Consider the following 56,467-nt stretch of genomic DNA (forward strand, 5'->3'; position numbering starts at 1 on the left):
ACCCGCGGGCGGCGGGATGCCGTTCATGCCGATGCCGATGGGCGGCATGGGGGCCGGCGCCGGGATGCCCGGCGGAATGATGGGCCGCGGCGGGGCCAGCCCGAATGTCGTGCAGTCGCGGCCCAGCGTGGTGCCGCGCATCGGAGTCGGATAGGGCGGGGGTGATAGGTCGGGGCTGTGCGTTGGGCGCCGCAGCGGCGCCTAACTTCGATTTGTTTACGGAAGGAGTGGGGTAATGGCTACTCGGTTTATGACCGATCCGCACGCGATGCGGGCGATGGCAGGTCGTTTCGACGTACATGCGCAGACTGTTACGGATGAGGCGCAGCGGATGTGGGCCTCGTCGCAAAACATTTCCGGCGCCAGCTGGAGCGGGGCGGCGGAGGCGACGTCCTACAACACCATGGGTCAGATGAACCAGGCGTTTCGCAACATTGTGAACATGCTGCAGGGTGTGCGTGACGGGCTGATCCGCGACGCGAACAACTACGAGCAGCAAGAGCAGGCTTCCCAGCAGATTCTGAGCAGTTAGCGGCTTCAGGGCGTTAGGAGATTTGTGCGATGACAATTAACTATCAATTCGGCGATGTGGACGCCCACGGCGCGACGATTCGCGCCCAGGCGGCGTCGTTGGAGGCCGAGCACCAGGCCATCGTTCGCGATGTGCTGGCCGCTGGTGACTTCTGGGGCGGCTCCGGTTCGGTGGCTTGCCAGGAGTTCATCACCCAGTTGGGTCGCAACTTCCAGGTGATCTACGAGCAGGCCAACTCCCACGGCCAGAAGGTGCAAAGCGCCGGCAGCAACATGGCCAGCACCGACAGCGCGGTCGGGTCCAGCTGGGCCTGACCAGCCATCCAAGGGCGTGGGTGACACCCCGGTGTTACCCACGCCTGAGGCGTTCGAAGGCATCGCTACGCCCCCGCGGGTGACCAGAGCCGGTCCCCGACGCGAATTCAATGCCACCATGGGTTGGACGGTTTGGTGAAACCCCTGATTTTTGAGGGGCGAAGGACTTAGGATCGGCTCGTGGTGTCTGTTGATCGTTGGACTGTGCCGTTGATGCGGCTGGCTGGCTTGGGGGTGTGATGGTTCCCGCTTTTACGTTCTTCCCGCCGGAGATCAACTCGGCGTTGATGTTCGCCGGGGCGGGTTCGGGGCCCTTGTTCATGGCGGCGTCGGCCTGGGACGCCTTGGCGACTGACCTGGCGGGTGCGGCGTCGTCGTTCCAGTCGGTGGTCTCCGGGTTGACCGACGGGCCCTGGGCGGGTCCGGCGTCGATGTCCATGGCGGCCGCGGCGACGCCCTACGTGGGGTGGTTGAGCGCGGCGGCCGGGCAGGCGGAGTCGGCGGGCCTGCAGGCGCGCACCGCCGCGACGGCGTTCGAGTCCGCGCTGGCGGCGACGGTGCCCACCCCGGCGATCGCCGCGAACCGCGCCCAGCTGATGGCGTTGATCGCGACGAACATCCTGGGCCAGAACACGCCGGCGATCTTCATGACCGAGTTCGAGTACATGGAGATGTGGGCCCAGGACGTGGCCGCGATGGTCGGCTATCACGGCGGGGCCATGGGGGTGGCCGCGGCGTTGCCGGCGTTCAGCCTGCCGCCGGTGAGCCTGGCCGGCTTGACGGGGCTGTTGGCGGCGCCGCTGACCGGCGTGGGCTCGCAGGTCGCCGGATTGGCGACGTCGGTGGCGGGCGTGAGCGGATTGTCGGGCATTACGGCGGTGGCTGGCAGTGCGGTGTCGCAGGCGGCCTCCCTGGCCTCGGCGGCGCCGATTTCGTCGCTGACGACGGTGGCCCAGGTCGGAATGATGCCGGTGAGCATGATGATGTCGCCGATCATGATGGCGGCCCAAGCGGGCATGGGCGCGTCGAATTCGGCGGCGCTCGCCGGTGCGACGGGCGCTGCGGGCGCCGTCGATCCGGCGAAATTCGTCAGCAGCGCGGTTCCGAAGGGGCTTGGCGGCGGCATCGGCGGCCTGGGTGGCGCCGAGGCCGGTCTGGGCAAGGCGCGGCTGGTCGGGGCGATGTCGGTGCCCCCGACCTGGCAGGGCTCGGCGCCGTCCCGGATGGTCAGCGCGGCGATGTCGGGCATGGGCGAGATGCCGGCCGGCGCGGCCGCGGCCGGGGCGCCGATGGGCGGCGGCATGCCGATGATGCCGATGCCGATGGGTGGCATGGGCGCCGGCGCGGGCATGCCCGGCGGGATGATGGGCCGCGGCGGGGCCAGTCCGACCCATGTGGTGCAGTCGCGGCCCAGCGTGGTGCCGCGGACCGGGGTCGGATAGGTCGTCGGAAAGGGCAGGTGATACGCCGGGCCGCGAGTCGGCGGCCCCAGGGGCCCGGGTCTGTGGCCATCCCGCGGTTGCGTCATGCGGAGCGTGCCGCTCTCACCCGGATTCCGTCATCGGTTTCGCCCGGGATCGTGCGCTGTTTCTAAAAGAGGCGAAATCGCTGAATCCCGGATATTGTCCTCAGAATTGACTTACGATGCGAAGTGCCTGGTGGCGATCGATTCGCCGCCGGGTTCGAAGATGAACGAAACGGCTGTGGAAGGGGGCACCGTGCTTTTGCCTCTTGGTTCCCCGCTGCCGGACGATGCGGTGTCGGCAAAGCGAGGCGAGTCGGGGATGCTCGGCGGCTTATCGGTTCCGCTGAAGTGGGGGGTGGCTGTTCCCCCGGACGACTACGACCATTGGGCACCGGAGCCGGAAGAAGGCGCCGATGCAACCGCGCAGGCGGCCGACGGGCTCAACCCGGAGGCGACCGGCGACGGCATGGACGAGTGGAACGAGTGGGCCGAATGGAGTGAGTGGCAAGCCGAGGCGGAACCTCGCTTCGACATGCCGCGTACTACCAGCGTGGTACCGACCTCGCCGGCGGCGGGCTGAGGTTTCACGCGTGATCCAAGACCAACCTGTATGAGAAATCCAGGAAGTTAAATCCAGAAGGAGAAAGGCAACATGGCAACACGTTTTATGACCGACCCGCACGAGATGCGGGCGATGGCGGGCCGTTTTGAGGTCCACGCGCAGACCGTTGAGGACGAGGCTCGCAAGATGTGGGCGTCGTCGATGAACATCGCCGGTGCCGGCTGGAGTGGCCAGGCGCAGGCGACCTCCTACGACACCATGGGTCAGATGAATCAGGCCTTCCGCAACATCGTGAACATGCTGCACGGTGTGCGTGACGGGCTGATCCGCGACGCCAACAACTACGAGCAGCAAGAGCAGGCTTCCCAGCAAATCCTCGGCAGCTAGCCCAACGGCGCTGTCGCCTAAGACTTTTCACGACTTGAAAGGACGTAAACATGACCATCAATTACCAATTTGGCGACGTCGACGCCCACGGCGCGACGATTCGCGCCCAGGCGGCGTCGTTGGAGGCCGAGCACCAGGCCATCGTTCGCGATGTGCTGGCCGCTGGTGACTTCTGGGGCGGCTCGGGTTCGGTGGCTTGCCAGGAGTTCATCACCCAGTTGGGTCGCAACTTCCAGGTGATCTACGAGCAGGCCAACTCCCACGGCCAGAAGGTGCAAAGCGCCGGCAGCAACATGGCCAGCACCGACAGCGCCGTCGGGTCCAGCTGGGCCTAGCGGAGACCGGCTGACGGCGGCGCGCCGCCGTCACCGTTGAGTAGTGCAACACCGACCCCCGGGCACTGGGTGCCCGGGGGTCGGTTTGTACTCGGTTTGTCTCTAGTGATCAGAACCGGCCGCCGCCGCCCATCAGGCCGCCGCCGGATGAGCCGGACGAGCCGAACGAGGTGGGGCTCCAGCCGCCGAACCCCCCGCGCATCGCTCCGCTGAGCACGTTGCCGATGATGATCCCGCCGATCATGGCGCCGCTGTCGCCGCCGCCGCGGCCGGCGTAGACGCGCTGGGCCTGCTGCACGTCGGCATTCGCCAGGGCCTGCGCCTGAGCGGCCAGCGTCGACGCCGCGTTGGCGTGCGCGATCGCCTCGGCCAGGTTGGTCGCCCTCTTGTCCTGCGCGGCCTGCAGGTGTCGTCCGGCTTCGGCGAGCCGGGTCCGGGCCTCGGCGCCGATGCTGCCCCGGCGGGTGTCGATGTATTCGGAGACGCCGCGCACCCGCGCCTGGGCGGTGAACAGCGCCTGCTCGAACGACCGGTTGAGCCGTTCGGCGTCGGCCTGCTCCTGGGCCACGGCGTCCAGGACGCGATCGAGGTCGGCGCCGGCCTTGGTCAGCCGGGCGAATGCGCCGAGGGGATCGGCGGAGCCGCCGGTGCTGCGCGAATAGTCCAACGCCCCGGTCGCCGCGTCGCGGGCCGCCGTCAGCTCGGCCGTATGACCCGACGCCGCGCTCGGCACGTTCTTCAGCTGGTCGTCGGCGCGCTTGACGGCCGCGCGGATGTCGTCGACGACCGTCGGCAACGCCGCGATGGCGTGCCTGATGTCCGTGGCGGCGTTGTCGATCGCATCCAGCAGCGCTCGGGCTTGCCCGAGCGCCGATTCGGCGGCGTGGTAGGCATCCACCAATCCCGTCTGCTTCCCGATTTCGACGCGGCCGGCCAGATCACGGGCGGTAGTAATGTTGCGGTCGGCGAACGCCAGCCGCTCCTTGGTGCCTGCGACGTTGCCGGACACCGAAGTCAGTGCCGTAGCGTCGAATTCGGCGCGCAACTCGGCCAGCCGGCGTTCGGCGGGGTCGATGCGGCTGGTGAGTGCGACGTACTGTTCGGTCAGCGCGTCCAGCCGCGACGGGGCGTTGAGCACCAGATCCCGCAGCTTTTCGAATGCCTCCGTCTGTGATTCGAGTTCGCGGTCGGCGCGTGCCGCCGAGACGATCACCCGGGTCAGCAGTTCGCGGCGTTGCACGGGCGTCTCGGGCGTGCCGTCGTCAAGCTGGTGACGAACGGTAAAGGCTTGCGACAACGCCGCTTTGGCGTTATTGACCGCTTCGGTAAACGGTTGGGTGCGCTGGTCGCCGAACTCGTCGATCGCCAGGGCCAGCTCGTTGGCGCTGGTGCGCACCGCGTTGTCGACGTCGACCACCATCGAGCGCGACAGCTCGTCGAGGGCCTCCAGCGGCACGGCGGCCAGCGCGGTGGCGTCGGTGGGGTCGACGCGCCGCGCCGCGGCCAGCGCGGCGGCGCGCCGCCGGCGACGGCGATAGCGCATCACCACCAGCAGGGCCGCGACGGCAACGGCGATGGCAAGCAACGCGACCAGCAGGTAGACGCGGCCCGACGACGGTGGCGCGGTGTCGAGCCCGCTGGCCGCGGCGATCGCGGCACCGCTGAAGTCGCCGTTGTGCAGGGCGGGTTCAATCCTGTTGCGGCGCAACTGGTCAACTTGGCCGGCCTTGACGCTCTTGATCGCGGACGGGACGAAGAACGCGTACGCCCGGCCCGTGGTGGCCACGGCCAGCAGCGCGTCGTAGTCGCCGAGCTCGCTGACGCTCCTCGTGCGCCGTGCCCAGTCCTCCGCGTTCTGCCCCGAGAAGTTGTCGACGTAGACCACCCATAGTCGGATGTGGCGATCGGCGTACAGCTTGTCGGTGGCCGACGTCACCGCGGCGCGGCCGGAATCCGACAAAACCTTCGCGCTGTCGGTGACCTGATCCGGCAGGGGAAACGGCGGTTGCGCGCCGCCCGGCGGCGCCAGCAGGAGTGCCCCGCACAGACCCGCGAGGACCGCCAGCATCACGCCGAGCAGGCGAGCAGTGCGCATAGGTCAATGTAGCCCGGCTTCCCTGGCAGACTGTGCTTCGGTGATTAACAGGTGACCACGCGACAGCAAGACCCATACGACGACTTCGACCGCCAGCGGCCGGTGCGCGAAGCGCCGAAAACTGCGGGTCTGCCGGGCACGGAAGGCCAGCACCGCACCGACTTCGCCCGCGACCGGGCCCGGGTCCTGCACAGCGCCGCGCTGCGCCGCCTGGCCGACAAGACGCAGGTGGTCGGGCCGCGGGAAGGCGACACCCCGCGCACCCGGTTGACGCACTCCCTGGAGGTCGCCCAGATCGGGCGCGGAATGGCGGTGGGGCTGGGCTGCGACCTCGATCTCGTGGAGCTCGCCGGCCTGGCCCACGACATCGGCCATCCGCCCTACGGGCACAACGGCGAGCGCGCGCTCGACGAGTTCGCGGCCGCCCACGGCGGCTTCGAGGGCAACGCGCAGAATTTTCGGATCCTCACCAGCCTCGAGCCCAAAGTGCTTGACGAGCAAGGAAACAGCGCGGGGCTGAACCTCACTCGGGCCGCGCTGGACGCGGTCACCAAATACCCGTGGACCCGCGATGAGGGACGGGGCATGGGCAGACGCAAGTTCGGCTTCTACGACGAGGACCGCGAGCCGGCGGCCTGGGTTCGTGCCGGCGCACCGGCGCACCGGACGTGCCTGGAAGCCCAGGTCATGGACTGGGCCGACGACGTCGCCTATTCGGTGCACGACGTCGAGGACGGCGTGGTCTCCCAACGCATCGACCTGCGGGTGCTCGCCGACGACGACGAGGCGGCCGCGCTGGCCAAGCTGGGGGAGAGCGAATTCTCGCGGGTCAGCGCCGACGACTTCATGGCCGCCGCGCGCCGGCTGTCGGGCCTGCCCGTGGTCGCCGCGGTCGGCAAGTACGACGCCACGCTGGCGGCGTCGGTCGCGCTCAAGCGCCTGACCAGTGAATTGGTGGGCAGGTTCGCCTCGGCCGCCATCGCGACCACCCGCGCGGTCGCCGGCCCCGGGCCGTTGGTGCGCTACCGCGCCGACCTGGCGGTGCCCGACCTGGTGCGCGCCGAGGTCGCCCTGCTGAAAATACTGGCGCTGCAGTTCATCATGTCCGACCCCCGGCACCTGGAAACCCAAGCCCGGCAGCGCGAACGCGTGCACCGGGTGGCGCACTGGCTGTACGCCGGGGCGCCCGGAACGCTCGACCCCGTGTACGCCGCGGCGTTCACCACCGCGGCCGACGACCGGGCCCGGCTGCGGGTCGTCGTCGACCAGATCGCCTCCTACACCGAGGGCCGGCTGGAGCGCATCGATACGAGCCCGACGACGGCAAAGCGTTAGGCTTCCGTCATGACCAAACTCGCCGCCGCCGTTCTGCTGTCGCTGCCCGTCGTGGCCGTGACGGCCTGCAGTTCGCCCCAGCACGCGACCAGCCAGACCGGCACCACGCCCCCGGTCCAGAGCGCTTCCCCGGGCACATCGACGGCGTCGAGCCCGGCGCCCGCCGCGGGAACGCTCACCGCGAACCTGAAAACGGCCGACGGGAAGGAAGTCGCCACGGCCACCTTCGATTTCAGCAACGGCTATGCCACCGTGACGGTCAAGACCGTCGCCGCCGGGATCCTGGCGCCCGGCTTCCACGACATGCACGTGCACGCGGTCGGCAAGTGTGAGCCCAACTCGGTTGCCCCGACCGGGGGCCCGCCCGGAAACTTCCTGTCCGCCGGCGGGCACTTCCAGGCTCCCGGGCACACCGGGATGCCCGAGAGCGGCGACCTGACCATGCTCGAGGTCCGCCAGGACGGTTCGGCGTATCTGGTGACCACCACCGACGCGTTCACCAAAGACCAGCTGCTGGCGGGCGACAAGACCGCCCTGATGATCCACGGCGCGCAAAACACCGACGGCGCGATGGATCGGATCGCGTGTGGGGTCATCGGGGCGAGCTGACGCAGCCGGCGTCCTACACTGGGCCGATGGCCGGCCGGATCTCTGATCGCGATATCGCCGCCATCCGCGAACGGGCCCGCATCGAGGACGTCGTCGGCGACTACGTGCAGTTGCGCCGCGCCGGCGCCGATTCGCTGAAGGGCCTGTGCCCCTTCCACAACGAGAAATCGCCGTCCTTCCACGTCCGCCCCAACCACGGCCACTTCCACTGCTTCGGCTGCGGCGAGGGCGGCGACGTGTACGCGTTCGTCCAGAAGATCGAGCACGTCAGCTTCGTCGAGGCGGTCGAACTGCTCGCCGACCGGGTGGGCCACACCATCAGCTACACCGGCCCGGCCACCAGCGTGCAGCGCGACCGCGGCAGCCGCAGCCGCCTCGTCGCGGCCAACGCGGCCGCGGCCGAGTTCTACGCGGCGGCGCTGGAGTCCGACGAGGCGGCGCCGGCCCGCCGCTACCTGGAGGAGCGGAACTTCGACGCCGCGGCGGCCCGCCACTTCGGCTGCGGGTTCGCCCCCTCCGGGTGGGACTCGCTGACCAAACACCTGCAGCGCAAGGGTTTCGAGTTCAAGGAGCTGGAGGCGGCCGGCCTGTCCCGGGAGGGGCGCCGCGGCCCGATGGACCGCTTCCACCGGCGCCTGTTGTGGCCCATCCGCACGTCGGCGGGCGAGGTGATCGGGTTCGGGGCCCGCCGGCTGTTCGACGACGACCCGATGGAAGCGAAGTACATCAACACGCCCGAGACCCTGCTGTACAAGAAGTCGGCGGTGATGTTCGGCATCGACCTGGCCAAGCGCGACATCGCCAAGGGCCACCAGGCCGTCGTCGTCGAGGGCTACACCGACGTGATGGCGATGCACCTGGCCGGGGTCACCACCGCCGTCGCCTCGTGCGGCACCGCGTTCGGCGACGAGCACCTGGCCATGCTGCGCAGGCTGATGATGGACGACAGCTTCTTTCGCGGCGAGCTGATCTACGTCTTCGACGGCGACGCGGCCGGTCGCGCCGCCGCGATCAAGGCGTTCGGCGGCGAGCAGAACCTGGCCGGACAGTCCTTCGTCGCCGTCGCACCGGATGGCATGGACCCCTGTGACCTGCGGCTGAAGGCTGGCGACGCCGCGCTGCGCGACCTGGTCGCGCGGCGAACGCCGTTGTTCGAGTTCGCCATTCGCACCACGCTGGCCGAAACGGACCTGGACAGTGCCGAGGGCAGGGTCACCGCGCTGCGCCGGTGCGTGCCCATGGTGAGCCAGATCAAGGACCCCACGCTGCGCGACGAGTACGCCCGCCAGCTCGCCGGCTGGGTCGGCTGGGACGACGTCCCGCAAGTCATCGACCGCGTGCGGACTGAGGCCAAAAAGTCCAGGTCCCCGGTTCGGGCGGGCCCCGGAACAGACCGGCCCCGGCGACCCGAGCGCCAGCCGGCGGCCCCGGCCGAGGCCGCCGCCCGTCCCGACCCGCGCGATCCCATCCTGTGGCCGCAGCGGGAGGCGCTCAAGTCGGCGCTGCAATACCCGGCGCTGGCCGGCCCGGTGTTCGACACCCTCCCCGTCGAGAGCTTCACCCATCCCGGCTACGCGGCTGTGCGCGCGGCCATCGAGGGCGCGGGCGGCACCTCCACCGGGCTGACCGGGGGGGAGTGGATCGACGCGGTGCGCCAGCGGACCACATCGGCGCTGACCGCGGGGCTGATCAGCGAGCTGGGGGTGGAGTCCGTCGCGGTCGACGAGGAGAAGCTACCGCGCTACATCGCCGGGGTGCTGGCCCGCCTGCAGGAAGTCTGGATGGGCCGGCAGATCGCCGAGGTCAAGTCCAAGCTGCAGCGCATGTCGCCGATCGAGCAGGGCGACGAGTACCACGCGCTGTTCGGCGACCTGGTCGCCATGGAGGCCTACCGGCGCAGCCTTTTGGAGCAGGCTAGCGGGGACGATCTGACGGTGTGAGGGCCGGCTCGGCGGGCCGCTCCTCACCTCGGTCCATGACAGCCGTCTGCTCGTCGATCTCGGCCAGCGTCACGAATCCGGCATCGGGTGAGATCCGGTTGGCGACCTTGCGGCGGCCCCCTTCGATCATCGACTTGGTCATGGGACTGCTGGTCAGGGCGCGATAAGTGCCGACGATCTGCTCGTATCGGCGACGCCCGGCCTTGGAGCCCAGCACGTAACCCAGTCCCAGCACCACGACATACCGGATCAAAGCGTTCCTCCCGACGATCGATGACTCCATCCTGCCTCACTCGGGCGGGTGCGTGCGCGGTCGATCGCCGTATCCTGCTAGTTGGGCGCGGTCAAACCAGTACGCTAGAGTCGTCCCGCGATCGTGTTGATCCCCTGTAGCTCAATTGGCAGAGCGTTCGGCTGTTAACCGATAGGTTCCTGGTTCGAGTCCAGGCGGGGGAGCCAAGGGCCCTGCGTGTGCGTCCAGGGGCGGCAACATCGCCCGGACCCAGCCACCGGCCCACACTCGCCTTGCAGGATTTAACCTCCCCGCGACCGCATGGCGTCCGCTGGCGCCCGACGCACCGTGAATTTACTGTGAGCACAGCTCAATAGGAGGGTTCATGGAATTCCTCGTCACCATGACCACGCAAGTGCCGAAGGGAACCCCGGCGGACGTCGTCGACGACGTCCGGGCGCGCGAGGCCGCCTGTTCCCGCGAGCTGGCCGCGCGCGGCATCCTGTTGCGCCTGTGGCGACCGCCGCTGCAGCCCGGCGAATGGCGCACTCTTGGCCTGTTCGCGGCCGACCACGAGGACCAACTCGAGGAGGTGCTCGCCTCGATGCCGCTGCGGATCTGGCGCACCGACCGGGCGACGGTGCTGACCGCTCACCCGAACGATCCGGCCGGGCGCGCGGAGCAGGGCCCGGGCGGGGCCGCGGAGTTCCTGACGACGATCACCATCGGCGTCCCGCGCGGCGTCGCGCCGGACGTGGTCAGCGACGCCGTGTCCCGGGAGGCCGAGCGAGCCCGCGAGCTCGCCGACCATGGGCACCTGGAACGGCTGTGGATGCTGCTGCCCAAGCCCGGGGAGCCCCGCGCGCTGGGGCTCTGGCGCGCCCCGGACGCCGAGGGAATGGAGGCGATCCTGGAATCGCTACCGCTGCGCCCGTGGATGGGCGTGGAAACCACACCGCTGACCGCGCATCCCAACGACCCGGCGGGCGCCTGGTAGCGGTCGCCACCATGGGCCAGTGGCGATCGCGAGGGCGGCGGTGCCGGGCGAGGCGGGTCGCCACCATGGGCCAGTGGCGATCGCGAGGGCGGCGGTGCCGGGCGAGGCGGGTCGCCACCATGGGCCAGTGGCGATCGCGAGGGCGGCGGTGCCGGGCGAGGCGGGTCGCCACCATGGGCCTAGTCGTAGACGGGCCGCCACATGGTGTCGAGGACGGCCTGCCGGACGTCGGGGTGGGTGCTGGTGGCCACCCCGTCGTCGACGGCGGCGTGATAGACCGCCTCGGCGACCGCCGCGGAAATGTCGCGCAGGTTCCGCACATCCGGCAACAAAGAGTCGCTGGCATTGGTCGGATTAGCGTGGCGCACAATGGCTCTCGCCGCCGCCTGCAGCATGCCCGGGGTGACCAGCCTGGCCCGGGCGACGATGATGCCCAGCCCGATCCCGGGGAACACCAGCACGTTGTTCGCCTGGCCGATGGTGTAGGTGGTGCCGTCGTAATCGACCGGGGCGACCGGAGTTCCGGTGGTGATCAGCGCCCTGCCCGCCGACCACCGCAGCACGTCGGCCGGCATGGCCTCCATGCGGGACGTGGGGTTGGACAGCGGGAAGATCATCGGCCGCTCGCAGGATGCGGTCATCGCCTCGATGACCTGCTGGTCGAACGCGCCGAACACCGTCGACGAGCCCAACAGAATGGTGGGTGACGCCAGCTTGATCGCGTCCACCAGGCCGACGCGAGCGCCGGCACCCACACCCAGCCGTTGGCGGTTCTTGGCGTAGGGCACCTGAAAATCGCGCAGGTCGTCCATGTCGTCGAAGAGCAGGCCCTGCTTGTCGATCGGCCAGATCTGCGACGCGGCCTGCTCGGCGGTGGCGCCGTCGGCGATCATCGCGTCGCGGATCTGGTCGGCCACGCCGATCCCCGCGGTCCCGGCGCCGAAGACGATCACCTTCTGGTCGCGCAGCGGGACCCCGGTGACATGACACCCGCCGTACACCGCCGCCACGACCACCGCGCCGGTGCCCTGCACGTCGTCGTTGAACACGCAGTAGCGGTCGCCGTAGGTGTGCAGGATCCGGCGGGCGTTGAGCGGCCCGAAGTCCTCGAAATGCAGGATCGCGTGCGGAAACATTTGGTGCGCGGTCTCGATGTAGCGCCTGATGAATTCGTCGTACTCCTCGCCGCGGCGCCGGGCGTGGCGATTGCCGAGATAGAATGGATCCTGCAGCAGCTGTTCGTTGTCGGTCCCGACATCGAGTGACACCGCCAGGCAACGGCGGGGATCGATGCCGCCGCCGGCGGTGTAGAGCGCCAATTTGCCCACGGCGATTTGGATTCCGCTCACGCCCCAATCGCCGATCCCCAAAATGGCTTCGGCGTCGGTACATACGATCAGGTCGACATCGTCGGGCCCCAAACCAGGTGCGGAACGCCTCGGCGATCTCGTCCGGCTCGTCGATGCTCAAGAAAAGCCCACGCTGCCCGCGGTATTCGTCGGAGAAGCGTTGAATGGCCTCACCGACCGTGGGCGTGTAGACCACCGGCATCAGCTCGGTCAGATGGTCCTCGAGTACCTTGTAGTACAGCAGCTCGTGGCGGTAGTGCAGTTGCTCGAGGAGCAGGTTACGGCCCAGATCCGTTGCCAGGCTTTGCAATTGGTGCCACACCCGGTCGGCTTGCTCGTCGAGTGAGCACCGCCGACGGAAGCCTGCCGGTGAGCCCCAACCGTCGTCGCTGCTCGTGGGTGAAGCCCACCCCGCGATTCAGGCTCGGGGCGGCCAGCGCCGCCGGGATCCGCGGCGTGCAGGGATCGCTCATCACGCCACCGTAGCGCCGATTCCGGTTAACGCACCTTGAAGAACATCCGAAGGCCCGACACGCAAACTCAGATGGAGAAGTCCTCGCCGTGCCACACCCCGGCCTCGGGGGGCCGGATCACCCGGCCATTTTGCTGCCCGTCGTTCTGCGCCTCCAGCTTGGCCACCCTCGTGAGCAGGGACTGCAGGCTGACGCCGACGAGGTCGGGCATCATCGAGTCGTCGGGGGTGCCCCGTCCGGCGCGGCTAATGACCTGGCCGGGGACGCCGACCACCACCGAGCCCGACGGCACCGGCTTGACCACCACGGCGTTGGCGCCGATCCGGCTGTCGTCGCCGATCTTGATCGCGCCGAGGACTTTGGCCCCGGCGCCGATGGTCACCCGGTCGCCGACGGTCGGGTGGCGTTTTCCGGTCTCCGCGCCGCTGCCGCCGAGGGTGACGCCGTGATACATGTGGACGTCCTCGCCCACCTCGGCGGTTTCCCCGATCACCACGCCGGTCGCGTGGTCGATGAACAGGCCCGGCCCGAGGACGGCACCGGGGTGGATGTCGACACCGGTGACGATGCGGGTGAATTCCGCCAATGTCCGCGCGGACACCCTGGCGCCGCGCCGCCACAGCCAGTGGCTGATCCGGTGGCTCCAGATCGCGTGCACGCCCGGGTAGGCGAGGACCACCTCCAGCGTGGTGGGCTTGGCGGGGTCCCGTTCCCTGGCCGCCCGAATGTCCCGACGTATGGCCGCGAGCATGGTCAGTCGGCCAGGTCGGCGAACAGGGGCGTGCTCAGGTAGCGCTCACCGAAGCTGGGCAGCACGACCACCACGAGCTTGCCGGCGTTCTCGGGCCGGCGGGCGACCTGCAGGGCCGCCACCACGGCCGCCCCGGATGAGATGCCGGACAGCAATCCCTCCTCGCGGGCCAGCCGCCGCGCCATGGCGAGCGACTCCTCGTTGCCGACGGCGACAACCTCGTCGACAAGGTCCATGTCCAGCACCGGCGGGACGAATCCGGCCCCGATGCCCTGGATGGGGTGGGGTCCCTTCTGGCCACCGGACAGCACCGGGGAAGCGGCCGGTTCCACCGCGACGAACTGCGCCGACGGCTTGCGCTCCTTGATCACCTGAGCGACACCGGTGATGGTGCCGCCGGTGCCGACGCCGGCCACGAAGATGTCGACCTTGCCGTCGGTGTCGCGCCACACCTCCTCGGCGGTCGTCGCGCGGTGGATCGCCGGGTTGGCCGGGTTCTCGAACTGCTGGGGCACGAAATACCGCTGGTCGGTCTTGGCCAGTTCCTCGGCCTTGGCGATCGCGCCCGGCATGCCCTCTGCCCCCGGGGTCAGCACGAGGTCGGCGCCGTAGGCGCGCAGCAGCATGCGCCGTTCGGTGCTCATGGTGTCGGGCATGGTCAGAACGCACCGGTAGCCGCGCGCCGCGCACACCATCGCCAGCGCGATTCCGGTGTTGCCGCTCGTCGGCTCGAGGATGATCGTGTCGGGCTTGATCAGGCCGGCCTCTTCGGCGGCGTCCAGCATCGCGACCCCGATGCGGTCCTTCACGCTGTTTGCCGGGTTGAAGGACTCCAGCTTGGCGACGACGTCGGCGACGGCGCCTTCGGTGACCCGGCGCAGCCGGACCAGAGGCGTGTTGCCGATCAACTGGGTGACGTCCTCGGCGATGCTCATCAAACTTCCTTAGGCGGTGTCGGTTCGGGTTGGTACGGGGCTCGTCGGCTACCCGGAATTACGAATTCGATGGCCTTTTTCTTCCTGGGCAAACGCGCGATGCCGGTCTTCAACGTCAGAAGCCGTCAGGAATCAACAACAACAACGACAACAAGAATCCACGGCGGGGCGGCGCGTAAGGGCGAGGCGCGGCGATGTGGCCTGTTGCATAGGCCCCACTATAGGACATCCGTGCATTGCGTCGGTTTGCCCGACCCCGCGCTGCGCCCCTCTACCCAGGCTTTTTCACCTCGCCGGAGCGTGCGGGGGCAAGTCTCGGCCGGGGTGGGCGCGCGGCTTGGGCGCCTTGCTCAAAAGGCGCGGCCGCCCGACGCAGCGCAGGAGGCAATCGACGGGTAGCCCGCCTTTCACACCCGCAGGGGCTTGGGCGTCGCGCCCGCGGCGGTGGGCCGGGCGCCCAGCTTGTCATCGGCCGCCCGGGCGCCGTGCCGGGGCGATCGCTTCGCATTGCGCCGGTTGGGAACTGCCGGTTCCGGAACGAAGTCGGTTGTGGCGGGTCCACTTTCTCCGTTTCGCCGAGAGGACGAGTGTTGGCTCAGTTCGCCAGATTTCCTCTGCTTGATTTCAACCCTACGGCCCCAATGGAATATTACTTAGGCTTCCCGAGTGTTTTCTACGTGCAGCCAGGCGGTGCGGCCGGAGTGCGCGACGGACGCCGCTAATCCTTTGCGGCGACGCTAATCACGACGTTTTCTTTTCACGTAAACGGGGGCCGATTGAGGCGCATGGAGGCATGGACGATCCGGGCGAATGAAGAAACCCCATGAACGGCACGACCGTCGCGCGGCCCATGAACGCCCTGGGTCAGTTTTTCATCCTCAGCATCGAATCGCTGGTTGCTGTGGTGCGAGGGCCGTGGGCGTGGCGCGAGCTGCTCGAGCAGATCTGGTTCGTCGCGCGGGTTTCGATCTTTCCGACGATCATGTTGTCGATTCCCTACACGGTGCTCATCGTGTTCGTGCTCAACATCCTGCTCGTCGAGATCGGTGCCGGGGATCTGTCGGGCGCGGGTGCCGCGCTTGCTTCGGTGACCCAGGTGGGGCCGGTCGTCACCGCCATGGCCGTCGCCGGCGCAGGATCGACCGCGATGTGCGCCGACCTGGGCGCCCGCACCATTCGCGAGGAGATTGACGCGATGAAAGTGATCGGCGTCAATCCGGTTAAGGCGCTGGTGGTTCCGCGGATCATCGCGGCGACGTTCGTCGCGTTGTTGCTCTACTCGGTGGTCGCCGTCACCGGCTTAACGGGCAGCTACATCTTCGTCGTCTTCGTTCAACACGTCACGCCCGGCGCCTTCATCGCGGGGATGACGTTGGTCACCGGGCTACCGCAGGTGGTGATCTCGCTCATCAAGGCGACGCTGTTCGGGTTGTCCGCGGGTCTGATCGCCTGCTACAAGGGCCTGTCGGTGGGCGGTGGCCCCACCGGAGTCGGCAACGCGGTGAACGAGACTGTGGTGTTTTCCTTCATGGCCCTGTTCTTCATCAACATCGTCGTCACCGCGCTCGGCGTCAAGGTGACCGCCAAATGACCGAAGCGGCAAGTGAGCCAACGTGGTTCGCGACACTTGGACCCAGGCTGGTGGCCGCCACCCGCAGGCTGGGCGAGCAGACCGAGTTTTACGGGAAATCGTTGGCCGCGACCGGGGATGCGGTGCGGCGCTACCCCGGAGAGGTGCTGCGGCTGATCGCGGAAATGGGCATGGGGTCGGGCGCGTTGGCGGTGATCGGGGGCACCGTGGGCATCATCGGGTTCCTGACCCTGACGACCGGCGCACTGGTGGCGGTGCAGGGCTATGACACGTTGTCCAACATCGGGGTCGAGGCGCTGACCGGGTTTCTGTCGGCGTTCTTCAACGTGCGCATGATCGCGCCGTGCACGGCCGGGGTGGCGCTGGCCGCCACAATCGGTGCCGGCACCACCGCCCAGCTGGGCGCGATGCGCATCAACGAGGAGATCGACGCGCTGGAAGTCATGGGCATCCGCGCGATCACCTATCTCTCCTCGACCCGAATCATCGCCGGCGTCCTGGTCGTCATTCCGCTGTACGCCGTCGCCGTGCTGATGTCGTTTTTCGCCGCCAAGTTCGGCACCATCTACATCTACGGCCAGTCGCGTGGCGTCTACGAGCATTACTTCTCAACGTTCTTGCGTCCCACCGACCTCTTCTGGTCTTTCCTGGCGGCGCTGACGATGGCCGCGGGCGTCATGGTCGTGCACACCTACTACGGCTTTACCGCGACGGGTGGTCCCGCCGGCGTGGGGGAGGCGGTCGGTCGTTCGGTGCGGTCCTCGATGATCGTCACCGCCTTTGTCTGCCTGATGATTTCGCTGTCCATTTACGGTCAGTCCGGCAACTTCAACCTGTCGGGGTGAGGACGTGAGCAATCACGGAGGCCACGGATCGCGACCGGACAACAGGGTGCGCAGCGGCAAGGTCGATCCGATATGGTGGGCGCCGACGCTGTTCATCGTCGTCGGAATACTGATCGCGCTGACCGCTGCGTCATTCTCCGGCAAGTTCCAGGACTTCATCCCGCTCACGCTTGTATCCGATCGGGCGGGTCTGGTGATGGAACAGGGCGCCAAGGTCAAGCTGCGGGGGGTGCAGGTCGGCCAGGTCGCCTCCATCGGCACCGACGTGAAAGCGGCTCAGCTGCAGCTGAAGATGGACCCGGGCCCGTTCAAGTACCTGCCCAGCAACCTCGAGGCCGAGATCAAGTCGACCACCGCTTTCGGGTCCAAGTACGTCGATCTCATCGTGCCGGAGCACGCCAGCCTGACACCGCTGAAGTCCGGTGCGGTGCTGCACTCGCGAAATGTCACCGTCGAAGTCAATACGGTCTTCGAGAACCTGCAGGCGGTGATCAAGGCCCTCGATCCGGCGAAGCTCAACGCGATCTTGTCGGCCTTTTCGGAGTCGTTGCGGGGCAAGGGCGAACGGATCGGACAAGCGATCACCGATGCGAATAACCTGCTGCTGACCGTCAACCCGCGAATGGAAACCGTCCACCGCGACTGGCGACTGTTCGGTAGGACGACGGCCGCCTACTCCACCGCGGCGCAGGATATCCTGTCGGTTCTCGACTCGGCGGCCACCACCAGCAAGACGCTCACCGACAACCAGCAGGCGCTGGACTCATTGCTGTTGTCGGCCGCGGGCTTCAGCCAGACCGGCATCAACGTCATCGGCAGAAATGAAGCCAACATCGTGCGGTCCCTGGACCTGCTCGATTCGACCACCGCCCTGCTGAACAAGTACTCGCCGACGTACACGTGCCTGTTCCAGGGCGCGCAATGGTATGTCGACCACGGCGGCCGGGACGCGTTGGGCGGCAACGGTTACTCGGTCATCCTCGATGCCGCGCTGCTGTTCGGCGACGACCCGTACCGGTACCCGCGACATCTTCCCAAGGTCAACGCCACGGGAGGCCCGGGCGGCAAGCCCAGCTGCGGCTCGCTGCCCGACCCGAGCGCGAACTTCCCGGTGCGCGCGTTGGTGACCGATACCGGCTGGGGCGCCGCGCCGGATGAGATCCGCACCAACGTGGCGGCCGGCAACCCGTGGTGGGCCAACTGGTTCCCGACCACCAAGAACCCGCCCGAGCCGCCGCACTACTGGTATCGCGGGGGGCGGCCGCCGCCATGAGAAGACGAAAGATATCCGGCATCATTGCGCGCGTCGGAATATTCACGGCGGTCTGCCTGGTATTCACGTTCACGCTCATCGCCGTGTTCGGGCAGTTGCGCTTCGAGGACCGCACCGGCTACCGAGCGGTCTTCACGAACGTCTCCGGCCTGAAATCCGGCAACTTCGTGCGCATCGCCGGGGTGGAGGTCGGCAAGGTCGGTGACCTCACCCTGCATCGGGACGGCACGGTCACCGTCGACTTCGCGGTGGACAACGGTGTTCGGCTCACCGAGGGCACCAAGGCCGTTGTGCGCTATGAAAACCTCATCGGTGACCGCTATCTCGCGCTCGAAGAGGGCCCCGGTGCACCACGCCGGCTGCCGCCGGCCGCGACGATTCCACTGGCGCGTACGTCACCCGCCCTGGACGTCGACGCCTTGATCGGCGGCTTTCGGCCGTTGTTCCGCGCGCTGGATCCCGATCAGGTCAACGCTTTGTCCGGCGAACTGCTGCGGATTTTCCAGGGCCAGGGCGGCACCCTCGCCTCGGTGCTGGCGCAGACCTCGGTGCTGACCTCGACGCTGGCCGGGCGCAGCGAGCTGATCGGTGAGCTGATCAACAATCTGAACACGGTGCTGCACACCTTCGCCGCGCGCGACCACGAATTCTCCGACGGCCTGGACAAGCTGTCCCAGTTCGTCAATGGCTTGGCGCAGCGCAGGGACGACATCTCCACCGGGCTGGCCTACATCAACGCCGCCTCCGGCTCGGTCGCGGATCTACTCGCCCAGGCCCGCCAGCCGATCAAGGACGTAGTGCGCGAGACCGATCGCATGTCCGGGCAGGTGTTGTCCGACCGCGACTACGTCGACAACCTGCTCAAGCAGCTGCCCGACATCTACCAGGTGCTGTCCCGGCAGGGGCTGAACGGAGATTACTTCGGCTTCTACTTCTGCGAGGTGTTGCTCAAGCTCAACGGCAAAGGGGGCAACCCGATCTTCGTCAAGCTGTTCGGCCAGCCCAGCGGGCGGTGCACGCCGCAATGAGGTTGCCCAACATCAAACCGCTCGGGAGGCGGAGCCCGGCGCTGGTCGGAGTCATGGGTGCCGCGATCGTCACCTGCGTGGTCGTCGCCGCCTTCCAGTACGACAAGCTGCCATTCGTCAAAGACACCAACGACTATGCCGCCTATTTCTCCGAGGCCGGCGGGATCAAGACCGGTAGCACGGTGCGCGTCTCCGGCTTGGGCGTCGGCAGGGTATCGGAAATCCGGCTGGAGGGCACCAAGGTCAGGGTGGCCTTCACCGTGCGCAAAGCCGTCGAACTGGGCGACCGCACGGAGGCCGCGATCAAGACCGAGACGGTGCTGGGCAGCAAGATGCTCGAACTCACCTCGCGTGGCGAGGGCAAACTGAACGGACCCATTCCGCTGGAACGCACTCACTCGCCCTACGATCTTCCCGACGCGCTGGGCGACCTGACCACGACGATCAGCGGGCTCGATACCGCCCAATTGTCCTCGGCCCTAACAACCTTGGCCAACACGTTCAAGGAGACACCGGCAGATCTCAAACCCGCGCTGCAAGGCGTCGCGCGGTTCTCCGAAACCCTCAACAACCGCGACGCGCAGCTGCGCAACCTGTTGGGAAACGCCAACAAGGTCTCGGGGGTGCTCGGCAAGCGCAGCCAGCAGATCGCCACCCTGGTGGCCGATTCCAACGCGCTGCTCGCCGCGCTGCTGGACGAACGCGATTCCCTCGACGCGTTGATGAACAACCTCACGGTGGTGTCACACCAGATCTCGGGGCTGGTCGACGACAACCGGACCCGACTCAAGCCCGCCCTCGGCAAACTCAACGGGGTGCTCGAAGTCCTGGACAATCGCAAGGAAGATTTGCAGAAGACCCTGCCGAAGTTCAAGCGCTACGCGATGTCGTTCGGCGAATGCCTCGGCTCTGGACCGTTTTTCAAGGCCTACGTGGCGAACCTGATTCCCGGTCAGATCAGCGGGCCGACGATCGACGCGCGAATGTATGACCGGCTGCTGGACCCAGGCCAGGGGCTGCCGTCGGAGTCGGTGGACCCGCCGACCGGCACCCCGCCCGTGCCGCCGGAGAACGCACCGCGCCCGATCTGGTCGCAGCCGCCTTCGCCGGGTCCCGCGCCCGGCCCGCTGCCGGAGCCCCCACCCACAGAGGCCGGTGGACAGTGAGGCGGCGACGCACCCTGCAGACAGTCACCGGCGTCAGCCTGGTCGCGACGCTCGTCGCGGCCTCGTTCCTGGTCGGCGCGAAGTTGCTCCGAGAGGTTGAAAGGACTACCTACACCGCATATTTCGCGGAGGCCAACGGCCTGTTCGTCGGCGACGAGGTTCGGATCCTCGGCGTGGCGGTGGGGGTGGTGGACAAGATCGAGCCGCAGCCCGCCAGCTCCAAGGTGACCTTCTCGGTGGACAAGCAGTATGCCGTCCCCGCCGATGCCCGCGCGGCGATCCTTTCCCCCTCGCTGGTGACCTCCCGAGCGATCCAGCTCGTCCCGGCGTACTCCGGGGGGCCCAAGTTGAGCTCCGGCGCGTCGATCCCGCTGAGCCGCACCGCCGTTCCCGTCGAATGGGACGACTTCCGCACGCAGCTGCAGAAGCTGACGGAGGCGCTGCAGCCCACCGCGCCGGGCGGCGTGAACTCGGTCGGTGAGTTCATCAACTCGGCCGCCGACAACCTGCGGGGCCAGGGGGACACCGCCCGCGACACCGTCATCAAGCTGTCCGAGGCGATTTCGGCGCTGGGTGATCACGCCGACGACATCTTCAGCACCGTGCGCAATCTGCAGCTGCTGGTGTCGGCGCTCTACTCCAGCAGCGACCTGCTGGCCTCGTTCAACCAGAACCTTGCCAGGGTGACCACGGTGCTGTCGAACACCCCCGGCGAGGTGGCGAACGCGGTGAAGGGCCTCGACGGGGCCCTGACGGATCTGCGTGACTTCCTTTCTGAGAACCGGGAAGCCATGGGCGTCACGTTCGACCGGCTGGGGTCCATCACCACCGCGCTGAACGACAGCCGCGCCGACATCAAGCAGATCCTGCACATCGCCCCGACGGTGTTCCAGAATTTCCTGAACATCTACCAGCCGGCGCAGAGCGCGATGACCGGCATCATGGCATTGAACAACTTCGCCGACATTCCGCAGTGGATCTGCAGCTCGATCGAAGCGGCCTCCCGGCTGCGCCTGGACCGGGTCTCCAAGCTCTGCCTGCAGTACATCAACCCGATCATCAAAAACCGCATCTACAACTACCTTCCGTTCGGCCTCAACCCGTTCGTCGGTACGCAGGCCCGGCCGAACGAAATCACTTACAGCGAGGACCGGTTGCGGCCCGGCTACGCGCCGGACGCCACACCGCCACCGGATGCGGCGCCGCCGGCGCCCGTCGAGGTGCCACAGCCCCCCGAGGCGCCTCCGTCGCCGGACGGCACGGTCAGCTCGACACAAGTGCTGCGGGACCTGATGCTTCCTACGGGGACATCGTGAGACGCGCGATAGCCGCGGTGTGCTCCGGCGTGTTCCTCGTCGCCCTCCCGGGCTGCGGTTGGAAGGGCCTGAATTCGTTCACCCTGCCGGGTACCGCCGGCGGAGGACCGGGTTCCTACACGATCCAGGCGCAAATGCCCGACGTCGTGACCATCCAGGAGAACACCCGGGTCCGGGTCGACGACGTCAACGTCGGCAACGTCACCAAGATCGAACTCCAAGACTGGCATGCGCTGGTGACCATGCGCATCAACGGCGACGTGCACCTGCCGGCGAATTCGACCGCCAAGCTCGGGCAGACCAGCCTGCTCGGTTCGATGCACATCGAACTCGCGGCGCCCAAGGACGAGCCGCCCGTGGGCGAACTGCAGAACGGGTCGGTGATCTCGTTATCGCGCGCGAGCATGTATCCGACCACCGAGCAGACCCTGGCATCAGTCTCAATCCTGCTCAACGGCGGGGGACTTGGTCAGCTGCAGGAAATCACCCAGGCGCTCGCCAAGGCCTTCGCCGGTCGCGAAAACGACATGCGCAGCCTGCTGAGCCAGCTCGACCAGTTCATCGCCGGCACCAACGCCCAGACCGACGACATCATCGCGGCAGCGGAAAACCTCAACTCGCTGACCGGCCAGGTCGCCGCCAAAGATTTCGTTGTCGACAAGGCGTTGACAACCGTGCCGAAAGCCCTCGCGGTGCTGGCCGATGAGCGCACCAAGATCGCCGATGCCATCGATCAGCTCGGCAAGTTCAGCGCGCTCGCGGCCGACACCATCCATCAGAGCAAGGAATCTCTGGTGAACAACCTGCGCAATATCGCACCCGTGCTGCGATCGCTCGCCGACGCCGGACCGTCGCTCACCAGGGGCCTGGACGGCTTGGTCGCGTATCCGTGGCCGGCATCCACAGCGCGGAACTGGTTCCGCGGCGACTACGCCAACCTCACCCTGGTCGTCGACTTGACGCTGAGCCGCATCGACCAAGGGCTTTTCACCGGCTCCCGGTGGGAAGGCAATCTCACCCAACTCGAACTGCAGTGGGGACGCACGATAGGCATGCAGCCGAGCCCCGTCACAGGCGGCAACCCCCTGACCTATCCGTACCACTTCGGGGGATACTGAATGCTGCGCCTGAACCGCCGCACGTGGATCCAGCTGTCGATCTTGACGTTGGTGACCGTGGTGTCCTGTGGCGCAATGGCATTCAATTTCATGAGACTGCCCGCGACGCTGTTCGGGATCGGCGAGTACAACGTCGCGGTCGACCTGCCCCGGTCGGGTGGTCTCTACCAGACTTCGGTCGTCACCTATCGCGGCACCGATGTGGGCAAGGTCAAGTCGGTCGAAGTCACCGCCACCGGGGTGCGGGCGGTGCTCGCACTGAGATCCGGGGTCAAGGTGCCCGCCGACGTCCAGGCATCGGTGCACAGCCGTTCGGCAATCGGCGAACAGTACATCGAACTGACCCCGCCGCCGGGCAAGGATGGGGAACACTTCCGGCAGCTGCGCGCCGGCGATGTCATTCCCGCGGGTCACGTCGACGTGCCCGTCGACATCGGACAGCTACTCGACATGACCAACCGTGCGCTGCAGGCGATTCCGCGGGACAACCTGCGCACGGTGATCGACGAGTCCAACCGCGCGGTCAGCGGCCTCGGACCGGAGCTGTCCCGGATCGTCGATGGGTCGACCGCGCTGGCCATTGCCGGCGGCCGGACCACCGACCCGCTCGCCGCCCTGATTGACCGGTCCCCGGCGGTGCTCGAGTCCCAGGTGCAGACATCGGACGCGATCGCCACGTGGGCCAATCGAACCGCCGCGATCACGGCACAGTTCAAGGCGCAGGACGCGGCGTTGCGAGACCTGTTGACGCAGGGCACGTCCGGGCTGGAGGAGGGTCGCGCGCTATTCGACCGGGTGACGCCCGCGGTCCCGGTCCTGTTCGCCAACCTCGTGAGCCTCGGCGACATCGCCGTCGTGTATCGCCACGACATCGAACAACTGCTGGTGCTGTTGCCGCAAGGCATCGCGGCCATGGCGGCAATCGTGGTGCCCAGCTCCAACACCAAGCAGGAGTATCGGGGTGCCCAGTTGGACTTCAACCTCAACATCAACCTGCCGCCGCCGTGCACGACCGGGTACCTGCCGCCGACGCAGCGCCGGTCGCCGGCCAGCGTCGACGCTCCGGACCGGCCCGCCGCGGACCTGTTCTGCCGAGTGCCGCAGGATTCCGAGTTCAATGTTCGTGGGGTGCGCAACATTCCGTGTGAGGCAAAGCCGTGGAAACGCGCGCCGACGATCGAGCTGTGTGAAAGCGACGAGGAGTACGTGCCCCTCAACGACGGCTACAACTGGAAGGGAGACCCCAACGCCACCTACAGCGGGCAGGGCGTTCCGATGTATCCGCCGGGACAAGACCCCCGGCTGCCGCCCCCGCGGGGAACCGCGCCGGCGTCCGCCCCGCCGCCACCCCTCGCCGTCGCGACGTATGACCCGGCCACCGGTGACTACATCGGCCCCGATGGGCGCCGCTACACCGAAGCCGACCTGGCGCATCCGCGCGCCAAGGACTGGCAATCCCTTTTAGTCCCACAGCCATAAGCATCGAAGGAGCAACATGGCCGAACAATCCACTGAGCCTGACACCCCCGACGTCGAAGGGGACGAGCAGCCGACATCCGGGAGGCGGCCGGCGCGCTGGCGGCGGCGGGCCACCCCTCGGCTCTCGCGCACGGCAGCTGCGGTCGTGGTGAGCGCGGCGCTCGTGGTGGCGCTCGCCGGATTAACCGGCTGGCTGGGTTACCGGGCCTACCAAGAACGTGAGGCTAAAGCCAAGCGCGACTTATACGTTCAGGTCGCTCGCCAGGGTGCGGTCAACCTCACGACCATCAACTACACCGAGGCCGACGCCGACGTGCAACGGATCCTCGACCTGTCCACCGGCGCCTTCCGCGACGATTTCGAGCAACGGTCCAAGCCGTTCGTCGAGGTCGTGAAGGCGGCGCAGTCGAAATCCGAAGGTACGGTCACCGACGCCGGGCTGGAATCTCAGCGCGGCGATTCGGCCCAGGTGCTGGTCGCGGTCGCCGTCAAGTCCCGAACCGCCGGCGGTGAGGAGGCGCCGCGGGAGTGGCGGATGAGAATCGAGGTCCGGTCGGTCGGCGCCAAAGACGCCAAGGTGTCCAACGTGGTGTTCGTGCCATGACGACTCTCGGCGAGACGACCGAAAGCATCGAGGCTACAGCGCTCGATGAGGACAAAGACGGCACCACGCACCGGGATTCGGACGCCATCGACACCGACGAGGCGCCCGATGACGAGCCCGATGACCGCCGGGAAAGGCGGCCGATCGCGTGGACGCGCGTGTTCGCGATTGGTGTCCTGCCCGCGGTCGCGTTGGTGCTGGCGATCGCGGCGGGCTACTTCAGGTGGGTCGCCGGTTCGGCCGACGACCTCGCGCGAGCCCGTTCCGAATCGGTGCGTGCGGCCAGCGAAGACACGGTGGTCTTGCTGTCCTACAAGGCGGACTCGGTAGAAAAGGACCTGGGCGCGGCGCGCGAACGGCTCACCGGCGAGTTCAAGGATGCCTACGCCGAGCTGACGCGGCAGGTCGTCATTCCGGGAGCCAAAGAAAAGCACATCTCGTCGACGGCCAAGGTCAACGCGGCGGCCTCGGTCTCGGCGACAGGCAATCACGCCGTGGTGGTGTTGTTCGTCGACCAAACCGTGACGATCGGCGAGGGCGCTCCCACGGATACCCAGCCTGTCGTTCGGGTCACGCTGGACAAGCTCAACGGTCGCTGGCTGGTTTCGCGTTTCGACCCGGTGTGATCGGAGGCCACGAATGTCCGTCCGGGCTCCGCGCGCCGCGCAGCTGGTGTCTATCGTCGCAAGCGGTTTGGGCGCAGCGGTGCTGGGCGCTCCCGCCGCGCATGCCGACAACAAGAGGCTCAACAGCGCCGTCGTCTCCGCCGTCTACACCCTGCAGCACCAGGCGGGCTGCACGAACGACGTCATCAGAAACAATGCGCTGACGCTGGCCGCCGAATGGCACGCGGAGGACATGATCGGCAACCGAAACATCAACGATGACATGGGATCTGACGGATCAACACCGCAGGACCGCGCCAACGCCGCGGGCTTCAACGGCAAGGCGGCCGAGACGGTGGCGATCAATCCGGCCATCGCCATCAGCAGCCTCGAGCTGGTCAACCAGTGGTACTACAACCCCGACGACATGGCGATCATCCGCGACTGCGCCAACACCGCGATCGGCGTGTGGTCAGACAACAGCCCGGACCGCACCGTCGTGGTCGCCGTGTATGGACAGCCCGTTCCGCGGAGTCGGTGACACCGTCAACGTCCGCGACGAACACGTCGGCCCAGACCGCCGGTGTTAACTGTTGCTGCTGGTGAGGTGCTCGTCCTCGGCCGCGGCTTCGCAGACGCAGACTTGGGGGTCGCCGTGCACCCACCGCCACAGCTGGCTGCCCTGCCTGCGCATCACGTGTTGCACGTAGACCTTGTCGCGCTGCTCCCGCGAGAACGCCATGTCGAGGTTGACCGGCAGCCCGGCCCAAGCGACCTGGCCGGTGGCCGACGCCCGGCCTTCGGGACGCAGCCGGCACCGCAGCGGGCAGACGCTTTTCATGACCCGATCGGGCCCATCGCACTCCCGAGCCACGCCCATGGTTCCTCCTCGACGCAACCAGCTGAGGCAATGCTGCGACGGGGATGTTTCGGCGGCGGGTGTGCGATGTTTCCGTCGTATTAAAGGCCGGCGGGTGGGCTTCAGTAGACGTCGCGGTGGTAGCGCTTGTCGGCGCCCAGGGATTGGACGTAGGCCCTCGCCGCGTCCGGCTCGAGGTTGCCGTGCGCGGCCGCGATGTCGCAGAGCGCGCGGTCGACATCCTTGGCCATGGGATCGGCGTTACCGCAGACGTACAGCTGCGCGCCGTCCTGCAGCCAGCGCCACAGCTGGGCCCCGCGATTGCGCATCAGGTGCTGCACGTAGACCTTTTCGCGCTGGTCCCTCGAGAACGCCAGGTCCAGTTCGGTCAGCAGCCCTTCGGCCCGCATCTGCTCGATCTCGTCGCGGTAGTAGAAGTCGGTGGCGGCGTGCTGTTCGCCGAAGAACAGCCAGTTGGGGCCGGTGTGCCCGAGGGCGCGGCGTTCCTGCAGGAAGCCGCGGAAGGGCGCGATGCCGGTGCCCGGACCGATCATGATCATCGGCGTGTCCGGGTCACTGGGCGGCCGGAAGTTGCTCGACTGCTGCAGGAAGACGGCGACGCGATCGCCCGGGGAGCGGTCGGCGAGGTAGGTCGAGCAGACCCCGCGGCGCGGGACGCCCTGGAAGTTGTAGCGCACCGGCGATACCGTCAGGTGGACTTCGGCGGGGCACTCCTTGGGGCTCGACGAGATCGAGTACAGGCGCGGCTGAAGGCGTTTGAGGACCCTGAGCCACTCGTGGGCCGATGCGTAGACGGGCAGCTGTGCCAGCAGGTCGATGGACTGGCGCCCCCATGCCCAATTGCTCAGGTCCGCCCTGTTTTCGGGCTTGAGCAGCTCGGCGAGTTTCGCGTCGCCGGTGCGCTCCTGCACGAAGCGCACCAGGTCCCGGCTGATGTGGGCGATCTCGATGCGCTCGGTCAGCGCCGAGCGCAACGACATCAAGCCGTGCTCGCCAACCTCGACCGGGGTCTGCCCGTCCAGTCCGGTGACAGACAGCCATTCGTCGACCAGCCGATCGCTGTTGCGCGGCCACACCCCGAGCGCGTCGCCGGCCTCGTAGCTGATCGAGCCCTCCGGCACGCGGAAGACCAACTGCCGCACATCCTTTGCCGATTGCGGCTGGCCCAGCTTGATGTTGCGGGCCATGTCGGTGATCAGGGGATGCTTCTTGGTGTACCCGACCGCCTGGGAGCCGTTGGCCGGCCGGGTCGGCGTGGACGCGGCCGCGGTCGCGCCGCCGTCGCGACCCGCCCGCGCCGGGGTGCGGGCCAGCGCTTGGATGACCCTGCTCAGCCAGGTGGCCGCCGCGTCCTCGTAGTCGGGTTCGCAGTCGACCCGCTCGACGATGCGGGTTGCGCCCAGCTCGGCTAGGCGCTCATCGAGCTTGCGCCCATGACCGCAGTAGTCATCGTAGTTCGAATCGCCCAGTGCGAGAACGGCATACCGGGTGTCGGTGAATCGTGGTGCGCTGTCGGAAGTCAGCGCCCGCCACAGGGCGGCGCCGTTGTCCGGGGGATCGCCGTCGCCGGTGGTGCTGGTGATCAGCAGCAGCTCCCGCGTCGTCGGGAGCTGCGCCGCGGGGAAGTCGTCCATGCCGTGCAACGCGACCGGCACGCCGGCCTCGCCCAATTGCGCGGCGGCGTCGGCGGCGAGCTCCTCCGCGTTCCCGGTCTGGGAGGCCCACAACACCACGACCGGCCCACGTTTGGGCGCCGAATCCGCTTGGGGCCCTGGGCCGGTGGGGGTGCCGCCGGGCGATGGGTTGGGGAATTCCGGCGTCGAACCGGGCCCTTCGCTGCGGGCGAACATCCCGGCGAGAACGCCGTCCACCCATAGCCGGGTGCGGGTGTCGAACGGCGCGCTGACGGGCAGCGTGGGCACGCCGCCGGCGCGGCGGCCGGCTTCGGACCGCAATCCGGCCAGCATGCCGGCGAGGTAGGAGCGGCCCCGCTCGTCGAATTCCGGGGCGGGTTCGTCTGCTACGCCGAACAATGCGGCGAGGGCGTCGACGGGTGACACGCTGTTTTCCTGTCCGGCTTCTCGTGTGTCGGCGGCCGCCGCGGGTTCGGGGGCCACATCGGGTGCGGCGGCGACCTTGGTCAGGGCGACCGCGCACGCCTTGAACTCGGGTTGGTGCGACAGGGGGTCGACCGCGTCGTTGGTGACGGCGTTGATCGCCAGGTACTCGCCGAAGGCGTCGTTCCAATGGAAGGGGGCGAAGCAGTTACCGGGCCGCACCCGGTCGGTCACCACGGCGGGCAGCACGGCGCGGCCGCGGAGCGACGACACTTCGACCCGATCTGATCCCGAGATCTGCAGTCGCGCGGCGTCGTCGGGGTGGATCTCGACGAACGGCGCCGGGTTGAGCTTGTTGAGTTTGGCGACCTTGCCGGTCTTGGTCATGGTGTGCCATTGGTGCGGCAGGCGTCCGGTGTTCAGCAGGAAGGGGTAGTCGTCGTCGGGCATTTCCTCGGGCGGCAGGTGCGGGCGGGCGAAGAACACCGCGCGCCCGCTCGGCGTCGGGAAGGCCAATCGGGGCGCGCCGCCGTCCTCGCGGACCAGTCGAGTCTGGCTGATTCCGTCGTTGAGATAGCGGATCGGGTTGCGGTCCGCGGTGCCCTCCGGTGGGCACGGCCATTGCAGTGGTGTCCGCCGCAACCGGTCGTAGCTGGTGCCGCGCAGGTCATAGCCCGTCGCGGGATTCCAGAACCGCTTGATCTCCTCGAAGACCTCCTCCGCCGAGGCGTAGGTGAACGAGTCCGAGAAGCCCATCTCGCAGGCGATCCGGGCGATGATCTGCCAGTCCGGTAGGGCCTGACCCGCCGCCTCGACGGCCGGCTGAAACAGGGTCAGGTTGCGCTCGGAATTGATCATCACGCCCTCCGACTCCGTCCACAGCGTGGCGGGCAGCACGATGTCGGCGTACTCGTTGGTCTCGGTCTCCAGGAACGCGTCCTGGGTGATCACCAGGTCGGCGCGCTCCAGGCCGGCCAGCACCGTCTTGCGATTGGCAACGCTGGCAACGGGATTGGTGCAGACGATCCAGCACGCCTTGATGTGGCCGTCGGCCATGCGGGAGAACATGTCGATCGTGCCGGTGCCCACCTCGGTGCGCAGCGACCCGCGCGGAATGCTCCAGACTTCCTCGACGAACTGGCGGTCGGCGGCCGACAGCACGGAGCGCTGACCCGGCAGACCCGGCCCCATGTAACCCATTTCGCGGCCGCCCATGGCGTTGGGCTGCCCGGTGAGCGAGAAGGGGCCGCTGCCGGGTTTGCAGATCGTGCCGGTCGCCAGGTGCAGGTTGCAGATCGCGTTGGTGTTCCAGGTGCCGTGGGTGCTCTGGTTGAGGCCCATCGTCCAGCAGCTCAGGAAGTTTTCGGCGTTGCCGATCCAGCGCGCGGCCGTGCGGATGTCTTCGATTGCGAGGCCGGTGATTTCGCTGACCGCGTCGGGGGCGTACTGCGCGAGGAAGCTCGGCATCTCCTCCCAGCCCTCGGTGAACTCGGCGATGAAATCCGGTTCTGTCTGGCCGTTTTCGACGATCAGGTGCAGCAGCCCGTTGAGCAGCGCGAGGTCCGAGCCGGGGGCGATCTGAAGGAACAGGTCCGCCTTCTCCGCGGTTGCGGTGCGACGCGGGTCCACCACGATCAGCTTCGCGCCGGCCTTGACGCGGTCCATCATGCGCAGGAACAGGATCGGGTGGCAGTCGGCCATATTGGAGCCGATGACCAAGAAGACGTCCGCGCGGTCGAAGTCTTGGTAAGAACCGGGCGGGCCGTCCGCCCCGAGGGACAGTTTGTACCCGGAACCCGCGCTGGCCATGCACAGCCGCGAATTGGACTCGATCTGGTTGGTGCGGATGAATCCCTTGGTCAGCTTGTTCGCCAAGTACTGGGCCTCGAGGGACATCTGGCCCGACACATACATCGCGAAGGCGTCGGGGCCGTGCTGGTCGATGATCGCCCGCAGCCACTTCGCGCTCCGGGTGATCGCGTCGTCGATGTCGAGCGGTTCGAGCGATTCGCCGCGGTCGGCTCGCGCGTGTGCAACATCCAGCCGTCCCGGCGCGGCCAGCAGGTCCGCCGTGGTCGCTCCCTTGGTGCACAGGCGGCCGAAGTTGGCCGGGTGGCTGGTGCTTCCAATCGATTTCGCGACGTGACGCCGGCCGCTCTCCGGGTCGGTTGTGACCTGTAACACCATGCCGCAGCCGACACCGCAGTAGGCGCACATGCTGTTCACGGCGTCGGTACTGGCGCCGCGAGGCTCGGTAGCCACGCCTGATTCCCTCCTCGAGCGCGCAAGGCCTATTGCGCTAAATGGTGCGATAACGATGTTTCGGCATCGGGCGCCCGATGTTTCCGCCGCTTTACGGCTTCCTCTCACCGGATCCCGAGCGATGTGTGAAGTGTCCGGAAAACCCGCTGCCGACCGGGTAATCGCAGGTCAACGCCGATCCGCGACGCCGCCCAGATTACCCACGGGAGCCCGCAATTGCGCCCCGGAATAGGGGTTGGGACGAAACAGATGGGACATTCACAGTTTTCGTTAAGCTCACAGTGTGCGTCGCCAGTTTGTGATTCTGCTGCTTTTGTTGGCCACGGCTTGCGGCGGAAAGCCCTCGGCACCGCCGGCCCCGCGCGCCGACACGTGCAAGGACTCCGACGGGCCCTCGGCCGACACGGTGCGCAAGGCCATCGCATCGGTCCCGGTGGAGGTCCCGGGCTCGAGCTGGGTCGAAATCGCAAGGGGGCACACCAACAAGTGCCGCTTGTATTGGGTTCAGATCATCCCGACCATCGCCAGCGAGTCGACGCCGCAGCAACTGTTGTTCTTCGACCACAACACCCCGCTGGGCCCGCCCACCCCGAACCCGAAGCCCTACATCACCGTGCTACCGCCCTCCGACGACACCGTCACGGTCCAATACCAATGGCAGGTCGGAAAGGACGAGCCCTGCTGTCCCACCGGGATCGGNCCCGGTGGAGGTCCCGGGCTCGAGCTGGGTCGAAATCGCAAGGGGGCACACCAACAAGTGCCGCTTGTATTGGGTTCAGATCATCCCGACCATCGCCAGCGAGTCGACGCCGCAGCAACTGTTGTTCTTCGACCACAACACCCCGCTGGGCCCGCCCACCCCGAACCCGAAGCCCTACATCACCGTGCTACCGCCCTCCGACGACACCGTCACGGTCCAATACCAATGGCAGGTCGGAAAGGACGAGCCCTGCTGTCCCACCGGGATCGGCACGGTGAAGTTCAAGATCGGCTCGGACGGCAAGCTGCAGGCGCTCGGCGCGATCCCGCACCAATAGCATTGCCGCGCAACCGCTTACGGCCGCGCCGCCGGCTCAGTCCGGCAGGTTCTCCGGGTGCAGCATCTCGGCGTAGCGCAGCGGCTCCGGGATGCCGAACCCGTCGACCAGCGTCTCGGCGTACGGGCGCAGCTTGCGGCAGCGATCGTTGATGCCGCGGGTGACCGCCTTGGCCCGGCCCGTCGAGAGGTAGCCGTGCTCGATGTACCAGGCCTTGTCTTCCTCGATCACCGACAACGCGTACAGGTCGCAGACCATGTCGAGCAGATCGCGCGCCTGCTCGTCCTCGCACGAGTCGATCCCGGCGACGAACGCCTCCAACACGATTCGGTCGATGTGCGCGTTCGCGGCGTGCAGCACGTGATCCTGCACGGCATTGAACGCGTCGAACTCCGACATCTCCTTGGACTTGCCCTGTAGCCGGCGCGCGACCGACGACAGCAGATAGTCCTCGCGCTCCTCGAACATGTTCACCTGGGTGCCGCGGTTGAAGAGGCTGCCCTCCTCCTCGCTGTCCTGGCGGGCGTCGACGAGGGTCTGCATGATCGCTTCCGCCGCAGTGCGTTTGCGCACCCGCTCGCCGACGGTGTTGGCGGCGAAGCGCACCCATTCGACGGGGCTCATGCTGCGGATGTCATCGGCGTAGGCCGTCAGCAGCTCCTTGGCCACCAACTGGGTCAGCACGTGGTTGTCGCCCTCGAACGTCGTGAAGACGTCGGTGTCGCCGCGCAGCCCGATCAGCCGGTTCTCGGCCATGTAGCCCGCGCCGCCGCAGGCCTCGCGCGCCTCCTGGATGGCTCGCGAGGCGTGCCAGGTGTTGGCCGCCTTCAGCCCGGCGGCGCGCGCTTCGAGCTCGCGTTGCTCGTCGGCGTCCGGCGCGTCCGCGGTCTGGATGTCGTGGCAACGGCCCACCAGCTCGTTCTGGGCGAACTGCAGGGCGTAGGAGCGGGCGATCAACGGGAACAGCCGGCGCTGATGCACCAGGTAATCCATGATCAGCACCTCCTTCTCGTCGCCGGGCGCGCAGAATTGCCTGCGCTGCAACGCATACCGGGTGGCGATGTCCAGCGCGACGCGACCGGCGGCGCCCGCGCTGCCGCCCACCGTGATGCGGCCGCGCACCAGCGTGCCCAGCATGGTGAAGAAGCGGCGGTTGGGGTTGTCGATCGGCGAGCTGTACGTGCCGTCGGCGGCGACGTCGCCGTATTTGTTCAGCAGGTTCACCCGCGGGACGCGGACGTGGTCGAACACGATCCTGCCGTTGTCGACGCCGGGCAGGCCGCCCTTGTAGTCGCAGTCGGACGTCGTCACCCCGGGCAAGTCGTTGCCGTCGTCGTCGCGGATGGGCACCAGCAGGCAGTGCACGCCGTGGTTGACCGGCTTGCCGTCCTCGGTGGTGATCAGCTGCGCGAAAACCGCTGCCATGGTTGCGGTTTGGGCGGCGCCGCCGATGTAGTCCTTGCGGGCGGTCGGGGTGGGGGAGTCGATGACGAACTCGTCGGTCTCGGGGTCGTACGTCGCGGTGGTCTCCAGCGACTGGACGTCGCTGCCATGCCCGGTCTCGGTCATCGCAAAGCAGCCACGCAACTCGAGGCTGATGATCTTCTTCACGTAGGCCTCGTGGTGGCGCTCGGTGCCCAGGTTCTCGACGGCGCCGCCGAACAGCCCCCACTGCACCCCGGCCTTCACCATCAGCGACAGGTCCGACATCGCCAGCATCTCGATCATCGTGATCGCCGCGCCCACGTCGCCGGTCCCGCCGTGCTCCTTGCGGAAGTTGTCGGCGGCGGCACCGAACGCGGCCATGATCCTCAGCTGCTCGGCCACCTTGGTGCGGGCGATCACCGTGTTGGGGGTGTAGTGCGGGCGGAACAGGTCCTCGGTCATCGTGGCCCGCATCCGGTTCTTCACGTCGCGCCACCGCCCGTCGAGGGCGTTGCGCAGGTGCTCGGCAGTGCTTGTCTTTTCTGGCGCCATAGAAGGACGGTAACCCGCAGATCGGGCGCCGCAAACAAGCTCGGCGCCACCATGTCGGTGCCATGATCGAACGGTGCCGCGATATCTGGCCGCCCTGACGGTTGTGCTGCTGATCGGCACCGTCGCGGGCCGGGTCGTGCTGCTGCGCCGGGCCGGCATCCAAGCCCTGCATTTCGGGAAGCTGGACAAGACGGACTACCTGATCCCGCCGGTGGCGCTGTTCTACTTCTATACGGTGTTCGCGGCCGCCTTCGGTTGGCCCCTGGCCGGCGACCAGCTGTTTTTCCACTCCGCGATCGTGGCCTGGCTGGGCGTGGTGCTCTGCGTGGCCGGGGTGGGGATCCTGGCACTGAGCCTGGTGTCCTTCGGCACCAGCTTTCGCGTCGGCATCGACGCCGACGAGCCCGGTCGGTTGGTGACGACGGGGATTTTCGCGGTGAGCCGCAACCCGATCTATGTCGGCTTCTTCGTCTTCCTGGTCGGCCAGCTGCTGGTGTTTCCGAACTGGGTCCCGCTGATCTACCTGCTCGCCGGCGCCGCGCTGTTCCACCGGCAAGTGTTGCGCGAGGAAGAATTCATGCGGCAGCGCTACGGCCACGTCTACGCCGACTACTGCCGCCACGTCCGCCGCTATGTGTAGCGCCACGATGGCCGCGCCGGCCCGCGGGCTTGCGGTGGGCGGCCTATGCCTGGCCTCGGCCCTCGTTGGGTGTTCCCCGGCTCCGGCGAGCCCGCCGGCGCTGACCTACCTCGGCCAGTCGCAGGTCGCCTTCGGGGCCACTTTCGACGGCACGGTCATCGGTGGCCTGTCGGGGATCAGCTACGACGCGGGCCGCCAGCAGTACTACGTGATCAGCGACGACCGCTCCGAGAAGAACCCCGCCCGCTTTTACACCGTGCGGCTGTCCTTGTCCGACAGAGGGATTGACGACGTCACCTTCACCGCCACCCACCCGCTGCTCGACGACGCCGGTCGGCCGTTCGCGCCGCTGGCCGTGGATAGCACGCCGCCGGTGATTCCCCCGGACCCGGAGGGCATCGCCTTCGACCCCGGGCGGCAGCGGCTGTATTGGTGCTCGGAGGGCGAACGGCTCACCGACGGGCCGGTGTTGCTGGACCCCTGGGTGAGGACCGCCGGGCTGGACGGCGCCTACCTGGGCCAGTTCAGCCTGCCGCCCAACCTGGCGATGTCCACGCAGCACACCGGGCCGCGCCGCAACAAGGCGCTAGAGGGCGTGGCGCTGACGCCCGACGGCCAATGGCTGTTCGCGGCGATGGAAGACCCCGGCTACAACGACGGCCCGAAAAGCGATGACGGCCGGCCCGTGTTGACCCGGTTCACCAAGTTCGATGTCACCACCGGGGCGCCGACGGCCCAGTACGCCTATCCGATGGAACCACCCGCGCCGCCCGCCGACCTCAACGGCGTCTCGGACCTCCTCGCGCTGTCCGACACGACGTTCCTGGTGCTGGAACGATCGTCGGCGGTTCCCCCGACCATCCGGATCTACCGCGCCGAGATCGGTGCCGCGACGGACGTGCTGCCGCTGCCGTCGATGCAGGGTGCGGCGCTGACCCCGATGACCAAGACGCTGGCGGTCGATCTGTCCGCGACGCCGGGGTTGTCGCCCTTGGACAACGTCGAGGGCATCACGCTGGGACCAAAGCTGCCCGACGGTCGCCAATCGGTGGTGCTGGTCAGCGACAACAACTTCTCACCCAGCCAGGTCACCCAGTTCCTGCTGTTCGCGATGTAGCGGACGGGCCGCCCGCTTGGGCGCGCGCAGCCGATACAGCGCGAAGCCGGCCGCACCCGCACCGAAGGCCATCAGCATGCCCAGGTCGAACACCCACCAGCCCGAATAGTGGGTCCACATTTGGGCGTTGGCGGCCAGCGCGTCGACCCGGCGCAGGTCGACCGTGGACGCCGAGGCCGCGAAGCCCCACTGGGCCGGGACGAACCAGGAAATCTGCTGAAAGCCCCACTTGCCCATAAGCTGCACCAGGCTCCCGTTGAACAGCAGTGAGGCCAGGATCACCGGCACGAGCAACGGCAGAACCTCGCGCATCCGGGTGCCCATCGCCGAGAGCGCCAGCCCCACGGCCGCCGAGACCACGGCGGTGAAGGCCACGCTCACATACAGCTCGACCGTGGCGTCACCCAACAGGACGGCGCCGTGCACCGGGCCGCCCTTCACGACGATCACGATCGCGAAGAAGACGGCCGTCAGGATGAGCGCGGCCACGCCGAAGACGACGAGCTTGGCGGCGAGGTAGGCCGCCGTCGACAGCCCGACTGCCTGTTCACGCCGGAAGACGCGGCGCTCCTCGACCAGCGCGCGGATCGTCAGTGCGCTGCCCACGATCACGGCGGCGATGTTGAGTGCGGCCAGGATCTCGATGGCTTCATGCGCGTTGGAGCTGGTCGGGGCGGGCCGCTCCAGCCCGGAATCGCCGGGGATCAGCAGCGTCAGCGCCGCCAACACGAAGGGCAGCACCGCCAGGAACAAAAAGTAGAGGTGGTCGGCGAAAATCAGGCGGAGCTGGCGGCGCGCCAGCAGCCGGAGCTGCCGCTTCGCGGGAAGCTCGGCGGGGCGCGGCCATGGCGCGGCGACCTCGGGGGGTCCGCGCCGTCGGGATCGGCCGCGACCTGCTCGACGACTTTGGCCCAGTCGGTGGTTCCCATCGCGGACTCCGCCTGCAGGGGGGCCCCGAGGAAAGCCATCGCGCCCCGGCCGGTGAGCACCAGCACCTGATCGCACACGCTGAGGCCGCTCAGCGACGACGCAGCCGACATCGCCACCACCACGACACAGCCGATGTCGGCCTGGCGGCGCAGGACCGCCATCACGTGGTCTTGCTGCGCGGCGTCCAGACCGGCGCCGGGTTCGTCGACCACGAGCAGCGTCGGTCGGGTGATCAGTTCGACCGCCAGGGAGACGCACCGGCGCACCTCGGGTGGCAGCTTGCTTATCCTGCTGGCCCGGTGGGGCGTCAGCTCGAGTTCCTCCAGCACCTGGTCCACCACCCGCTCGCGGTGGTCGCGCGTGGTGTCCGGCGGCAGGCGCAGTTCGGCCTGGTATCGCAAGGCCTGTTCGACGCGGAGCCGCGGGTGCAGGCGCTCCTCGCGCTGCACGAGGCCGATCCGGGCGCGCATGGACTCGGGCTCGGCGTGCACGTCGTGGCCGTCCACGGTGATTTGGCCGGAGCCGGGTTCCCGAGTGCCGGCGAGCAGTTCGAGCAGCGCGGAGTTGCGCGCCGCGGACGGCCCCGCGACGGCGGTCATCGTGCCCAGCCTCGCCGTGAACGAAATGTCGCTGAGCACTTCGCGCCCGTCGACCGAGAGTCCCAGCCCGTGCGCGACGACCCCGCTGGTGCGCGCCCCGGGTTGCAGCGGCAACCGATACGTCGAATTGGGCTCCTGGGTGCGGAAGGAGGTGCCCGGGGTCCGCAGCTTTCGCGTGCTCATCTGCTCGATCAGCCCCGCGGCCTTGTCGTCCTCGTCGTGCGCGACGGTCGGCGGCGCGGGCGGTGGCGGCGGTGGCCCAGCCGGGGGCCCCGCTGCGGGTCCCCGATCGTGATCGCCTGACCGGAGTGCAGGTCGACCGTCGAGACCCGCGAGCCGTTGACGTACATGCCGCGGGGGCTGTTGTCGATGGCCACCCAGTGGCTCCCGGTGAACCGCAGCACCACGTCGGGTTGAGGCGTCGGCGGGGCGGCGCCGCCGGGGAGATCCAGCGGGATGTCGACGCCCCGGCCGCGGCCCACCAGCACGTCACGCCCGGGCGCGAAGACGTACCTCTTCGGTCCGACCCACACGGTCAACGGGGCGGCCGGATTGGCGGACGCCTCCATCTGAATCACCGCCCCCTTCCGCCGCGGCCGGACCGAACAGACATCGATTCCAGTGTCTACCCGCCGTCACAGGGTATGGCGGCGCGGGGCCGGCGCGGCGTGCTCGAGCAGCCGCCGCAGCACCCCGACCGCCTCGGTCAGCACCTCGCGGTCCGCGGGCTCGAGCAGGGCCAATTGCGGTTCGATGGCGGCGGCGCGGTCGGCCCTGACGGCGTTGAGGGTGCGGATCCCGTCCGCCGTGATGCGGATGCGCACCGCCCGGGCATCCCCGGGATCGACGGTCCGGGTGACCAGGCCGGCGTCCTCGAGCCGGCGCACCTGAGTGGTCATCGTGGGTTGCGAACAATGATCGACGGACGCCAGGTCCCCGATTCGGGCTTCCCCGTGGGCTTCGATGGTGGCCAGCAGCCTGGCCTGCGCCGCGGGCAGCGGCATCTGGATGCGCTGGGTGGCCAGCCGGTTGAGCCGGGCGACGACGGCGAGTAGGTCGGCGCCCAGGCCGGACTGGGGTGAGTTTGCGGCGTCAACGACATCGCTGTGGTTGGCGGCGGATGCATTCATGCCTCCATGCTTGCATAGCTTTGCTAAGCGAGACGAGTCCCACACGCCCGTGCGCGAAAGCCCGGGTGCGTGGTGTGGCGCGGCGAGTTACTGCTGCGGCCTGGCAGAATCGATGAAGTGACCGCCCCTCGACCCTCCCGTTCGCGCCATCGGGGCGGACCGCTGCGGCCGGTCGAATTGGCGCAGGCCTCCGTCATGGGGGCGCTGTGCGCGGTGATCGCGATCATCTCCGTGGCCGTTCCGTTCGCGGCGGGGCTGGCCTTGCTGGGCACCGTGCCCACCGGGTTGCTGGCCTACCGGTACCGGCTCCGCGTCCTGTTGGCCGCGACGGTGGCCGCCGGGGTGATCGCGTTCCTGATCGCCGGGCTGGGCGGTTTCATGACCGTCGTTCACTGCGTCTACATCGGCGGCCTGACCGGGGTCATCAAGCGCAGGCGCAAGGGCACGCCGACCGTGATCGTCTCGTCCCTGATCGCCGGACTCGCGTTCGGCGCCGCGAACGTGGGCGCGCTGATGGTGATGACCCGGCTGCGGCACCTGATCTTCGAGGTGATGACCTCGAACGTGAACGGCATCGCCACCTTCCTGACCCGGGTCCACATGCAGGGCACCGCCGGCGACCTGAAGCGGTATTTCGCTGTCGCGGTGCACTACTGGCAGTTCCTGGTGCTGATCTATTACTGCGTCGGGATCATGATCGTGTCCCTGATCGGCTGGTGGGCGTTGTCGCGCTTGCTGGAGCGGATGCGTGGCATCCCCGACGTGCACAAATTGGACGCCTGGGCGGGAAGCGATAGCGAGCGGGGCGCCGTCGGCCCGGTTCCGGTGCGCTTCGACAAGGTGCGGTTCCGTTACCCCGGTGCGCGACAGGACGCGCTGCGCGAGGTCAGCCTGGAGCTGCACGCCGGCGAGCACGTCGCGGTGACCGGGCCCAACGGCTCCGGGAAGACCACGCTGATGCTGATCTTGGCCGGCCGCGAACCGACGTCGGGCACCGTGCAGCGCCCCGGCGCGGTCGGACTGGGCAAGCTGGGCGGCACGGCCGTCGTCCTGCAGCACCCCGAAAGCCAGGTTCTGGGCACGCGGGTCGCCGACGACGTGGTCTGGGGTCTGCCGCCCGGCACCAGGATCGACGTGGAACGGTTGCTGGGCGAGGTCGGCCTCGACGGGCTCGCGGAACGCGAAACCGGAAGTCTGTCCGGGGGCGAACTGCAGCGCCTGGCGCTGGCCGCGGCGATGGCCCGGGAGCCGGCGTTGCTCATCGCCGACGAGGTCACCACCATGGTCGACCAGCAGGGCAGGGAAGCGCTGCTCGGCGTGCTGTCCGGCCTGACCAAACGGCACCGGACCGCCCTGGTGCACATCACGCACTACAACAACGAGGCCGAATCCGCCGAGCGCACCATCGATCTCAGCGATTCGCCGGACAACGCGGGCATGGTCGAGACCGCGGTCGCGCCCGCGAGAACCGGGACGGTTCATCACGGCTCGCAGGCGCCCGTGCTCGAACTCGTCGGCGTCGGCCACGAATACGGCATCGGCACCCCGTGGGCCAAGACCGCGCTGCGCGACGTCAGCTTCGCCGTGGAGCAGGGCGACGGCGTACTGATCCACGGCGGCAACGGATCCGGCAAGTCGACGCTGGCCTGGATCATGGCGGGGCTGACCGTTCCGACGAGCGGCGCCTGCCTCATGGACGGTCAGCCCACGCACGAGCAGGTCGGCGCGGTCGCGTTGTCGTTCCAGGCGGCCCGGCTGCAGCTGATGCGGCCCCGCGTCGACCTGGAAGTGGCCTCGGCGGCGGGCTTTTCGCCCCGCGATCACGATCGCGTCGCCGCGGCGCTGGGCGTCGTGGGCCTGGATCCCACGCTGGCCAAGCGGCGCATCGATCAGCTCAGCGGCGGGCAGATGCGCCGCGTCGTGCTGGCCGGACTGCTGGCCCGGTCGCCGCGCGCCCTGATCCTCGACGAACCGCTGGCCGGGCTGGACGCCGCCAGCCAGCGGGGCCTGCTGCGATTGCTGGAGGACCTGCGCCGGGAACGGGGCCTGACGGTGGTGGTCATTTCGCACGACTTCGTCGGGCTGGAGGACCTCTGCCCGCGCACCCTGCACCTGCACAACGGCACGCTGGAACCACTGGAATCAACGTCGGCCGCGGCGGGGGGCATGGCATGACGACAACCTCCGCCCCGTCGGGCGGCGCCACCCGGCGCACGTCTCGCCCGGTCGTGCTGCTGGTCCCGGTGCCCGGGACCTCGACCATTCACGATCTGTGGGCGGGCACCAAACTGTTGGTCGTGTTCGGCGCGTCGGTGCTGCTGACGTTCTACCCGGGCTGGATCACGATCGGTTTGGTGGCCGCGCTGGTCTTGGCGGCGGCCGGCATCGCGCGCATTCCGCGCGGTGTGCTGCCGTCGGTGCCGCGGTGGCTGTGGATCGTCGTCGCGCTGGGCGGCATCACGGCCGCGCTGGCCGGCGGCACCCCGAAGGTCTCGCTGGGCGGGCTGGAGATCGGCCTCGGGGGAGCCCTGAACTTTCTGCGCATCACCGCGCTGACGGTCGTGCTGCTCGCGCTGGGGGCGATGGTGTCGTGGACCACCAACGTCGCCGAAATAGGCCCCGCGCTGGCCATTTTGGGCCGACCGCTGAAACTGCTGCGGATCCCGATCGACGAATGGGCCGTCGCTTTGGCGCTGGCCCTGCGCGCCTTCCCGATGCTGATCGACGAATTCCAGGTGCTCTACGCCGCCCGCCGGCTACGGCCCAAACCCGTGCCGCGAAGCCGCAAGGGCCGCCGCCGGCGGCACGCCTTGGAGCTGATCGACCTGCTGGCCGCCGCCATCACCGTGACCCTGCGGCGCGCCGACGAGATGGGCGACGCGATCACCGCCCGCGGCGGCACCGGTCAGCTGTCGGCCAATCCGGCGCGGCCGAAGCTGGCGGACTGGGTCACGATCGCGATCGCCGTCGCGACCAGCGCCCTCGCGATCGTGCTCGAGACGATCTTCCACACGATGCCCTAGCGTGGCCGACATTCGCCGCAGCCGCAGCATCGCGGCCCGCCCCGAACGAATCTGGGACGTCCTCGCGGACTTCGGCTCCATCAGTTCGTGGGCGGCCAACGTCGATCACTCGTGCGTCCTGTTCTCCGGCCCCGACGGGGGAGTCGTCGGCACCGCACGGCGAGTTCAGGTCAAGCGCGACGCCCTCGTGGAGCGCATCACCGAGTTCGACCCCCCGCGCGCCCTCGCCTACGACATCGAGGGCTTGCCGCGCCGCGTGCGCCGGGTGGCCAACCGCTGGACGCTGGCCGCGGGCCCGGGCGGTCCGACCGCGACCACCATCGTGACCCTGACCAGCACGGTGGAAATCGGTTCTCGCCCAGCCCAAACGCTGGCCGAGCGGGTGCTGTGCCGCTTTCTGGCGCGGCAGTCCGACGTGATGCTTGCCGGTCTCGCGACCCGATTGGAAGGTGCCCGTGTCTGATCGCCCCGATGTCATCATCATCATGACCGACGAGGAACGCGCCGTTCCGCCCTACGAGGCGCCCGACGTCCTCGCGTGGCGCGACCGAACGTTGGCCGGGCGCAAGTGGTTCGACGATCACGGCGTCAGCTTCGCCCGGCACTACACCGGCTCGCTGGCCTGCGTGCCCAGCCGCCCAACGATTTTCACCGGGCACTATCCCGATCTACACGGGGTCACCCAGACCGACGGCATCGGGAAAACCGCCGACGACTCCCGCATGCGTTGGCTCCGCCGGGGTGAGGTGCCCACGCTGGGCAACTGGTTCCGCGCGGCCGGATACGACACGCACTACGACGGCAAGTGGCACATCTCGCATGCCGACCTCGCCGATCCGGCGACCGGCCGCCCGCTGGCGACCAACGCCGACGACGGCGTGGTCGACGCCGCCGCCGTGCGGCGTTACCTGGACGCCGATCCTCTTGGGCCGTTTGGCTTTTCGGGATGGGTGGGCCCCGAGCCGCACGGAGCGCTGTTGGCCAACGCGGGCGTTCGCCGCGACCCGCTGATCGCCGACCGCGTCGTCTCCTGGCTCGCTGACCGCTACGCCCGCCGTCGCGACGGCGACCCCGCCGCGCTGCGCCCGTTCCTGCTGGTGGCCAGCTTCGTGAACCCCCACGACATCGTGCTGTTTCCCACCTGGTCGCGGCGGGGACCGGTGCGGCCATCGCCCTTGGATCCGCCGCCGGTGCCCCCGGCGCCCACCGCCGGCGAGGACCTGTCGACGAAGCCGGCCGCGCAAATCGCCTTCCGCGAGGCCTACTACTCCGGCTACGGGCCGGCGCCCGCGGTCAGCCGGATCTACGAACGCAACGCGCAGCGCTACCGGGACCTCTATTACCGGCTGCACGCCGAGGTGGACGGGCCGATCGACCGCGTCAGGCGGGCGGTCACCGAGGGCGGCTCGGCCAACGCGGTGCTGGTGCGCACCGCCGACCACGGCGACTTGCTTGGCGCACACGGTGGGCTGCACCAGAAATGGTTCAACCTGTACGACGAGGCCACCCGCGTTCCGTTCGTGATCGCCCGCGTCGGCCCGGACGCCACGCGGCCCCGCGTCGTCACCGCGCCCACCTCGCACGTCGACCTGGTGCCCACGCTGCTTTCGGCCGCCGGCATCGACGTGGCCGCCGTCGCGCCCACACTGGCCGAGTCGTTCTCGGAAGTCCACGACCTGCCGGGCCGCGACCTCATGCCCGTCGTGGACGGGGGGCCGGCCGATGAGGCCCGGGCGGTCTACCTGATGACCCGCGACAACATGCTCGAGGGCGATACCGGCGCTTCGGGCCTGGCGCGGCGCCTGAAGCGGACCGCCAATCCGCCTGCGCCGCTGCGGATCCGGGTGCCCGCCTATGTCGGCTCGAACTTCGAGGGATTGGTCGTGCGCGTCGACGAGGCGGCCGGGGGCGCCGGGCACCTGTGGAAGCTGGTCCGCACCTTCGACGACCCGGGCACTTGGACCGAACCCGGTGTGCGGCATCTCACCGCCAGCGGGCTCGGCGGCGACGCCTTCCGGGCCTCGCCGCTGGATGACCAGTGGGAGCTGTACGACCTGACCGCCGACCCGATCGAAGCCGACAACCGGTGGACGGATCCGGACCTGCACGAGCTGCGCGGGCACCTGCGGACGCAGCTCAAGCAGGCCCGGGCCAGCTCCGTGCCGGAGCGAAACCGCCCGTGGCCCTACGCATCTCGCCGCCCGCCGCGGCCACGACCGTCGAGTCTGGCTCGCTGGCTGGGCCGTAGCCCGAGCAGGTGATAATTCCTACGATGGGTCTGGTCTGAACCCGAAGCGCGTGCGCGTCAAGTCACGGGAGAAAGACCACGCGTTCGTCCTCGCCGAGAGATTGCGTCCATACCGCCGTGACGTCGCTTAGCGGCGCCGTCCGGGTGCGGACGTCGAACGCTCCCGCGGTGACGGCTTCGGCGATGCTGGGAATCTCCTCTCGGAATGTGTCGCCGGACACTGATCCGATACCGCTTCCGACGATCTGCAGGCGGGTCGACCGAAGTGCCGCGGAGAGGATCTCGGCGCCGGGTCCTGCCATCGAGCCGATTTCTATCCAGATGACGTCTTTGCCCCGGTCGCGGCGGTGCGAGAGCAGGTCGACCATGCCCTTGGCGGTCGGTGGCCCCCACACGTAGTCGATGACGACATCGACGTCTCCGGCCGTGTCGAGTTGGTCGAAGGTGAGAACGCGGTCGGCGCCGAGGGCTGTCAATGCGCTGAGCCGCTGTGGACTTCGGCCGACGGCGATGACCTGGTCAGCGCCGAAGCGCTTGGCGACCTGAATTGCCATGCGTCCGGCGCTACCCGTGGCCCCCAGGATCAGCACGCGCGATCCCCGCTCGAAGTTGATCCGGTGGCGCAGCGCAACCCATGACGACATCGCTGGATTCAACGCGGCCGCGACCGCAACCGGGTCAGCCGTATTGGGCAGCGCCACGACGCGGTCTTTGGCGACGACCGTGCGCTGCGCCATGGTGCCCATCGCGGTGTCGTCCAGAAGGGCGTAATAGAGCACGCCCCGGAAATCCCGGACCACGGCATCGATGCCGGGCACGAGAGGAAGCACGCCGGTGCTGGTGTAGTGCGATCCGTCCGCCTGGGAGCGGACACGCGGATGCAATGCCGTCGCGACGACGTCGACCACCATCTCGCTCGACTTCTGCGGCACCGGAACGGGCACATCGTGGTAGCTGGGTGGCTCGTCGAATCTGCTGACGACCGCGGCTTTCATGGTGGTCTTCTCTTCCCGTCCCCACAAGATGCTTGCGCAACCGGTTTCCCGGGGATCTGCGGTGCGGGTCCGCCCCGCGCAATTACATCGTAATGAGAACTATTATAGTTCGCAATACGACGTATTTAGGCGTAGCCTTATTCGTCATGACTCCCGATCGGCCGCCCCGCGCGGGTCTTTCCGACGACTTGCGAGATGCGCTGGTGCAAACCTCTTTTGCGATGATGGCGGCGCTTACGGAAGTGGCTGCCGAACACGGCCTCTCGCTGACACAGCTTCGGATACTGGGGATCATGCGCGATCGCGAGCCCACCGTGACCGATCTGGCGACCTATACCGGATTAGAGCGGTCGACCGTCAGTGGACTCATCGATCGCGCGGCTCGGCGCGGCCTTGTGGTCAAGACCTCTCACCCAGACGACGGCCGGTCGGTCCGGGTGCGGCTCACCCCGCGGGCCCGCCGCCTGGAGCGTGATGTCACCGCGGTAATTGCTGAGCGGATTGCGCCGTTGACGCGACGGTTGAGCGCCAGCGAACAGACACGGCTCACGACTTTGCTGAACAGAGCGCTCGGCCAATGACGCGGCGGTGCGAGCCAGAGGGTCACGGTTCGATTCGCCGCTAGGTCCGCATCCGGTCGATGAGGTTCGACAGCACGACGATGCTTTCGCTGCGTTCGATGTCGGCGCTGGAGCGGATGCGTTCCAGGGCGGCCTCCAGGTGGCGCATGTCGCGGGCCAGGACGTGCAGGATCGCATCCGAGGTGCCGGTGACCGTCGCCGCGCTGACCACCTCGGGCATGTCCGCCCACGCCGCACGCAGCCGATCGGGCGCGATGGTGCCGTGGCAGAACACCTGCACGTAGGCCTCCGTCTTCCAGCCGCGCGCGTTGGGGTCGACGACCGTCGTGAAGCCCTTGATCACGCCGTCGTCGAGCATCCGGTCGACGCGACGTTTGACCGCGGGCGCCGAAAGGTTCACCGTCTGGCCGATTTCCGCGAAGGTGGCCCTCGCGTTCTGGGTGAGCTCCCCAAGGATGCGCTCATCGGTCTCGTCCAGGCGGTCCATGCGCTATCCCCTTTAACAAATCGTCGTAAATTCGATGCTAGCGCAATAAATCGACTGTAGACACGCAAGAAACGTCGTTTGCTTGTTCCAAGCGACGCAAATACCGTTGATTTATGACGGATTCGTTCGTTGCGACCCCCGCGCCTGCCAAGCCCGTCCGCAGGTGCCGGGCGCGGCGGTACGCGATGACCCCGCCGACGTATTTCGCCGTCGAGTACGCGATCAACCCCTGGATGGACGTCGACAGGCCCGTCGACGCCCGCGTCGCGCAGGCGCAGTGGGAGGCCCTACGCCAGACCTATCTACGGCTCGGCCACCGCGTGGACGTGGTCGAGCCCGTGCCGGGGCTGCCCGACATGGTCTACGCCGCCAACGGCGGGTTCATCGCCCGCGACATCGCCCTCGTCGCCCGGTTCCGATTCGCCGAGCGTGCCGGCGAGTCGGCGGCCTACGCCGAATGGATGTCATCGCTGGGCTACCGGCCCGTGTCGACCCGTCACGTCAACGAGGGGCAGGGCGATCTGCTGATGGTCGGCGATACGGTGTTGGCCGGCTATGGCTTTCGCACCGACCGGCGCGCCCACTCGGAAATCTCCGCGGCCCTGGGCATGCCGGTGGTGTCGCTGGAGCTGGTCGATCCGCGCTTCTATCACCTCGACACCGCGCTGGGCGTCCTCGACGATCACACGATCGCCATCTACCCGCCGGCGTTCGGCGCGTCCGCGCGGGACCAGCTGCGCGCGCTGTTTCCCGACGCGATCGTGGTCGGAAGCGCCGACGCGTACGTGCTGGGGCTCAACGTTGTCTCCGACGGCCTGCACGTCGTGCTGCCTTCGGCCGCAACCGGTTTCGCCGCGCAGCTGCGCGCGGCCGGCTTCGAGCCGGTGGGCGTGGATCTGTCCGAGTTGCTCAAGGGCGGCGGTTCGGTCAAGTGCTGCACATTGGAGGTGTTCTGAATGACGATCCTCGACACCGAAGCCGACACGGCGATCGCGCTGGTCGAAAGGCATGCAGCGCACAACTATTCGCCGCTGCCCGTGGTGGCGGCCAGCGCCGAGGGCGCCTGGATCACCGACGTCGACGGCCGCCGCTACCTGGATTGCCTGGCCGCCTACTCGGCGGTCAACTTCGGCCATCGCCACCCCGAGATCACCGCGACGGCCCACGCGCAGCTCGATACCCTCACCCTGGTCAGCCGCGCGTTCCATTCCGACAACCTCGGACCGTTCTGCGCGGCCCTCGGCGGGTTGTGCGGCAAAGACATGGTGCTGCCGATGAACTCGGGCGCCGAGGCCGTGGAGAGTGCGCTCAAGGTGGCCCGCAAGTGGGGCTCCGACGTCAAGGGCGTCCCGCCGGGCCGGGCGAACATCATCGTGGCCGACAACAACTTTCACGGCCGCACGATCAGCATCGTCAGCTTCTCCTCGGACCCGACGGCGCGGGACGGGTTCGGGCCGTTCACCCCCGGCTTCCGCTCGGTGCCGTTCGGCCACGCCGCGGCGCTGGCCCGCGCTATCGACGAGAACACGGTGGCGGTGCTGCTGGAGCCGATCCAGGGCGAGGCCGGCATCGTCGTCCCGCCCGACAACTACCTGCCCACCGTCCGCGCGCTGTGCAGCGAACACAACGTGCTGCTGATCGCCGACGAGATCCAGTCGGGGCTGGCCCGCACCGGCTACACGTTCGCCTGCGACCGGTGGGGCGTCGTGCCGGACGTCTACCTGCTCGGCAAGGCACTGGGCGGGGGTGTGGTCCCGCTGTCGGCGGTGGTCGCGGACCGCGAGATCCTAGGCGTGCTGCATCCCGGTGAGCACGGCTCGACCTTCGGCGGCAACCCGCTGGCGGCGGCGATCGGCACCACCGTGGCCGCCATGCTGGGACGTGGCGAATTCCAGGCCCGGTCGAGGGAATTAGGGGAGCACCTGCACCGCCGCCTGCGGGGGCTGATCGGCGAGGGCGTGGTTGCGGTGCGCGGCCTCGGCCTGTGGGCCGGGGTGGACGTCGACCCGGCGCTGGGCACCGGCAAGGACATCAGCCTGCGGTTGGCGCGCCGCGGCGTGCTGGTCAAGGACACCCACGCCTCGACGCTGCGGTTCGCGCCGCCCCTGGTGGTCACCCCGCAGGAGATCGACTGGGCGATTGACCAGTTCGCTGCGGCATTGCGGGAGGCATGCGCATAATCAGCTGATCCACGCAACAGGGGGGGCGCACGTGCCATCCAGCTCGATCAGCCTGACGGAGCAGATGCTGCGGCGTCGTCCCGTCGTCGGCGCGCACGCCGCGCGCGGGGCCGCCGACCACCTCAACCGCAGCATCGGCACCTTTCAGCTCACCATGTTCGGCGTCGGCTCGACGATCGGCACCGGGATCTTCTTCGTCATGTCCCAGGCGGTGCCCGAGGCCGGTCCCGCGGTGATCGTCTCGTTCCTCATCGCCGGCATCGCGGCCGGCCTGGCGGCCATCTGCTACGCCGAATTGGCCTCCGCGGTCCCGGTTTCGGGCTCGTCGTACTCCTACGCGTACACCACGCTGGGCGAGGCGGTCGCGATGGGGGTCGCCGCGTGCCTGCTGCTGGAGTACGGCGTGTCGACCGCCGCAGTCTCGGTCACCTGGAGCGGCTACCTGAACAAGCTGCTGCACAACGCGTTCGGATTCCAGCTGCCGCACGCCCTGTCGGCCGCGCCGTGGGATACCGAACCGGGCCTCGTGAACCTGCCGGCCATCGTCCTGATCGTGATGTGCGCGCTGCTGCTGATCCGCGGCGCCAGCGAATCGGCCAAGGTCAACACCGTCATGGTGCTGACCAAGCTCGGGGTGCTGATCATGTTCGTCATCCTCGCGTTCACGGCCTTCGACCTCGACCGGCTCAAGGACTTCGCCCCGTTCGGCGTCGCGGGCGTCGGCTCGGCGGCCGGCACCATCTTCTTCTCCTACATCGGCCTGGACGCGGTCTCGACGGCGGGCGACGAGGTCAAGGACCCGCAGAAGACCATGCCGCGCGCCATCCTCGCGGCGCTGGTCACCGTCACCACCGTGTACGTCCTCGTCGCGCTGGCCGCGCTCGGCACCCAGCCGTGGCGGGACTTCGCCGCGCAGCAAGAGGCGGGGCTGGCCACCATCCTCGACAACGTCACCCACGGCCGCTGGGCCAGCACGATTCTGGCCGCCGGCGCCGTCATCTCCATCTTCTCCGTCACCCTGGTCACCATGTACGGCATGACGCGGATCCTGTTCGCCATGGGCCGCGACGGGCTGCTGCCGTCGCGATTCGCCGCCGTGAACGCGCGCACCATGACCCCGGTGAGCAACACCGTGATCGTCGCGGTGGCCGCGGGGAGCCTGGCCGCCTTCGTCCCGCTCGACAAGCTGACGGACATGGTGTCCATCGGCACCCTGACGGCGTTCATCGTCGTATCCCTCGGGGTGATCATCCTGCGCGTGCGCGAACCCGAGCTGCCGCGGGCGTTCAAAGTGCCGGGTTACCCTGTCACGCCGGCACTTTCGGTGCTCGCGTGCGGCTACATCCTGTTCAGCCTGCACTGGTACACGTGGATCGCGTTCACCGCCTGGATCGCGGTGGCGCTGATCTTCTACTTCGCCTGGGGCCGCCACCACAGCGCGCTCAACGAGGGTGAAACGCCGTGACCGTCGTCGTCGGGTACCGGGCCGGCGAGGTCGGGCTGTCGGGGTTGCACCTGGCCGTCCGCGCCGCGCGATCGCTCGGCACGTCGCTCGTTGTGGCGACCATCGTGCCCAAGCCCTGGCTGACGCCGTCGTTCGCCCGCGTGGATGCCGAGTACGAGCAGTGGGCGGACAACCTGGCCGCGGAGTCCGCCAAGGAGGCCGCGCGTTTCCTCGGCGAGGTGTCCGACGGCATCGAGGTCGCCTACGTGCATCGCGCGCACCGGTCGGTGTCGGGTGGGCTGATCGAGGTCGTGCAGGAAGCCGGCGGCGAGGTGGTCGTGCTGGGGTCGTTGCCCAGCGGCGGGCCCGGTCCGGTGGTGATCGGCACGACCGCCGACTGGTTATTGCACGCCTCGCCCGTGCCGGTCGCCATCAGCCCACCCGGATACCGCGCGCACACAGGCGGATTGACCCGGCTCGCCTGCGCCTACGCGGCCACACCGGACTCGGTCGAGGTGGTGCGGCGCTGCTGCGAGGCCGCGCAGCGATTCGGTGTGCCGCTGCGGGTGATCACGTTCGCCGTCCGGGGCAAGACGATGTACCCGCCCGAGGTCGGGTTGGACGCCGAGGACCAGATTCTCGAGGCGTGGGCGTCGCAGGCACGAAACGTATTGGCGGGCTTGAAGACCGACGGGGTGGTCGGTGACGACGTTGCGCTGGACGTGGTCACCGGTCACGACTGGGAAGGCGCGCTGCGCAAGGTCGACTGGCAGGACGGCGAGATCCTGGCGATGGGCACCCGGCCGCGCGACGAGATCCGCCGGGTGTTCCTCGGTTCGCGCAGCGCCAAGATCATTCGCGAGAGCCCGGTGCCGGTGCTGGTACTGCCCGGCTAGCGCCGCTCAGCGGCGCGCGGCGGCGTTGGCCGCCTCCTGCGCCTTGCGCAAGAGCGCGCCGACATCGCCGCGGCCCAGGAACATTTCGTCGAAATAGCTCTGCATGGCGGTGTAACCCGCGGGGAAGCCGGCGCCGGTGGGCGCGGGGATGCGCGGGCCGCTCAGCACCGCGAAGAAGGGGGTGACGTCGACGCCCTCGGCGGCCCAGTGGTCGAAGTAGACCCGCTGGGCCGACAGCACCGCGGGAATGGCCGCGCCGTTGCGGCCCAGGTATTGGTTGCCCTCCCGGCTGCCCATCCAGGCCAGCACCCGGCGCACCGCGTCCGGATGCTTGGTCGCCGAATTACCAGCCGCGGCAATGCCATTGGTGACGCTCACCCGGCCGACGGGCCCGGCCGGCATCATCGCTACGCCCCAACGGAACCGGGCATCGCGGGCCACCGGCTCCAGGTTGTAGGTCCCGGACTGGAACAGCGCCATCCGGCCCGCCAGAAACTGATTGCGGGAGAAGTCGCCGTTGCCGTTGGTGTCGGCGGCGGGCGGAGCCACGTGGTCGGAGTTGATCAGCCCGACCAGGTAGCGGAAGGCTCCCACCGCGGCGGGATTGTCGAAGGCGAACTCGTCGCCGCGCTGGAACACCCCGCCCGCCGAGCCGATGTAGTTCAGGTAGATGCCCTGCGGGTCGTTGGCCGCGTTGTACCCCCACTGGCGGACCCGCCCGGGGTCGAAACGTGTTGTGCCCGCGGAGTTTCCGTCCGCATCGACGGTCAGCCGGGCCAGCAGCGGACGTAGGGTGTCGTCGCCGCCCGGGCTCCACCGCAGCGCGTTGAGCTGCGCGGGGTCGATTCCGGCCGCCCTGAGCAGGTCGGCGTTGTAGAACAGGGCGATCCCGGCGTCCGTCAGCTGCGGCACGCCCCACAGCACGCCGCCGCGCGTGAACTGGTCCACCACCGCCGGATCCCAGTCGGCGGTGGAACCCGGGCCCAGGGTCTTGCCGATGTCCAGCAGCCGGCCGCTGTCGGCATAGGCGGCGAGGTATGCGTTGGACAGCCAGAAGATGTCGTCGACGCTGCCGCCGGCGACGTCGGTGCGCAGCGTGTCGAAGTAGGTCGAGTACGCGACGATGTTGGGCCGCACCTCGATGTCGGGATGCGCGCGGTTGAAGGCCTCGAACGACCGCTGGTAGGCCACGGCGATCTGGTCGGCCCAGAGCCTCACCTTGATGACGATCTTGCCGCCGTGTGGCTCGCCCGAGTAGTCCAACAGCACCGCCATGGCGGCCAACAGCACCGCGACGAGCACCAGCGCCACGGCGACCAGCGTGGAGGAACGGGGCCTGCTCACTTCAGCCCCGAGACCACGATCGAGGCGACGATGTGGCGCTGGAAGCCGACGAACAGCGTGATCAGCGGGACGATCGCGAGCGTCGTCGCCGCCATCACGAGCGTCCACTGGGAATTGAACCGCGACTGCAGGTCCGCGGTCGCCACGGTGAGCACCCGCCACTTGTGGCCGCTGGTGATCACCAGCGGCCACATGAAGTTGTTCCATTGCGACACCACGGTGATCAGCGCCAGCGCGGCCAGGACAGGCCGGCTGGACGGGATGGCCACGTGCACGATCACGTCCAGGGTGTTGGCGCCGTCGAGGCGCGCTGCGTTGATCAGGTCGTTGGGGACGAGGCGAAAGTGCTCGCGCAGCAAGAAGATCGCGTAGGGGGAGCCGAACATGAACGGCAGCACCAACGCCCAGAAGGTGTTGCGCAGACCCAGCTGGGCCATCATCAGATACATCGGCACCACCGTGACCGTCGCGGGCACCATCAGCGTCGCGATGTAGACCCAGAACAGCGCGTCGCGCCCCGGAAAGTGCAAGCGCGCGAACGCGAATGCGGCCAGCACCGAGAAGGTGAGCTGACCCACCAGGATCACCAGCGTCATCAGCGCGGTGACCGCCGCCGCGCGGCCGAACCCGGCGCCGCCCAGGTCGGCGTAGTTGGCCAGTGTGGGCGGCCGCGGCCACTGCAGCGGCGTGCCGGTGACGAATTGGTGCGCCGAGGTGAACGACGTGAGCAGGCCAAGGGCGAACGGCGCCAACGTGATCAGCGCGCCCAGCGCCAGCCCGGCGTAGAGGACGACATTGGCGAGGCGGCTAGACGAGGTCATAGCTGATCCGCCGCCGGAAGTACAGGTGTTGCACGATGGTGACCCCGATGAGGATCACGAACAGCACCACCGCCATCACCGACGCCCTCCCGATGGCCGCCGCGCCGAAGGCCTCGGCGTAGATGCGGTGGGCCACCAGGTCGGTGCGACCGGCCGGGCCGCCGCCGGTCAGGGCGTAGACCATGTCGAAAACCTGGGCGGTGCTGACGATCCCGGTCACCAGGACGAAGAACATCGTGGGTCGCAGCATGGGCAGCGTGATGCGCCAGAACCGTTGCCACGCGGTCGCGCCGTCGGTGCGCGCGGCCGCGTGGATGTCGTCGGGGATGGCCAGCAGGCCGGCCAGGAACGACAGCGAGACGTAGCCGACGTTGGTCCACACCACGACGGCCGACACCAGCGGCAACGCGAAGCTGGGGTCGGAGAGCCAGCCGATGCTGTGCCCGAGCACGGCGCTGACGGCGCCGTCGGTGGGGGCCAGGATCCAACGCCACAGCACCGCGATCGCCAGCGGGGCGCAGATCCACGGCAGCACGTACACCGTGCGGAACAGGCCGGTGCCGGGCAGGTTGCGGGCCAGCATCGACGCCGCGAGCAGCCCCAGGACCGTCTGCGCGGGAACCACGATCGCGACGAAGACGGCGGTGACCACCAGGGAGTTGCCGAAGCCGCCGTCGGCCAGCACCGACCGCCAGTTGGCCAGCCCGACGTAGCGCAGCGGGCCCAGCAGGTCCCAGCGGTACAGGCTGAGCCAGATCACGACGAGGATGGGCAGCAGCAGAAACGCGACCACACCGAACAGGCTGGGGGCCAACAAGGCGTAGCCCAGCGCGGTGGATCGCGGCTGCTTGTTCAGCACGGCGCTGCTGGCCATGGAGGTAATTAAAGCGGGCGGCGCCGCGTGCGGCGGGAAGCGGTCGTTACCGTGGAGCCGTGACAGCGACCCGGGTAATCGATGCCGACTTCATCGACCTGCCCCGCCACGAGCTCGCCGAGGCCGCGTTGTCGGCGGCCAAAGCGGCCGGGGCCAGCTACGCCGACCTGCGGCTTCACCGCCTCAGCACCGAGATCATCCAGCTGCGCGACGGCGAGCTGGAGACCGCCGTGGTCAGCCGGGAGGTCGGCCTGGCGGTGCGGGTGATCGTCAATGGCACGTGGGGATTCGCGTCGCACGCGGAGCTCGCGCCGGCCGTCGCGGCCGAGACCGCGCGCCGCGCCGTGCACGTGGCCACCACGCTGGCGATGCTCAACACCGAGCGCGTCGAACTGGCCGACGAGCCCGTCTACGCCGACGCCACCTGGGTGTCGAACTACCGGATCGACCCGTTCGAGGTACCCGCGCCGGACAAGATCGCGGTGCTGGAGGAGTACTCCGGGCGCCTGCTGGGCGCCGACGGCGTCGACCACGTGTCGGCCGGCCTGACCGCCGTCAAGGAGCAGACGTTCTACGCCGACACCTTCGGGTCGTCGATCACCCAGCAGCGGGTGCGGGTGCTGCCGACGCTGGAGGCGGTGACCGTGGACGCCGCGGCGGGCAGCTTCGACTCGATGCGCACGCTGGCCCCGCCGATGGGGCGGGGCTGGGAGGCGCTGGCCGGCGACGAGGTGTTCAACTGGACCCACGAGCTCGCGCAGCTGCCGGCGCTGCTTGCCGAGAAGGTGAAGGCGCCCAGCGTCACCGCCGGGCCGGCGGATCTGGTGATCGACCCGACCAACCTGTGGCTGACCATCCACGAATCCATCGGCCACGCAACCGAATACGACCGCGCGATCGGCTACGAGGCGGCCTACGCCGGAACGTCGTTTGCCACCCCCGACAAGCTCGGCACCATGCGCTACGGCTCGCCGGTGATGAATGTGACCGCCGACCGCACCGTCGAACACGGCCTGGCGAGCGTCGGTTTCGACGACGAGGGCGTGGCCGCGCAGAGTTGGGATCTGGTGCGCGACGGGATCTTCGTCGGTTACCAGCTCGACCGGGTGTTCGCGCCGCGGCTGGGGCAGCCGCGCTCCAACGGGTGCTCGTACGCCGACTCGCCGCATCACGTGCCCATCCAGCGGATGGCCAACGTGTCCCTGCAGCCCGGGCCCGACGACGTCAGCACCGACGAGCTGATCGGCCGCGTCGAGGACGGCATCTACATCGTCGGCGACAAGTCCTGGTCAATCGATATGCAGCGCTACAACTTTCAATTCACCGGCCAACGGTTCTTCCGCATCCGCGACGGCCGCCTGGACGGCCAGCTGCGCGACGTCGCCTACCAGGCCACCACCACCGACTTCTGGAATTCGATGGAGGCGGTGGGCGGTCCGTCGACCTGGCGACTCGGCGGCGCGTTCAACTGCGGCAAGGCGCAGCCCGGGCAGGTCGCCCCGGTCAGCCACGGTTGCCCGTCGGCATTGTTCCGCCGCGTCAACGTGCTCAACACGGTCAGCGAGGGCGGCCGATGATCACCCCACAGCACGCCGTCAACCTCGTCCTGGAGGAGGCGGCCAAGCTCGGTGGCGCCAACGAGACCATGGTGCTGGTCACCGACAAGGTAGAGGCGACCTTGCGCTGGGCGGGCAATTCGATGACCACCAACGGGGTTTCGGTCAACCGCAGCATCACCGTGATTTCCGTGGTGCGCCAAGGGGATAGCGCCCACATCGGGACGGTGGTGTCCGCCGAGGTGGATCCGCGGGTGATACCCGGTTTGGTGGCCGTTTCCCAGCAGGCGGCCCGCTCGGCGCCCGAGGCCGGTGATGCCGCGCCGCTGCTTTCTGGTGCCGGTGAGCCCGCCGACTGGAACGCACCGGTGCCCGGCACGGGGCCCCTGGTGTTCTCCGACGTCGCCGACTCGTTGAGCCGGGGCTTCCGCGGCGCCGATCGGCTGTACGGCTTTGCGCACCACAGCGTTTCGACGACCTTTCTGGCGTCGTCGACGGGGCTGCGCCGACGCTTCACCCAACCCACCGGCGCGGTGGAGATCAACGCCAAGCGCGGCGACGCCAGCGCCTGGGCGGGCATCGGCACCGCCGATTTCGTTGACGTGCCGACCGATTCGCTGCTCGAGCAATTGTCGATGCGGCTCGGCTGGGCCAAGCGCAGCGTCGCGCTGCCCGCGGGGCGGTACGAGACGATCATGCCGCCGTCGACGGTGGCCGACATGATGATCTACCTGGCCTGGTCGATGGCCGGCCGCGGCGCGGAGGAGGGCCGCACCGCGCTGTCGGCGCCCGGCGGCGGGACGCGGGTGGGGGAGCGGCTCACCGATTTGCCGTTGACGATGTTCTCCGACCCGATGGCGCCGGGGCTGGCGTGCACGCCGTTCGTCGCGGTGAGCAACTCCTCGGAGACGGTGTCGGTGTTCGACAACGGTATGGAGATCGGCCAGGTGGATTGGATCCGCAACGGGGTGATCAACGCGCTGGCCTACCCGCGGGCCACGGCCCACAAGTTCGACGCCGACGTCGCGGTGGCCGCCGACAACCTGGTGATGACGGGGGGGTCGGCCGAGTTGGCCGACATGATCGCGGGCACCGAGCGCGGGCTGCTGCTGACGACGCTGTGGTACATCCGCGAGGTCGACCCGACCACGCTGCTGCTCACCGGCCTGACCCGCGACGGGGTCTACCTCATCGAGGATGGCGAGGTGACCGCGGCCGTCAACAACTTCCGGTTCAACGAGAGCCCGCTGGACCTGTTGCGGCGGGCCACCGAGGCCGGGGTGAGCGAGAAGACGCTGCCGCGGGAATGGGGTGACTGGGCCACCCGGGCGGCGATGCCGTCGCTGCGGATCCCGGACTTCTACATGTCATCGGTGAGCCAGGCGCAATAGCCGATTGCCTTGCGGGTGGGCGGGCCCTAGCGTGTGGGGAATGCTGACCCAGTTGGTGGCCCTGTCGCCGGGCGACGGGCGTCTTGCGGGTTTGGTCCGGCGGGTGTGCGCGCAGACGTTGTCGCTGCCCCCGCTGCCCTCCGCGGTCGAGGTTTCCGGGCCGGAGTCGGAGGCCGAGGCCGTCGTCGCCGAGTTCGCCGAGCAGTTCAGCGTCGACGTGTCGGCGATCACCGGCGAGCAGCGGAAGCGGCTGTGGAAGCAGCTGGGGGACAGCACCTTTAGCGTGGTGACGCAGATCTACATCGCCGACTTCGTGCCGCGGGTGCGGGCCGGGCTGGAGGCGCTCGGCTTCGGCTCCGAGCACCTGGGCTGGGTCAACGGGCCGGTCGCCTGGGACCACGGCACCGAGCCGTCGGACCTGGTGTTCAACGACTTTTTGCCCGCGGTGGCCCGGATGCGGGCGCTGGACCCTGTCACGGCCGAGCTGGTCCGGCTGCGCGGCGCCGCGCAGCACAACTGCCGGCTGTGCAAGTCGCTGCGCGAGGCCACCGCGCTGGACGCCGGGGGATCCGAGTCGCTGTACGGCGACATCGAGCGCTACGAGGACTCGACTCAGTTAACCCGCCGCGCTAAAGCAGCGCTGCGCTACGCCGATGGGTTAA

The 56,467-nt window shown here is 68.5% G+C and carries 50 protein-coding genes, 1 tRNA gene and 4 pseudogenes (2 of these 55 running past the window's edge); 40 read left to right on the forward strand and 15 right to left on the reverse strand.

The genetic code is table 11. The features are described 5' to 3' along the window. The 7 genes from MTAB308_RS26455 to MTAB308_RS26485 form a co-directional block, all read left to right on the forward strand. Window positions 1–154: the 3' end of a PPE family protein gene (locus MTAB308_RS26455; protein ID WP_077103599.1), read on the forward strand. It extends 1,019 nt beyond the left edge of the window; 154 of the gene's 1,173 nt are visible here — the last part of the coding sequence; its start codon lies off the left edge, out of view; the stop codon is at window positions 152–154. An 81-nt stretch (window positions 155–235) separates the two neighbouring features. Beyond that, entirely contained in the window at window positions 236–532 is a 297-nt protein-coding gene (locus tag MTAB308_RS26460) for a WXG100 family type VII secretion target (RefSeq protein WP_077103601.1), read from the forward strand. Between the two features lie 29 nt (window positions 533–561). After that, window positions 562–846 (forward strand): WXG100 family type VII secretion target, encoded by a 285-nt coding sequence (locus MTAB308_RS26465; RefSeq protein WP_077103603.1) that lies wholly within the window; start codon window positions 562–564, stop codon window positions 844–846. Window positions 847–1,085: 239 nt separating this feature from the next. After that, window positions 1,086–2,288: a PPE family protein gene (locus MTAB308_RS26470; protein ID WP_077103606.1), complete on the forward strand. Its 1,203-nt coding sequence runs from the start codon at window positions 1,086–1,088 to the stop codon at window positions 2,286–2,288. A gap of 342 nt (window positions 2,289–2,630) precedes the next feature. Next, window positions 2,631–2,891, forward strand: coding sequence for a hypothetical protein (locus MTAB308_RS30515; protein WP_077104833.1), 261 nt, complete (start codon window positions 2,631–2,633; stop codon window positions 2,889–2,891). Window positions 2,892–2,963: 72 nt separating this feature from the next. Beyond that, window positions 2,964–3,260 carry a WXG100 family type VII secretion target gene (locus MTAB308_RS26480; protein ID WP_066914021.1) on the forward strand — a complete coding sequence of 99 codons (297 nt, stop codon included), beginning with the start codon at window positions 2,964–2,966 and terminating at the stop codon, window positions 3,258–3,260. Window positions 3,261–3,310: 50 nt separating this feature from the next. Next, window positions 3,311–3,595 carry a WXG100 family type VII secretion target gene (locus tag MTAB308_RS26485; RefSeq protein WP_077103603.1) on the forward strand — a complete coding sequence of 95 codons (285 nt, stop codon included), beginning with the start codon at window positions 3,311–3,313 and terminating at the stop codon, window positions 3,593–3,595. 109 nt (window positions 3,596–3,704) lie between these two features. On the opposite strand, the gene MTAB308_RS26490 is transcribed toward MTAB308_RS26485, so the two are convergent. Continuing rightward, a complete protein-coding gene (locus tag MTAB308_RS26490) occupies window positions 3,705–5,690 on the reverse strand; it encodes a TPM domain-containing protein (RefSeq protein WP_077103608.1) in 1,986 nt (661 codons plus the stop codon). 51 nt (window positions 5,691–5,741) lie between these two features. On the opposite strand from MTAB308_RS26490, the gene MTAB308_RS26495 reads away from it, so the two are divergent. From MTAB308_RS26495 to dnaG, 3 genes are read left to right on the forward strand one after another with little or no spacing between them, the layout of a single operon-like run. Further along, a complete protein-coding gene (locus tag MTAB308_RS26495) occupies window positions 5,742–7,025 on the forward strand; it encodes a deoxyguanosinetriphosphate triphosphohydrolase (RefSeq protein ID WP_077103610.1) in 1,284 nt (427 codons plus the stop codon). A 9-nt stretch (window positions 7,026–7,034) separates the two neighbouring features. Next, complete coding sequence (gene sodC, locus MTAB308_RS26500) at window positions 7,035–7,634, forward strand: superoxide dismutase[Cu-Zn] (RefSeq protein WP_077103612.1); 600 nt, start codon at window positions 7,035–7,037, stop codon at window positions 7,632–7,634. A gap of 26 nt (window positions 7,635–7,660) precedes the next feature. After that, window positions 7,661–9,574, forward strand: coding sequence for a DNA primase (gene dnaG / locus MTAB308_RS26505; protein ID WP_077104834.1), 1,914 nt, complete (start codon window positions 7,661–7,663; stop codon window positions 9,572–9,574). Here the strand turns inward: dnaG and MTAB308_RS26510 are convergent. Further along, on the reverse strand, window positions 9,549–9,827 hold the full coding sequence (locus tag MTAB308_RS26510; RefSeq protein WP_077104836.1) for a hypothetical protein: 279 nt from the start codon (window positions 9,825–9,827) through the stop codon (window positions 9,549–9,551). The two genes, dnaG and MTAB308_RS26510, sit on opposite strands and share 26 nt — an antisense overlap. Window positions 9,828–9,957: 130 nt before the next feature. Between MTAB308_RS26510 and MTAB308_RS26515 the strand changes: the two genes are divergently transcribed. Together MTAB308_RS26515 and MTAB308_RS26520 are read left to right on the forward strand one after the other, a co-directional pair. Further along, a tRNA-Asn gene (locus tag MTAB308_RS26515) sits at window positions 9,958–10,033 on the forward strand. A 158-nt stretch (window positions 10,034–10,191) separates the two neighbouring features. Further along, the gene (locus tag MTAB308_RS26520) at window positions 10,192–10,803 is read left to right on the forward strand and encodes a muconolactone Delta-isomerase family protein (RefSeq protein WP_077103614.1); all 612 of its coding nucleotides are present in this window, start codon (window positions 10,192–10,194) and stop codon (window positions 10,801–10,803) included. 179 nt (window positions 10,804–10,982) lie between these two features. On the opposite strand, the pseudogene MTAB308_RS26530 reads toward MTAB308_RS26520, so the two are convergent. Next, window positions 10,983–12,562: pseudogene (locus MTAB308_RS26530) on the reverse strand (NAD-dependent malic enzyme). Between MTAB308_RS26530 and MTAB308_RS30040 the strand changes: the two are divergent. After that, window positions 12,495–12,638, forward strand: a complete 144-nt coding sequence (locus MTAB308_RS30040) for a hypothetical protein (RefSeq protein ID WP_245831581.1) — start codon at window positions 12,495–12,497, stop codon at window positions 12,636–12,638. The pseudogene MTAB308_RS26530 and the gene MTAB308_RS30040 sit on opposite strands and share 68 nt — an antisense overlap. Window positions 12,639–12,692: 54 nt before the next feature. On the opposite strand, the gene cysE is transcribed toward MTAB308_RS30040, so the two are convergent. Together cysE and cysK are read right to left on the reverse strand one after the other, a co-directional pair. After that, complete coding sequence (gene cysE / locus MTAB308_RS26535; protein ID WP_077103616.1) at window positions 12,693–13,376, reverse strand: serine O-acetyltransferase; 684 nt, start codon at window positions 13,374–13,376, stop codon at window positions 12,693–12,695. Between the two features lie 2 nt (window positions 13,377–13,378). Further along, on the reverse strand, window positions 13,379–14,311 hold the full coding sequence (gene cysK / locus MTAB308_RS26540) for a cysteine synthase A (RefSeq protein ID WP_077103618.1): 933 nt from the start codon (window positions 14,309–14,311) through the stop codon (window positions 13,379–13,381). 823 nt (window positions 14,312–15,134) lie between these two features. Here cysK and MTAB308_RS26545 point away from each other — a divergent pair. The 11 genes from MTAB308_RS26545 to MTAB308_RS26595 are packed head-to-tail and all read left to right on the forward strand — an operon-like array spanning window position 15,135 to window position 25,877. Then, the gene (locus MTAB308_RS26545; RefSeq protein ID WP_077103620.1) at window positions 15,135–15,902 is read left to right on the forward strand and encodes an MlaE family ABC transporter permease; all 768 of its coding nucleotides are present in this window, start codon (window positions 15,135–15,137) and stop codon (window positions 15,900–15,902) included. Then, window positions 15,899–16,747 carry an ABC transporter permease gene (locus tag MTAB308_RS26550; RefSeq protein ID WP_077103622.1) on the forward strand — a complete coding sequence of 283 codons (849 nt, stop codon included), beginning with the start codon at window positions 15,899–15,901 and terminating at the stop codon, window positions 16,745–16,747. The genes MTAB308_RS26545 and MTAB308_RS26550 overlap by 4 nt, the downstream gene beginning before the upstream one ends. A gap of 4 nt (window positions 16,748–16,751) precedes the next feature. Next, entirely contained in the window at window positions 16,752–18,020 is a 1,269-nt protein-coding gene (locus MTAB308_RS26555; RefSeq protein ID WP_077103624.1) for an MCE family protein, read from the forward strand. Beyond that, window positions 18,017–19,048 (forward strand): MCE family protein, encoded by a 1,032-nt coding sequence (locus MTAB308_RS26560; RefSeq protein ID WP_077103626.1) that lies wholly within the window; start codon window positions 18,017–18,019, stop codon window positions 19,046–19,048. Before MTAB308_RS26555 ends, MTAB308_RS26560 begins: the two co-directional genes overlap by 4 nt. Beyond that, complete coding sequence (locus MTAB308_RS26565) at window positions 19,045–20,214, forward strand: MCE family protein (protein ID WP_157901018.1); 1,170 nt, start codon at window positions 19,045–19,047, stop codon at window positions 20,212–20,214. Before MTAB308_RS26560 ends, MTAB308_RS26565 begins: the two co-directional genes overlap by 4 nt. Next, window positions 20,211–21,530, forward strand: coding sequence for a virulence factor Mce family protein (locus MTAB308_RS26570; protein WP_077103628.1), 1,320 nt, complete (start codon window positions 20,211–20,213; stop codon window positions 21,528–21,530). Before MTAB308_RS26565 ends, MTAB308_RS26570 begins: the two co-directional genes overlap by 4 nt. Further along, entirely contained in the window at window positions 21,527–22,648 is a 1,122-nt protein-coding gene (locus tag MTAB308_RS26575) for an MCE family protein (RefSeq protein ID WP_077103630.1), read from the forward strand. Before MTAB308_RS26570 ends, MTAB308_RS26575 begins: the two co-directional genes overlap by 4 nt. After that, window positions 22,649–24,127 carry an MCE family protein gene (locus MTAB308_RS26580; RefSeq protein ID WP_077103632.1) on the forward strand — a complete coding sequence of 493 codons (1,479 nt, stop codon included), beginning with the start codon at window positions 22,649–22,651 and terminating at the stop codon, window positions 24,125–24,127. Window positions 24,128–24,143: 16 nt separating this feature from the next. Then, a complete protein-coding gene (locus MTAB308_RS26585; RefSeq protein ID WP_077103634.1) occupies window positions 24,144–24,731 on the forward strand; it encodes an Mce protein in 588 nt (195 codons plus the stop codon). Next, on the forward strand, window positions 24,728–25,357 hold the full coding sequence (locus tag MTAB308_RS26590) for a hypothetical protein (RefSeq protein ID WP_245831501.1): 630 nt from the start codon (window positions 24,728–24,730) through the stop codon (window positions 25,355–25,357). The genes MTAB308_RS26585 and MTAB308_RS26590 overlap by 4 nt, the downstream gene beginning before the upstream one ends. Before the next feature lie 13 nt (window positions 25,358–25,370). Next, entirely contained in the window at window positions 25,371–25,877 is a 507-nt protein-coding gene (locus tag MTAB308_RS26595) for a CAP domain-containing protein (protein WP_077103636.1), read from the forward strand. A 45-nt stretch (window positions 25,878–25,922) separates the two neighbouring features. On the opposite strand, the gene MTAB308_RS26600 is transcribed toward MTAB308_RS26595, so the two are convergent. Together MTAB308_RS26600 and MTAB308_RS26605 are read right to left on the reverse strand one after the other, a co-directional pair. Beyond that, complete coding sequence (locus tag MTAB308_RS26600) at window positions 25,923–26,177, reverse strand: hypothetical protein (RefSeq protein WP_077104842.1); 255 nt, start codon at window positions 26,175–26,177, stop codon at window positions 25,923–25,925. A 140-nt stretch (window positions 26,178–26,317) separates the two neighbouring features. After that, window positions 26,318–30,490, reverse strand: a complete 4,173-nt coding sequence (locus MTAB308_RS26605) for a bifunctional nitrate reductase/sulfite reductase flavoprotein subunit alpha (RefSeq protein WP_077104844.1) — start codon at window positions 30,488–30,490, stop codon at window positions 26,318–26,320. A gap of 343 nt (window positions 30,491–30,833) precedes the next feature. Here MTAB308_RS26605 and MTAB308_RS30695 point away from each other — a divergent pair. Further along, window positions 30,834–31,232, forward strand: a pseudogene (locus MTAB308_RS30695) (LppP/LprE family lipoprotein); the annotation flags it as partial. Window positions 31,233–31,245: 13 nt separating this feature from the next. Beyond that, window positions 31,246–31,572 (forward strand): annotated as a pseudogene (locus MTAB308_RS26615) (LppP/LprE family lipoprotein); the annotation flags it as partial. A gap of 36 nt (window positions 31,573–31,608) precedes the next feature. Here the strand turns inward: MTAB308_RS26615 and MTAB308_RS26620 are convergent. Continuing rightward, a complete protein-coding gene (locus MTAB308_RS26620; protein ID WP_077103638.1) occupies window positions 31,609–33,549 on the reverse strand; it encodes an acyl-CoA dehydrogenase family protein in 1,941 nt (646 codons plus the stop codon). A gap of 73 nt (window positions 33,550–33,622) precedes the next feature. On the opposite strand from MTAB308_RS26620, the gene MTAB308_RS26625 reads away from it, so the two are divergent. Then, entirely contained in the window at window positions 33,623–34,189 is a 567-nt protein-coding gene (locus MTAB308_RS26625; protein WP_077103640.1) for a methyltransferase family protein, read from the forward strand. A gap of 7 nt (window positions 34,190–34,196) precedes the next feature. Then, window positions 34,197–35,306, forward strand: a complete 1,110-nt coding sequence (locus tag MTAB308_RS26630; protein WP_077103642.1) for an esterase-like activity of phytase family protein — start codon at window positions 34,197–34,199, stop codon at window positions 35,304–35,306. Here MTAB308_RS26630 and MTAB308_RS26635 read toward each other — a convergent pair. Beyond that, window positions 35,265–37,410: pseudogene (locus MTAB308_RS26635) on the reverse strand (ATP-binding cassette domain-containing protein). The gene MTAB308_RS26630 and the pseudogene MTAB308_RS26635 overlap by 42 nt on opposite strands. A gap of 60 nt (window positions 37,411–37,470) precedes the next feature. Continuing rightward, window positions 37,471–37,965 (reverse strand): MarR family winged helix-turn-helix transcriptional regulator, encoded by a 495-nt coding sequence (locus MTAB308_RS26645; RefSeq protein WP_077103646.1) that lies wholly within the window; start codon window positions 37,963–37,965, stop codon window positions 37,471–37,473. 117 nt (window positions 37,966–38,082) lie between these two features. Between MTAB308_RS26645 and MTAB308_RS26650 the strand changes: the two genes are divergently transcribed. From MTAB308_RS26650 to MTAB308_RS26665, 4 genes are read left to right on the forward strand one after another with little or no spacing between them, the layout of a single operon-like run. After that, complete coding sequence (locus tag MTAB308_RS26650) at window positions 38,083–40,140, forward strand: ABC transporter ATP-binding protein (protein ID WP_077103648.1); 2,058 nt, start codon at window positions 38,083–38,085, stop codon at window positions 40,138–40,140. Next, a complete protein-coding gene (locus tag MTAB308_RS26655) occupies window positions 40,137–40,988 on the forward strand; it encodes a CbiQ family ECF transporter T component (protein ID WP_077103650.1) in 852 nt (283 codons plus the stop codon). The genes MTAB308_RS26650 and MTAB308_RS26655 overlap by 4 nt, the downstream gene beginning before the upstream one ends. Before the next feature lies 1 nt (window position 40,989). Then, complete coding sequence (locus tag MTAB308_RS26660; RefSeq protein WP_077103652.1) at window positions 40,990–41,451, forward strand: SRPBCC family protein; 462 nt, start codon at window positions 40,990–40,992, stop codon at window positions 41,449–41,451. Then, window positions 41,444–43,249, forward strand: a complete 1,806-nt coding sequence (locus tag MTAB308_RS26665) for a sulfatase-like hydrolase/transferase (RefSeq protein ID WP_077104846.1) — start codon at window positions 41,444–41,446, stop codon at window positions 43,247–43,249. Before MTAB308_RS26660 ends, MTAB308_RS26665 begins: the two co-directional genes overlap by 8 nt. Before the next feature lie 49 nt (window positions 43,250–43,298). Here MTAB308_RS26665 and MTAB308_RS26670 read toward each other — a convergent pair whose 3' ends face one another. Further along, window positions 43,299–44,231, reverse strand: coding sequence for a quinone oxidoreductase family protein (locus tag MTAB308_RS26670; protein WP_077103654.1), 933 nt, complete (start codon window positions 44,229–44,231; stop codon window positions 43,299–43,301). A gap of 146 nt (window positions 44,232–44,377) precedes the next feature. On the opposite strand from MTAB308_RS26670, the gene MTAB308_RS26675 reads away from it, so the two are divergent. Further along, the gene (locus MTAB308_RS26675) at window positions 44,378–44,812 is read left to right on the forward strand and encodes a MarR family winged helix-turn-helix transcriptional regulator (RefSeq protein ID WP_077103657.1); all 435 of its coding nucleotides are present in this window, start codon (window positions 44,378–44,380) and stop codon (window positions 44,810–44,812) included. Between the two features lie 40 nt (window positions 44,813–44,852). Here the strand turns inward: MTAB308_RS26675 and MTAB308_RS26680 are convergent, their stop codons facing one another. After that, window positions 44,853–45,299: an Rv2324 family transcriptional regulator gene (locus MTAB308_RS26680; protein WP_077103659.1), complete on the reverse strand. Its 447-nt coding sequence runs from the start codon at window positions 45,297–45,299 to the stop codon at window positions 44,853–44,855. Between the two features lie 113 nt (window positions 45,300–45,412). Here MTAB308_RS26680 and ddaH point away from each other — a divergent pair, with 113 nt between their 5' ends. The 4 genes from ddaH to MTAB308_RS26700 are packed head-to-tail and all read left to right on the forward strand — an operon-like array spanning window position 45,413 to window position 49,819. Then, window positions 45,413–46,255, forward strand: coding sequence for a dimethylargininase (gene ddaH / locus MTAB308_RS26685; RefSeq protein ID WP_077103661.1), 843 nt, complete (start codon window positions 45,413–45,415; stop codon window positions 46,253–46,255). Further along, entirely contained in the window at window positions 46,256–47,479 is a 1,224-nt protein-coding gene (gene rocD, locus MTAB308_RS26690; RefSeq protein WP_077103663.1) for an ornithine--oxo-acid transaminase, read from the forward strand. 31 nt (window positions 47,480–47,510) lie between these two features. Further along, complete coding sequence (locus tag MTAB308_RS26695; protein WP_077103665.1) at window positions 47,511–48,944, forward strand: amino acid permease; 1,434 nt, start codon at window positions 47,511–47,513, stop codon at window positions 48,942–48,944. Then, window positions 48,941–49,819, forward strand: a complete 879-nt coding sequence (locus tag MTAB308_RS26700; protein ID WP_077103667.1) for a universal stress protein — start codon at window positions 48,941–48,943, stop codon at window positions 49,817–49,819. The genes MTAB308_RS26695 and MTAB308_RS26700 overlap by 4 nt, the downstream gene beginning before the upstream one ends. A gap of 6 nt (window positions 49,820–49,825) precedes the next feature. Here MTAB308_RS26700 and MTAB308_RS26705 read toward each other — a convergent pair whose 3' ends face one another. From MTAB308_RS26705 to MTAB308_RS26715, 3 genes are read right to left on the reverse strand one after another with little or no spacing between them, the layout of a single operon-like run. Then, complete coding sequence (locus tag MTAB308_RS26705) at window positions 49,826–51,163, reverse strand: ABC transporter substrate-binding protein (protein WP_077103669.1); 1,338 nt, start codon at window positions 51,161–51,163, stop codon at window positions 49,826–49,828. Beyond that, window positions 51,160–51,984 (reverse strand): carbohydrate ABC transporter permease, encoded by an 825-nt coding sequence (locus MTAB308_RS26710; RefSeq protein WP_077103671.1) that lies wholly within the window; start codon window positions 51,982–51,984, stop codon window positions 51,160–51,162. Before MTAB308_RS26710 ends, MTAB308_RS26705 begins: the two co-directional genes overlap by 4 nt. Then, entirely contained in the window at window positions 51,971–52,858 is an 888-nt protein-coding gene (locus tag MTAB308_RS26715) for a carbohydrate ABC transporter permease (protein ID WP_077103673.1), read from the reverse strand. Before MTAB308_RS26715 ends, MTAB308_RS26710 begins: the two co-directional genes overlap by 14 nt. A 59-nt stretch (window positions 52,859–52,917) precedes the next feature. On the opposite strand from MTAB308_RS26715, the gene MTAB308_RS26720 reads away from it, so the two are divergent. The 3 genes in view from MTAB308_RS26720 to MTAB308_RS26730 are tightly spaced (at most 40 nt apart) and all read left to right on the forward strand, a layout consistent with a single transcriptional unit that may run on beyond the window. Beyond that, complete coding sequence (locus MTAB308_RS26720) at window positions 52,918–54,435, forward strand: TldD/PmbA family protein (RefSeq protein ID WP_077103675.1); 1,518 nt, start codon at window positions 52,918–52,920, stop codon at window positions 54,433–54,435. Beyond that, a complete protein-coding gene (locus MTAB308_RS26725) occupies window positions 54,432–55,805 on the forward strand; it encodes a TldD/PmbA family protein (protein ID WP_077103677.1) in 1,374 nt (457 codons plus the stop codon). Before MTAB308_RS26720 ends, MTAB308_RS26725 begins: the two co-directional genes overlap by 4 nt. Before the next feature lie 40 nt (window positions 55,806–55,845). Next, window positions 55,846–56,467, forward strand: partial view of a carboxymuconolactone decarboxylase family protein gene (locus MTAB308_RS26730; protein WP_077103679.1) — the 5' portion only. The gene runs 206 nt beyond the window's last position; only the first 622 of its 828 coding nucleotides appear in the window; the start codon lies at window positions 55,846–55,848; its stop codon lies beyond the right edge, outside the window.

This window comes from Mycobacterium terramassiliense, assembly GCF_900157385.1.
GTDB lineage: Bacteria > Actinomycetota > Actinomycetes > Mycobacteriales > Mycobacteriaceae > Mycobacterium > Mycobacterium terramassiliense.

What these genes read in the sequence shown, in the direction of transcription:
- MTAB308_RS26560 (WP_077103626.1), top strand. Translation starts at nt 18,017, where the DNA reads ATGAGAAGACGAAAGATATCCGGCATCATTGCGCGCGTCGGAATATTC.
- MTAB308_RS26550 (WP_077103622.1), top strand. Translation starts at nt 15,899, where the DNA reads ATGACCGAAGCGGCAAGTGAGCCAACGTGGTTCGCGACACTTGGACCC.
- MTAB308_RS26715 (WP_077103673.1), bottom strand. Translation starts at nt 52,858, where the DNA reads ATGGCCAGCAGCGCCGTGCTGAACAAGCAGCCGCGATCCACCGCGCTG.
- MTAB308_RS26675 (WP_077103657.1), top strand. Translation starts at nt 44,378, where the DNA reads ATGACTCCCGATCGGCCGCCCCGCGCGGGTCTTTCCGACGACTTGCGA.
- MTAB308_RS26580 (WP_077103632.1), top strand. Translation starts at nt 22,649, where the DNA reads ATGCTGCGCCTGAACCGCCGCACGTGGATCCAGCTGTCGATCTTGACG.
- cysK (WP_077103618.1), bottom strand. Translation starts at nt 14,311, where the DNA reads ATGAGCATCGCCGAGGACGTCACCCAGTTGATCGGCAACACGCCTCTG.
- dnaG (WP_077104834.1), top strand. Translation starts at nt 7,661, where the DNA reads ATGGCCGGCCGGATCTCTGATCGCGATATCGCCGCCATCCGCGAACGG.
- MTAB308_RS26485 (WP_077103603.1), top strand. Translation starts at nt 3,311, where the DNA reads ATGACCATCAATTACCAATTTGGCGACGTCGACGCCCACGGCGCGACG.
- MTAB308_RS26655 (WP_077103650.1), top strand. Translation starts at nt 40,137, where the DNA reads ATGACGACAACCTCCGCCCCGTCGGGCGGCGCCACCCGGCGCACGTCT.
- MTAB308_RS26620 (WP_077103638.1), bottom strand. Translation starts at nt 33,549, where the DNA reads ATGGCGCCAGAAAAGACAAGCACTGCCGAGCACCTGCGCAACGCCCTC.
- MTAB308_RS26645 (WP_077103646.1), bottom strand. Translation starts at nt 37,965, where the DNA reads ATGAATGCATCCGCCGCCAACCACAGCGATGTCGTTGACGCCGCAAAC.
- MTAB308_RS26565 (WP_157901018.1), top strand. Translation starts at nt 19,045, where the DNA reads ATGAGGTTGCCCAACATCAAACCGCTCGGGAGGCGGAGCCCGGCGCTG.
- cysE (WP_077103616.1), bottom strand. Translation starts at nt 13,376, where the DNA reads ATGCTCGCGGCCATACGTCGGGACATTCGGGCGGCCAGGGAACGGGAC.
- MTAB308_RS26490 (WP_077103608.1), bottom strand. Translation starts at nt 5,690, where the DNA reads ATGCGCACTGCTCGCCTGCTCGGCGTGATGCTGGCGGTCCTCGCGGGT.
- MTAB308_RS26595 (WP_077103636.1), top strand. Translation starts at nt 25,371, where the DNA reads ATGTCCGTCCGGGCTCCGCGCGCCGCGCAGCTGGTGTCTATCGTCGCA.
- MTAB308_RS26460 (WP_077103601.1), top strand. Translation starts at nt 236, where the DNA reads ATGGCTACTCGGTTTATGACCGATCCGCACGCGATGCGGGCGATGGCA.
- MTAB308_RS26520 (WP_077103614.1), top strand. Translation starts at nt 10,192, where the DNA reads ATGGAATTCCTCGTCACCATGACCACGCAAGTGCCGAAGGGAACCCCG.
- MTAB308_RS26605 (WP_077104844.1), bottom strand. Translation starts at nt 30,490, where the DNA reads ATGTGCGCCTACTGCGGTGTCGGCTGCGGCATGGTGTTACAGGTCACA.
- MTAB308_RS26670 (WP_077103654.1), bottom strand. Translation starts at nt 44,231, where the DNA reads ATGAAAGCCGCGGTCGTCAGCAGATTCGACGAGCCACCCAGCTACCAC.
- MTAB308_RS26630 (WP_077103642.1), top strand. Translation starts at nt 34,197, where the DNA reads ATGGCCGCGCCGGCCCGCGGGCTTGCGGTGGGCGGCCTATGCCTGGCC.
- MTAB308_RS26480 (WP_066914021.1), top strand. Translation starts at nt 2,964, where the DNA reads ATGGCAACACGTTTTATGACCGACCCGCACGAGATGCGGGCGATGGCG.
- MTAB308_RS26585 (WP_077103634.1), top strand. Translation starts at nt 24,144, where the DNA reads ATGGCCGAACAATCCACTGAGCCTGACACCCCCGACGTCGAAGGGGAC.
- MTAB308_RS26710 (WP_077103671.1), bottom strand. Translation starts at nt 51,984, where the DNA reads ATGACCTCGTCTAGCCGCCTCGCCAATGTCGTCCTCTACGCCGGGCTG.
- ddaH (WP_077103661.1), top strand. Translation starts at nt 45,413, where the DNA reads ATGACGGATTCGTTCGTTGCGACCCCCGCGCCTGCCAAGCCCGTCCGC.
- MTAB308_RS26470 (WP_077103606.1), top strand. Translation starts at nt 1,086, where the DNA reads ATGGTTCCCGCTTTTACGTTCTTCCCGCCGGAGATCAACTCGGCGTTG.
- MTAB308_RS26600 (WP_077104842.1), bottom strand. Translation starts at nt 26,177, where the DNA reads ATGAAAAGCGTCTGCCCGCTGCGGTGCCGGCTGCGTCCCGAAGGCCGG.
- MTAB308_RS30515 (WP_077104833.1), top strand. Translation starts at nt 2,631, where the DNA reads ATGCTCGGCGGCTTATCGGTTCCGCTGAAGTGGGGGGTGGCTGTTCCC.
- MTAB308_RS26725 (WP_077103677.1), top strand. Translation starts at nt 54,432, where the DNA reads ATGATCACCCCACAGCACGCCGTCAACCTCGTCCTGGAGGAGGCGGCC.
- rocD (WP_077103663.1), top strand. Translation starts at nt 46,256, where the DNA reads ATGACGATCCTCGACACCGAAGCCGACACGGCGATCGCGCTGGTCGAA.
- MTAB308_RS26465 (WP_077103603.1), top strand. Translation starts at nt 562, where the DNA reads ATGACAATTAACTATCAATTCGGCGATGTGGACGCCCACGGCGCGACG.
- MTAB308_RS26680 (WP_077103659.1), bottom strand. Translation starts at nt 45,299, where the DNA reads ATGGACCGCCTGGACGAGACCGATGAGCGCATCCTTGGGGAGCTCACC.
- sodC (WP_077103612.1), top strand. Translation starts at nt 7,035, where the DNA reads ATGACCAAACTCGCCGCCGCCGTTCTGCTGTCGCTGCCCGTCGTGGCC.
- MTAB308_RS26590 (WP_245831501.1), top strand. Translation starts at nt 24,728, where the DNA reads ATGACGACTCTCGGCGAGACGACCGAAAGCATCGAGGCTACAGCGCTC.
- MTAB308_RS26545 (WP_077103620.1), top strand. Translation starts at nt 15,135, where the DNA reads ATGAACGGCACGACCGTCGCGCGGCCCATGAACGCCCTGGGTCAGTTT.